The sequence below is a fragment of the Telluria sp. ZT3P39 genome (genome assembly GCF_059685935.1).
In genome coordinates, this window is sequence record NZ_JCASIH010000009.1 from 1 (window position 1) to 54,618 (window position 54,618).

The window sequence follows — 54,618 nt, forward strand, 5'->3', positions numbered from 1 at the left end:
CGATGGCGAAATCAGGAAGCTGGAAAAAGACATCGAGGACCACATCGACCGGCATCCTGGCCTCAAGCGCGATGCTGCTCTCATTACCAGCATTCCGGGAATTGGTCCGACTACGGTAGCTCGCATTCTGGGACACCTGGGCGACATCCGACGCTTCAAAAATGCGAAAGCACTAGCCGCATTTCTTGGCGTGACACCGAAGCACCATACATCGGGCACTTCGGTCAAAGGAAGGTCGGTAGTTTGCCGTACCGGCAGTACGTCGTTACGTGCAGCACTCTTCATGCCCAGCATGGTGGCGTCCCGCTTCAATCCGATCCTCAAGCAATTTGCAGAGCGCTTGCTGACAACTGGCCTGCCGATGAAGGCTGTCATTTGCGCTGTCATGCACAAATTGACTCATCTGATTTACGGGGTGATTCGCACCGGCAAGCCATTCGACGCAAATTACCTGTCGAAAGGGCTTGCAATTCAAGACGGTATCTGACCCCGGTGTGTGATCCCGGCCTTGCACTCACGCATGTAACTATTGATTTCCTTGCCGTTCAGCTCAGTTTTCATTTCGTATGTCATCCCCAGGCGCTCGGCAACACGACGCGATGATGCATTGCCTGACGCGATCAGTGCCCGAACCTTTGGCTCACGCCGGACCTCGAACGCATAATTCAAGACTGCAGCCGCCGCTTCGTTCGCAATGCCTTTTCCCCAGAATGCCCGATAGGTATTCCATCCCATCTCCATCACAGTTGAGTCGCAGCGGAAGAAAGCTCCCACGCTGCCTACCAGTTGGCCGGTCTGCCGGTCCTCTATCGACCACCAACCCGCCCGGGTCAGGAGCCATAGTCCGGCATGTGAGTTGAAGATGCGCCAGGCGGTCTGACGGTCTGCCGAGCCGAGATGCGCCGAGCTTTCGGCATCCGACAAATGATCTGCAAATAATTCGAAGTCTTCAACACGATATTCCCGAAGCGTAAGCCGATCTGTGTGAAGGCGAGGCACGGAAAACGTAAAGTCGTGATTCATGAGAAGTGCATCCTCAAATGTTGAAATGGTGTTCACCGTCCGCTATTGGCTGGTCGCGGAAATGGTCGCACATGAAGTGGCAGCGCGAATATCGCGTCCGAGAAGGCACGAGCAGTTACCCGGTAGTCAAACTTTCCTTGTATTTGCGGTATTCCTTCATCACTTGGGAGACCACCACTACCCCACCAATAATGGCGAAAGCCCATTTGATCTGCGATGAAGCCGCAGTCGGAAACCATCTATCGAGAATCACGAAGACAGCGAAGCACGCGGACGAAAAGGCGTCTATCCAGCGTCGCCCTAAAAGACACAGTAGGGTGGAGAGTGCCCAGCAGACGATAGGCCAGTCGTTCCAGTTCATGCAATTCCCAAATGAGGTACGGATACGCGATGTGTGGCAGCTTCGAGTCCCGCAGACCTTGCGGGTACCATGTGCCGGATGCCGCATGATAGCAATCAGGGCACCCCCGCATTTGCGTGAATTGTCACCTCTGTATGACTGCGGCTGGCCGAAAGCCGCCCTGCCAAAAGCGGCGCCATTTCATCGACGGCGACTAAACCTTCTTAGGTCTAATCAAATTCGAGCTTCGCTTCCTGCCTTGTTTGTCTGCCCCCAGCAGCCATTTCACCCCCAACTGCACCACCAATGCCGCCGCCGTCGCGCATGCGAAGGCGAACGCAATCGACCTTGATCGCAGCAGCAGCGAGAGCACAAGGCAAAACACGGCAAACGCGTAATAGCCATTGACCATCCCGCGCAGCAGCGCCACCGCGAAGCCCGGCCCGCTGGTTCGATGCGAGAAGCCCACCAGCACCGTGCTCATCACGGGGAACATCGCGAACAGCCCGCTCAGGCGCGGGCCCAGTTGGGCCGCGGCATAGGTCACGCTCAGGCACAGGACCGCGCCGGCCAGCATGCGCCAGGGCAGGTCATTGGCCGGCTTGCCGGCTGCTGATGCTTGCGGCGCCGCGCCGAACAGGAAGGGCGCGGCGAACAGCGCCGCCAGCACGATGGCAAACCCCATCCACAAGGGCAGCGAGGTCGATTTCAGGATCACGACGGCGACCGCATAGGCGATCAGGGCTGCCGCCATGGCCCGCGGCATGCCAAATCGGGCCACGCGCGCATAGGCGATGCTGAAGACGAGAATGGCCAGCACGGCCAATAGGGTATTGGCAGCGGCCACCGAAGCGAATTCGGCGCCTTGCTCCAGCGCGATAGCCAGCAGGATCGGGCCGGAGACGATGGGAAAGGCCGACAGCCAGCCGGCGACCGCGGGACCCCAGCGGCGCCCGGCCAGGGTGACGAGGCCGATCAGGGTCGGGACCAGCAATAGCTTGAGCAGGAAGAGGGTAGAGAGGTCTGGCATGCGGTGTGAATAGGAAGAAGAAATGAAAAACGCCCGCCTTGCGGCGGGCGTTTCGAGAATCCACCTGCTAACTGAAGGCAGGCGAGTCAGGCAAGGACACGCTTACAGCACTTCGCTGGCGTGGTCCGCCAGGCGCGAGCGTTCGCCGCGCGCCAGGGTGACGTGGCCGCCGTGGCTCCAGCCTTTGAAACGGTCGACCACATAGGTCAGGCCGCTCGAGCCTTCGGTGAGGTAAGGCGTGTCGATCTGGGCGATGTTACCCAGGCACAGGATCTTGGTGCCGGGACCGGCGCGCGTGATCAGGGTCTTCATCTGCTTCGGCGTCAGGTTCTGCGCCTCGTCGATGATGAGGAACTTGTTCACGAAGGTACGGCCACGCATGAAGTTCAGCGACTTGATCTTGATGCGCGAGCGGATCAGGTCTTGCGTCGCCGCACGGCCCCAGTCGCCGGCATCGCCGTCGCCCTTCATCAGCACCTCGAGGTTGTCGTCGAAGGCGCCCATCCAGGGCGACATCTTCTCTTCCTCGGTACCCGGCAGGAAGCCGATGTCTTCGCCCACCGGCACCGTGACGCGGGTGACGATGATCTCGTTGTACTGCTTGGTCTCCAGCACCTGCGCCAGGCCCGCGGCCAGGGCCAGCAGGGTCTTGCCGGTGCCGGCCTGGCCCAGCAGGCTGACGAAATCGCATTCCGGGTTCATGAGCAGGTTCAGCGCGAAATTCTGCTCGCGGTTGCGCGCAGTGATGCCCCAGACATTGTTCTTGTTGTGGCTATAGTCGCGCAGGGTCTGGAACACGGCCGTCTTGCCCGTGATCGATTTCACTTGACCATAGAAAGGCGCTTCGCCATTCTTCGGCTCGATGAACACGAACTGGTTCACGAGCAGGGTCGGTATCACCGGGCCGGTCATGCGGTAATAGGTGGCCGAGTTGCCGTTCTTGTTTTCCTGCCACGACTCCATGTCCTTGCCGTGCTTGTTCCAGAAGTCGTCCGGCAGCTGGACGATGCCCGAATACAGCAGGTCGGTGTCTTCCAGTACATGGTCGTTGAAATAGTCTTCGGCCGGCAGGCCCAGCGCGCGCGCCTTGATGCGCATGTTGATGTCTTTCGACACCAGCACGATCGCACGGCCGCCCATCTGGTCTTCCAGCGCGCGGACCACGCCCAGGATCTGGTTGTCGGCCTTGCCCGATGGCAGGCCTTCCGGCAGCGGCGCCGCGTCCAGCTTGGTCTGGAAGAACAGGCGGCCCTTGGCATCCTTGTTGCCGAGCTTGGCCAGCGGAATGCCGGCTTCGATCGCATCGTCGTCGATGTTGGCGATCAGGGCGTCGAGCGTGCGCGACACCTGGCGGGCGTTGCGCGCAACTTCCGACATGCCCTTCTTGTGGTTGTCGAGCTCTTCCAGCGTCATCATCGGCAGGTAGACGTCGTGTTCCTCGAAACGGAACAGCGATGTCGGGTCGTGCATCAGGACATTGGTGTCGAGCACGAACACCTTGGTGGTGCCGCTGCGGTCGGCCTTGCGGCTGGTGGACGACTTGACGGTGACCTCGACCGGCTTGTGCTTGGCCGGATGCGGCTGGTCGGCCTCGATCTCGCGCAGGCGCGAGGCCGGCATCGCGGCGACGCCGCCATCTTTCGGCTTGCGGGAAGGGCCTTTGGCCAGCGGCGCCTCGGCGGCGGTATCGTTGGCGGCAGAGACCATGCCGGAGCCGGCGTCGACCGCAGCCTTGGCCTTGCGCGCCTTGGCCGCTTTCGGGCTTGGCACGGCCTGGCCGGAGATCAGGTCTTCGAGGTCGGCGTCGGCCTTGGCGGCGGCAGGGCGCACGGGCGACTTGCCCGGTTCAGCTTTTGGGTAATCTTTTGCCAGCAGCATGGTGGCTGGCTTGGTAGGCATTTTTGGCAATGGCATCAGGTTCTCAATCTAATAAAATTCTGGAAGGCCGCACGGGCGCAGCACAGGGCGCGCCGCTGAACGGAATCGATGCTCTTGGGGGTGTTGCAGAGATACAGGTTGCAGCCGGAGGATGCCGGTCCGGCAGGCAGCCGAAGGGGAATGGTGCAGATGAATGAATCGGATGGAATGCGGTTGACTCAAAATAGGAGGCAGGTTCCAGCAAAGTTGATAACTGGAGCCATCCGTTTTCAGGGCTGGCTCTTCAAAAATTCCAGCACTTCGGTCACGTGGTCATTGACTTTCACGCCACGCCATTCTTTCACCAATCGGCCGTGAGCGTCAATAATAAACGTACTGCGCTCAACCCCGCGTACCTGTTTCCCGTACATATTTTTCATCTTCATGACGCCAAACTGCTGGCACACCAGTTCGTCCGGATCGGAAATCAGTTCGAAGGGCAGTCCAAGCTTGCCCTTGAAGCCTTCGTGCGAGCGCAGCGAATCGCGGCTGATGCCGTAGATCTCGGCGCCCAAGGACTGGAACTCCGGATAGGCTTCGCGGAAAGCGATGCTCTCGGTGGTGCAGCCTGGTGTGTTGTCTTTTGGGTAAAAATACAGCACCGTGTGCTTCGCCGGGCGGCCGGCGAGCTCGAAGGTGCGCCCGCTCGTCATGGCGGCGGAAAAATGTTCGACGGGGGCTGCGGTCAGGCTCTCGGCCACGGGGGTCTCCTGGTTCATGGCGGCAGGCCGCCGGGTCCCTGGCACTGCCATCAAGGCGGCCAACAACGCGGCGGGAAGCGGATACCGCCATGATAATCGGCGCCGCGTTCCGAAGCTAGTGGTCTGTAGCCAGGGTGATAACCCGCGAGATGAGGCGGGTTTTCATTTATTCAAGATGCAAACTGGAATTTATTTCGGGTTTTCAACTACGGGCCAGCAGCAGCACGCCCAGCATGATCACGCCGATGGCCAGCATGCGCTGGGGCGGGATCACTTCGCCCAGGAACATCCAGGCGCCGACCGCACCGATCACATAGCCCAGCGACAGCATCGGATAGGCAACGGTGACGTCGGTACGCGACAGCCCGAGGATCCAGACTACCAGCGACACGCTGTAGCAGACCAGACCGAGCACGATCGGCCACTGGGTGGCGACTTTCAGGCTGGTGAGCAGCCAGTTGTCGCGGGTCAGGTGGATCGCGCCGCCGAGGGCATTGGTGCCGGCCTTGAGCAGGAGCTGGGCCGCGGCGTTCAGGATGACACCGCTGATGATGAAGGCAAAGGCCGAAGAATTCATGTTCTTGTTATTGGTGGGGCATGCCCGGCCGCCGAAGCTCAGGCGCCGGCGGCTCCGTCGATGATCAGGGCCAGCGTGACCTTGCGGCCTTCGCCCATCAGGATATTGTAGGTGCGGCAGGCGGCGTGGCTGTCCATGCACTCGACCCCGATGCGCTTGTCGGACAGGCTGGCGGTCAGGCGCGGGTGCACGAAGCGCTGGCGCTCGCCGGTGCCGAGCACGACGACGTCCGGGTTGTCCGCGGCGATCTGTTCGAAGTGGCTGGCCGCCAGGTCGTCGAAACGCGCCACTTCCCAGGGGCGGGGCGGCACTTCGGGCATGACGGTCAAGCTGAAGTCGAAGCGCTGGGCATTGATCTCGACCCCTCCGGCATCGTAGCCGGTGACGGTCTGGTATTGCTGGGTGTTGTCGGAATGGAGCTTCATCGTGGCGCGAACGGATAGGTAGATGCGGGAGCGAAATGGGCGAACCGAAGGGTCCGTAACTGGCGTCCATTGTACCCGGAGAGGCGAGGTTGCTTAAATCCTGCGCTTTCGGCAGAATGGTATTTTTCGCACTGCAACAAAAGCAGGTGCACAACAGACGATGAGCCAAGGGACACTTTGCGACCGATTCTGAAATCCAACAAACTGGACGACGTCTGCTATGAAATCCGCGGTCCCGCCCTGGAACAGGCCCGGGCCATGGAAGACGACGGCCAGAAGATCATCAAGCTCAACATCGGCAACCTCGCCGTGTTCGGCTTCGACCCGCCCGACGAAATCGTGCACGACATGATCCGCAACATGCACGGCGCGGCCGGCTATACCGATTCGAAGGGCATGTTCGCGCCGCGCAAGGCCGTCATGCACTACACCCAGGGCAAGAACATCCTGGGCGTCGGCATCGACGACATCTACCTTGGCAATGGCGCGTCAGAACTGATCGTCATGGCGATGCAGGGCCTGCTCAATACCGGCGACGAAGTGCTGGTGCCCGCGCCCGATTATCCGCTGTGGACCGCGGCCGTGAGCCTGGCCGGCGGCGCGCCGAAGCATTACATCTGCGACGAAGGCGCCGGCTGGCTGCCGGACATCGAGGACATGCGCCGCAAGATCACGCCGAACACCCGCGCGATCGTCGTCATCAACCCGAACAACCCGACCGGCGCCCTGTATCCGCGCGAAATCCTGCTCGAGATCATCGAGCTGGCGCGCCAGCACCAGTTGATCATTTACGCCGACGAAATCTACGACAAGACCCTGTATGACGGCGAAGAACATGTGTCGATGGCCTCGCTGGCCGACGACGTGCTGTTCGTCACCCTGAACGGCCTGTCGAAGAACTACCGTTCCTGCGGCTACCGTGCCGGCTGGATGGTGGTCTCGGGCGAGAAGCGCCACGCCAGGGATTACATCGAAGGCCTGAACATGCTGGCCTCGATGCGCCTGTGCGCCAATGCGCCGGGCCAGTACGCGATCCAGACCGCGCTGGGCGGCTACCAGAGCATCGCCGACCTGGTCGGTCCTGGCGGGCGCCTGCTCAAGCAGCGCGACCTTGCCCATCAACTGCTTACCGATATTCCGGGTGTGTCCTGCGTCAAGCCAAAAGCGGCGCTGTACATGTTCCCGCGCCTCGATCCGAAGATGTATCCGATCGCGGACGACCAGCAGTTCATCTGCGAACTGCTGTCCGAGGAAAAAGTGCTGCTGGTGCAAGGCACCGGCTTCAACTGGATCGCCCCGGATCATTTCCGGCTGGTGTTCCTGCCCAATTCCGACGACCTGACGGATGCCTGCGGACGCATTGCGCGCTTCCTCGACGGCTACCGGCGGCGCCACGCGCGTTAGACACCTTGAGAAGAACCACAACAATGAAACCCATCCGAGTTGGCCTCCTGGGCATCGGCACCGTCGGTGCCGGCACCTTCAACGTCCTGCAGCGCAACCAGGAAGACATCCGCCGCCGCGCCGGCCGCGGCATCGAAATCACCATGGTGGCCGCGCGCGATACCGAGCGGGCCCGTGCGCTGACCGGCAACGCGGTAGAGATCGTGGCCGATCCCTTCGCGATCGTGAACAGCCCGGACATCGACATCGTCGTCGAGTTGATCGGCGGCGTCGAGCTGCCGCGCAGCCTGGTACTACAAGCAATAGCCAACGGCAAGCATGTGGTGACCGCCAACAAGGCGCTGCTGGCGCTGCACGGCAACGAGATCTTCGCCGCCGCCCAGGACAAGGGCGTGATGGTGGCCTTCGAGGCGGCGGTGGCCGGCGGCGTGCCGATCATCAAGGCGCTGCGCGAGGGCCTGACCGCGAACCGCATCGAATCGGTGGCCGGCATCATCAACGGCACCACCAATTTCATCCTGTCGGAAATGCGCGAGAAGGGCCTGGACTTCGCCACCGTGCTCAAGCAGGCACAGGAACTCGGCTATGCGGAGGCCGACCCGACCTTCGACATCGAAGGCGTGGACGCGGCGCACAAGCTCACCATCATGTCGGCGATTGCCTTCGGCATCCCGGTGCAGTTCGACAAGGCGTATATCGAAGGCATCAGCCAGCTGCAGGCAGTCGATATCCGCTACGCCGAGCAACTGGGCTACCGGATCAAGCTGCTGGGCATCACGCGCCGCACCCGCACCGAAGCAGGCGAGGGCATCGAACTGCGCGTGCACCCGACCCTGATCCCGAATGCGCGCCTGATCGCCAACGTGGAAGGCGCGATGAACGCCGTGCTGGTGCAGGCCGATGCGGTCGGCGCGTCGCTGTATTACGGCAAGGGCGCCGGTTCGGAGCCGACGGCGTCCGCCGTGATCGCCGACCTGGTCGACGTCACCCGCCTGGCCACGGTCGACCCTTACTGCCGCGTGCCGCACCTGGCCTTCCAGCCGAACGAGATGACCGACGTCGCCATCATGCCGATGGCCGAGATCACCACCAGCTACTACCTGCGCGTGTATGTGAAGGACCAGCTCGGCGTGATGGCCGACCTGACCCGCATCCTGGCCGACGGCGGCATCTCGATCGACGCCGTGCTGCAGAAAGAGCCGGGCAACCAGGTCAACCTCGACATCATCATGCTGACCCACCAGACGCGCGAGAAGAACATCGATGCGGCGATCGCCAAGATCGAAGCCTTGCCTGCCGTGATCGGCAAGGTAACGCGCATCCGCCTGGAAACCCTGGCCTGAGCATCGGCGCGGCCGGGTTGGCCGGCAAGCATCAGAACAGCGGAATGTCCAGCGGCAGCAGGCAATGCGGCGGCACGGCGCCCTGGAAAGGTGTGGAAGGGGGCTCGTCATCGTCGATGAAGGCCGAGGCGAGTGCCAGCATGTCGTGCTCGATGTGGTCGAACAGCGCGGTTGTCACGCTGGCGTAGCGGAGGAGGAAGTCGGAAGAAGTCATCCGCGGATTCTACCCGCGCTGCGCTGCACAATTCTGGCGGATGCAAGCTCGCTTGAGCGGTTTCAATCGACATTGCAACTGGCCGGATTCAGGCCGGACGGCGCTTGTGGCAGGCCGCGGTCTATGCTTTTTATCCAGCCGGTATCGCCAGTCGAGACTTTACGGATTAGTATCGGAAACCTGATGATGAGAGATGGCAATAAGTTGGCCAGGCCTCTCCTGTAAGCTTCCCGCTTGCTGTACATTCCGAACATTCTTATTTCGACGACCCTAGCGCATGAGCCAACCGAGCCAGTTTTCCCTGCTGACGCAGCGCCGTTTCGGCCCCTTCTTCTGGACCCAGTTCCTTGGCGCCTTCAACGACAATTTGTTCAAGACCGCGCTGCTGGTGGTGCTGACCTATGACGCACTGAGCTGGACGACGGTCAGCCCCTCGCTCTTGAACAACCTGATTCCCGGCCTGTTCATCCTGCCCTTCGTGCTGTTCTCGGCCACTGCCGGGCAGGTCGCCGACAAGTTCGACAAGGCGCACCTGGCAAGGTTCGTCAAACTGCTCGAAATCGTGATCATGCTCGTGGCCGGCATCGGCTGGATGACCCACACGCTGTGGCTGCTGGTGGCCGCGGTGGTCGGCATGGGCGTGCATTCGACGCTGTTCGGCCCGGTGAAATATGCCTACCTCCCCCAGCAGTTGAAACCGGAAGAGCTGGTGGGCGGCAATGGCGTGATTGAAATGGGGACCTTTGTCGGCATCCTGCTGGGCGAAGTGGCCGGCGCCATGCTGGTGGCCTACAAGCCCTGGGGCATCGAACTGGTTGCCGGCGGCACCCTGTTCTGCGCCGTGCTGGGCCTGCTGGCAAGCTGGCGCATTCCGCCTTCGCCCGCGCCGGCGCCGGAACTGAGAATCAGCCGCAACCCGTTCGCCGAATCGGTGCGCAACCTGAAGTTCTCGAGCCAGAACCGCACCGTCTTCCTGTCGATGCTGGGCAATTCCTGGTTCTGGTTCTACGGCGCACTGCTGCTGTCGCAATTCCCGGTGTATGCCAAGGATTACCTGCACGGCGACCATAGCGTGTTCGTGCTGCTGCTCACCGTATTCTCGCTCGGCATCGGCGCCGGCTCGCTGCTGTGCGAAAAGCTCTCGGGCCACAAGGTCGAGATCGGCCTGGTCCCTTTCGGCTCGATCGGTCTGTCGGTGTTCGGCATCGACCTGTATTTCGCCAGCATGGGCTATACGAATGCCGCCACCGTCGACGCGTTCGCCCTGGTGGCGCTGCCGGGCATGTGGCGCATTCTGGCCGACCTGGTCTTGATCGGCGTGTTCGGCGGCTTCTTCATCGTGCCGCTGTTCGCGCTGATCCAGACCCGCTGCGACCCGAAACACGTCTCGCGCACCATTGCGGGCATGAACATCCTGAATGCGATCTTCATGGTGGCGGCGGCCGGCGTGGCCATCCTGCTGCTGGGGCAGGGCTTCACCATTCCCGAAATGTTCCTCGTCACCGCGCTGCTCAATGCCTGCGTGGCCGTCTACATCTTCTCGCTGGTGCCGGAATTCCTGATGCGCTTCCTGGCCTGGATGCTGATCCACACCGGCTACCGCGTGCGCACGGTCGACGCCCACCGCATTCCCGAGCAGGGCGCGGCGGTACTGGTCTGCAACCACGTGTCCTATGTCGATGCGCTGGTGATCGGCGCCGCCAGTCCGCGTCCGATCCGCTTCGTGATGGACCACCGGATTTTCAAAACGCCTTTCCTCGGCTGGATCTTCCGCGCCGCCAAGGCGATCCCGATTGCATCGGCCAAGGAAGATCCGTTCCTGATGGAACGCGCCTTCATCGACATCGCCGAGGCGTTGCACCAGGGCGAACTGGTCTGCATCTTCCCGGAGGGGAAACTGACCAATACCGGCGAGATCAACGAGTTCCGTGGTGGCATCGCCAAGATCGTCGAGCGCAGCAAGGTGCCGGTGATCCCGATGGCGTTGCGCGGACTGTGGGGCAGCGTGTTCACGCGCGACTCGACCAACATCTTCGAGCGCTCGTTCGCACGCGGGATCCGCTCTAAACTGTCGCTGGCGGTCGGCAAGCCGGTGGAGCCCCATGCCGCGTCGCCGGAGCATTTGCAGGAGCAGGTGCTGGCGCTGCGGGGGGATTGGAAGTAGGCGTTCTGCGCTGCCGCGCCTGCGCAAGCGCAAGAAACCGTTGCATATCCATAACAAAATGTCGGGAGTTTCGGACGAGCTCTGATATAATTCCGAGCTAGTCGGGGCGTAGCGCAGCCTGGTAGCGTACGTGCATGGGGTGCACGGGGTCGGAGGTTCGAATCCTCTCGCCCCGACCAATAGAATCAAGGACTTAGGCCAGCCTCCGAGCTGGCCTTTTCTTTTCGGCGGTGCTTACTCGTATAGAATTATCTCTGTTGCACTGTTATTTCAGCGGCCAGAACCAGTACTCCACGGCCCGAAAATGGCAGCTGCGGGCGCACTCGTGGAACCCGCTGGCTCCTGGTTTGATCAGGTCAATGTGGCCGCCGTCCGTCGGTCCTCCGTTGATCTTAAAAAAGGAGATCACGCCGCTTCGGGTGCTGATTCCCTCCGCTGCATTTCAACCGTTTCGGTAAATTTCGGGCGGGCCCCATACCCGCTTCAGGATCATCGATAGCTTGCCCTGTCCAGGTTCGATCGGCTTCCCGCGCAGGTCGCCAGCATTGACTGACATCCGGGCGCCCGGGATACCAACTCCAGCGCCAGCCAATCCAACGCTCATGCGAATCGCACAGGTGTCCTTGAAACGTGGATCGTCCATCACATCAGTCCATCCCATGCGCTTGAGCAGGTCCTCCCGTGACTCTTCCGCGGGATAGTGCGTGGACAGCGAGGAAAATGCCGGCTTCATGGCCGTCCTCCTGCGCTGCATGGATATTTAAGACGGAGCTGTTCGACAAGCAGGACGGCTGCGTTTTGTTTCCTGGCGTCAGCCGGCAACTTGCGGATATTGTTGGCCAGCTCCTGAGCCAGGTCATGTGTCTTGAGCTGGTGAACATCACACCATTGACGCCCCTGTGCATGATCGCGCGCGCCATCGAGGTAGCTATACGCCTTCTCCCTTTCGATATAGTCCAGGCTGCTCAGCGGCTGCGGCCGGCTCATCATGCTGACGAACTGGTCGCCGGTGAGGGTGTAGGCGTAGGGCGCTGCCGATGCACCGGGCGCCGCGAGCAGGGCGAGCAGGATGAGGGAATTTCGTTGTCCGTCTCCAAACATGTCGATCTCCTGAGTCAAGCAGGCTATCGTCGCAGCCTTGGATTTCCAGCAAGTTGGCAACCGTCAACGCTCGTCCTTGCCCGGATCAAGGCATCGAGCGTCGAGGTTCGGACTTGGCATGCAACACGCGTGATGAGTGCGAAGGCGACCTCATAGTGGGCACCTGGTGTGCCGGGACAGCCTCAGGCAAACCAGCCAACCGACGCTTATCGCACCGCTTCGTGGCCGGCAATCAGCACCGCAGCCGCATATAAATCCGGCGCCATGCGCGTGGGCACCCGGCGCGGCCCCAGCCGCCATTCGGTTTCGTTGCCGTTGTCGATCAAGAGGGTCCTGCATCCCGCGCGGTTACCGGCTTCCACATCATGCAGGATGTCCCCGACCATCCAGGACGAGCGCAGGTCGATGCCGTGCTCGTTCGCCGCTTTGAGCAGCATGCCGGGCGACGGCTTGCGGCAGGCGCAGACCATGGCGTAGTCGCCGACCGTGCCGAGCGGGTGATGCGGGCAATAGTAAAAGCCCTCCATGGTCAGGTTTTCGCGGAACAGCAGGTCGGCCAGCCGGTCGGCGACCGGGCCCATCGCGTCTTCGCCAAAGCAGCCGTGCGCGATGCCGGACTGGTTGGTGACGACGAAGAAGCGGTAATCGAGCCTGGCCAGCAGCCGCAGCGCAGCGCCGGCGCCGCTCACGAGCCGGATGCGGCGCGGCTCGACGTTATATGGCACGTCGTCCACCAGGGTGCCGTCCTGGTCGAAGAAAATCGCCTTCATGCCGGGACTGGCTCGCCCAGCGTGGAAAAGGAAATGCTTATCGTCATGCTTGTCGGCTTCCTCAGGTTGAAAGAACGGCGCGACCCGCGGCCAGCCGGGTTTCGTCCAGCACGTCGTTGTAAATGGCAAGCAGTTGTCCGGCGACGTGGTGCCAGGTGTAGTGCTCGCAGGCGCGGCGCCGGCCGGCCTCGCCCATGGCGCGCGCCAGCTCGGGCTGGCGGTGCAGGCGCGCCAGGCGTTCGGCCAATGCTTCGGGATCGCGCGAGGGAACGAGGAAGCCGGTCACGCCGTCGTCGACCGTGCTCCTGATGCCGCCGACTTCGGCGCCGATCACGGGGCGCGCGCAGGCCATCGCTTCGACCGGGGTGATGCCGAAGGGTTCATACCACGGCGTGCTGGCGAATACGTTGGCGGCGCTGTACCAGTCGCGCAGCGCGGTGCGGGGCTGCTGGCCCATGAAACGCACCTGCGCCGCGATGCCGAGGTCGGCCGCGAGATCGCGCAGCCGTGCCAGCTCCGGGCCCTCGCTCAAGATGGCGCTGCCGGCGTCCCCGCCCACTACCAGCAGCTGCGCATCGAGCCCGTGCCGGCGTCGCAGCATGGCCAGGGCCTGGATGACGGTATCGACGCCCTTGCGCGGCACCATGCGCCCCAGCTGGAGCACGGTGAAACGGGTCGGCTCCAGGCCCAGGCGGGCACGGGCCTCGCTCATCGGCACCGGCCACAGTTCGGCTGGCGAGAAGCCGCAGGGTGCGACCTCGATGCGCGAGGACGGCGCGCCGTACAGCTGCTGCATGTCGGCGCGGTCTTGCGGGCATTCGGCGATGATGCGGTCGGCCGCGCGCATGAGCGTGCTTTCAATGCGGATGCGGGCGATGGAAAAGGCATCGGCCGCCACCTGGGTGCGCCGGTGCGCCCGCTCGAGCGCGTGGAAGCTCACCACGAAGGGAAGGTCCAGCGCTTCCTTCAGGTGCCGGGCAACCATGCCGGCCATGAAGAAGTTCGCGTGCACGATGTCGTAGTGTCCGCTTTGGCGCCGCATGAAACGGGTAACGAAACGCGCGAACGCGTCGACGTGCGCCAGCATCAGCTCTTTCGGCACGTAGCCTGGCGGTCCGGCCGGGACGTGGATGAGGCGGATGCTGTCGTTCAGTTGCACGATCTGCGGCTGTGCGGCCGCGTCGCGGCGCGTGAAGATGTCGACCCGGTGGCCGCTGCGGGCAAGTTCGTGGGCGAGCTGGCGGACGTAGATGTGTTGGCCGCTACAGACGATGTCCCCCGGCCCCGTGCCGGGTGCGGCGCAGTCGCCGACGAGGGCGATGTGCAGGCGCCGGCCTGGTGCGCGCGGCGCGGGAATGCCCTGGACGTCGTTGAGTCTCATCTTGGCTCCCTGGGCATGACGGCCTTACGCGAAGCGGACGCGGTAGCGCACCGCCCCGGCAAGGCGCCAGAACACGGATAGCGGCGGCAGCAGGGCCGAGGTGACGATCATTTCGGCCACGTGCGAAGGCGTATGCGCTGCGCCGCGCAGGCTGTGGGCGCAGCGGCGGGCGGTGAGCAGCAGCCAGGCGCCAAAGGTCAGCGCCGCCATGACCGCCATGCCGAGCAGCGCGCTGAGCAGTGCGACCAGCAGCACGCCGGCCACCAGGTAATTGTCCCAGGCGGGGCACGGCTCGACCTTCTGGCGGTAGAGCGCCGGGTGCTTCTTGTACAGCAGGGCCTCGGACTCGGCGTGGCGCACCTCCAGCAGGCTCGCGCCCCATGGCGCCGGCCCGATCGGGTGCAGGACCAGCGCCTTTGGCGCCTGCCCGATGGCGACCCCGTGTTCGAGCAGGCGGAAGTACATGTCGGCATCGGTTCCGCGCGGGACGTTGAAGCGTTCGTCGAAGCCGCCGAGGCGTTCGAGCACGGACTTGCGGAAGAAGCAGCTGGCGCTGGTGAAATCGCCCGCTTCGTGCTCGCGCACGCTGCGCTGCGCGTCGGTGGGGCGGGGCGGCACCAGCGCCTGGATGCGCCCGCAGACGACTTCGGTGCTGTCGCGCAAAGCCGCCAGGCCCGCGGCCAGCCAGCCGGGCTCGGGCACGGCGTCGCCGCTGGTGAAGGCGACGATGGGCGCGCGCGCCGTGCGCCAGCCGCGGTTGCGCGCAGAGGCCGGGCCGTTGGGGCCGGGATTGGCGATATAGCTCAGCCGTGGCCCGCGGTCGAGCGTGCGGGTGCGCCAGCCGGCGACCAGGTGCAGGGTGTTATGGTTGGGCTCGTCGTCGACGACGATGATTTCATAGCTGTGCGGGTCGACCTGCTGGCGCACCAGGGCATCCAGGCAGCGGTCGAGCAGGTCCATCCGGCCGCAGGCGGGCACGACTATCGATACCGCGATGCTTGCGTCATCCTTTATTGCCGGCATGTTTGTCTCCAGGTCTGCAGGGGCCTCTACCGTCGCGATGTGCGGACGACAGGGCCTGTTGCCTGGGGTTGGAGTGGCCGGGTACGGCCGGGTTCCCTTGTCTTGAAGCGGCTTGGAGGTGGATCAAGGTCCGGTCAGCTCGGGGCCTGAACGCCGGATCGCCGGCGAACCCATGCGGGCGGTGGTTTGCTACACTGGCCGCTTGTGTTTTTCATGACAACAGGAGCGACATGAAACAACTGTATATCGATGGCCGCTGGCTCGAGGGCGCCACGTCCACCACGACGCGCAGCCCGTCCGATCGCAGCGACGTGGTCGGCGAGTACGCCAGCGCCGGCGCCGAGCACGCCGCGCTGGCCGTGGCGGCGGCCCATGCGGCGGCGCCCGGCTGGGCGATGTCCGGCGTGCAAATGCGCGCCGACGCGCTCGACGCGATCGGCACCGAGCTGCTGGCCCGCAAGAGCGAGCTGGGCCACCTGCTGGCGCGCGAAGAGGGCAAGACGCTGCCGGAAGCAATCGGCGAGGTCGGCCGCGCCGGCGCGATCTTCAAGTTTCATGCGCAAGAGGCGCTGCGCGTGCGCGGCGACCGCCTGGCGTCGGTGCGTCCCGGTGTCGACGTCGACGTCACGCGCGAGCCGGTCGGAGTGGTCGGCATCATCGCGCCGTGGAATTTCCCGATTGCGATCCCGGCCTGGAAGATCGCACCGGCTCTGGCCTACGGCAACACGGTCGTGTTCAAGCCGGCCGAAATCGTGCCGGGCAGCGCCTGGGCGCTGGCCGAGATCATCAGCCGCGCAGGCCTGCCGCCGGGCGTGTTCAACCTGGCGATGGGACCGGGCAGGGTGGTGGGCGAAACCATGCTGAACGACACGCGGGTGAATGCGGTCAGCTTTACCGGCTCGACCGCGACCGGCGAGCGCGTGATGCTGGCCTGCGCGCGGCGCCGCGCCCGCGTGCAGCTCGAAATGGGCGGCAAGAACCCGCTGGTGGTGCTGGCCGATGCCGACCTCGATGTGGCCGTCAATGCGGCGATCCAGGGCGCCTTCTTTTCCACCGGCCAGCGCTGCACAGCCTCGTCGCGCCTGATCGTCGACGAAGCCGTGTACGGCCGCTTCGTCGATGCGATGGCCGGGCGCATGGCGGCGCTCAAGGTCGGGCACGCGCTGGGGCAGGGAATCGATATCGGTCCGGTGGTCGACGCCTCGCAGCTGGAGCAGGACTTGTCGTACATCGGGATCGCGAAGGAAGAGGGCGCGCGCCTGGTCTGCGGCGGCGAGCGCCTGCAGCGCGAGACCGATGGTTATTTCCTCAGTCCGGCATTATTCGCCGATTGCGATCCCGGCATGCGGCATGCGCGCGAAGAAATCTTCGGCCCGGTGGCATCGGTGATTCCGGCCAAGGGCTATGAACATGCGCTGGCGCTGGCCAACGATACAGAGTTCGGCCTGACCGCGGGCATCTGCACGACCTCGCTCAAGCACGCCAGCCACTTCAAGCGCCATGCGAAAGCGGGGATGGTGATGGTGAATTTGCCGACCGCAGGCGTGGATTACCACGTGCCCTTCGGCGGCACCAAGGCCTCGAGCTACGGTCCGCGCGAACAGGGCACCAATGCTGTGGAGTTCTTTACGACCGTGAAGACGAGCTACACGGCGCCGTAAGGCCATGAAGAATGGGCGGCAGCGCCGCCCATTCGATTAAACGCTCACGCAGGCCGGTCAGCCGCGCGAGAAGCCCGTATCGTCATCCATCTTGCGGTCGCCCGCCAGCTGGTTGGCGCCCGCCGGGCTCTTCGGCAATCCGCCGCCCAGGTCGTTCGAATCGCGTACCGGATTCTTTTCCGCATCGACGCTTTGCGCCGGCAGCCAGCCCGGCTCGTCGCTGGCCGGGCCGCTGTTCCCGGGACTGCGCGGCAGGCCACCCGCGACGTCGTTCGACTGGTGAACGTCATGGCTGCCCGTGTCGCGCGCGCCGGTGCCGGTCTGCGAGCCGCCGAGGTCGGTGCTCTTCTGTGCATTGCCCTGCTGATGTGGTGTCGCCATGCCTGTCCCTTCGCCGCCACGCGTGGCGCTTTGCTGGTTGGAATAAAAGCCCTCTTGCGGGTTCATCGCTTGTGCGGCCTGGCTATTGCCCTGCTGGGTAGCCGGATGGGCATGCAGGTCGGTGCCCGAACGCTTGTCGCGGCGGCCCACCGGTTGCTCGAGCATGCCCCAGGCGCCGGAATGCTGTTCCATCTGGCGCTGGTGGCTGTCGGTGATGCCTTGCTGCGGGCCGGTGCCGCCGGTCTGCTGGCTCTGCATCGAGCCGCCCGGCAGGTCGGACTGCACCGCGCCGGCCAGGGCGCCCTCGTTGCCGGCACGGCCGCCATCTTCCGCGGCCACTTGCTGCTGGCCCATGCGGGACGGTCCCTGCCCGGCCATGTCGGTCTCCCCTCGGATGGACTGCTGCTGGTTTGCTCCTTTGGGATAGGTGTGATCCATCGGGCCGGTGGTAGTGTTGCCCTTGGAGCCAGGCGTCCATTTTTCATTCGCGCCGTTATTGGTCTGGTTATTGACCTCGCTACGTTGGTTCGCGTCCATATCGACTCCTTTGAATGTGCGGCGGCGCGGCCGCAAAAGGCCATGACGAGCGCCGCCTGATAGTGCCATCATGCGCGTGCCCGCGTCGATTCAGTATAGGAAGACGTAGGGGGGCTGTGTAGGACTCTTACTGAAGGGTTTGTTGTCGTCTGGAAGGGGACTTTCACAGGTGCATTTTCTGTCGCGTGAAGTCCTACAAAGTCATCTGAAAGTGTCCTATACCCTCATCAATCAGGCATGCCTAAGATGACTTTCGCCGTCCGCTCATCGGGGAACGACTTGCGGGCGGCAAAGCCTGCCGCAAGACGCGGCGGTTTAAAAGTGAACAGGGAGAAGATGATCATGGCCTCGAGTAACCAGGGTAACAAGCAAGGAAGCAACCAAGGTGGTAACAGCCAGAGCAGCGGCACGCGCAACCGCGGTTTCGCATCGATGGATCCGGCCCGCCAGCGTGAAATCGCCAGCCAGGGCGGCAAGGCCGCCCATGCCAAGGGCACCGCGCACGAATTCACTTCGGAAGAAGCTCGCCGCGCAGGCAGCATGAGCCATGGCAACCGCCAGTCGGCCAGCGCCGGTTCGGGCAGTGCCTCGCGCTCGAGCTCGCCAGCCAAGGGCCGCCAGGGCTCGCAGGGTGGCAACCGCAGCGGCTCGAAAGAATAAGCCGGCACCTGGGGCTGCGCCGGGCCGGGGGGCCGGGAAGCAGTCCTGTGAATACCCATGGGGAGCCTCGCCGGCTCCCCGTTTTGTTTCTGATACCACACAACTGGGCGATGGGATGCGGTAGAATCGCTGCGCCTTTTTCAACCTTTTCAGCAGGGACATCGTCGTGAAACCAGCGGTAATTCGTCAAGTCAAGAGCATCTCCATGTCGTGCGACCGGGTCGGTAACCTGTTGCTCACCAAGTTCTCCACCAAGGGCGCCAGCGATCTTTGCATCCAGCTGCCTGCCACGATCGTGTTCTGGCTGCTCAAGCACCTGCCGGTCAACCGCGACCCGCAACTGCAGGCACCGCCGGCCCCGCCCGTCATCACCCAGCAGGACTGGGACAACCCGTATACCCCGCGCGCCGAATATGTCAATTGCAAGGAGTTGCCTGGTGCGATCCGCATGCACTTCGCGCTCAACAGCAAGGAAGACCTGACGGTGGTGCTGGACCGCAGCAACGTCGAGCTGATGCGCCAGATCATGGCGATGTACGCCGCCAATGACCTGATCGACCTCGACGCGCAATGATGCAGCGGTAGGATGCGATTCGTTTGAACCGACAATGAAGGATTCACCATGCCCATCAAAATCAGCCAGACCTTCGATTCCGGCGCCATCGAAGTCGTCAGCGCCGACAACGTCAAGTCGATCGACCTGAAGCTGCGCGCCGATTCGAACGCCGACATCCACCAGTGGTTCCATTTCCGCCTGCAGGGCGCGCGTGGCCAGGCCTGCACGATGCGTTTCCTCAATGCCGGCCAGGCGACCTATCCGAAGGGCTTCGAGGGCTACCAGGTCGCGGCGAGCTACGACACCGAAAACTGGTTCCGCGTGCCGACCACCTTTGATGGCCAGGTCATGACGGTGAACCACACGCCCGAGCTCGACAGCATCTATTACGCCTATTTCGAGCCCTATACCTGGGAGCGCCACCTGCGCCTGCTGGGTGAAGTGGCCGAGAACCCGATCGCACGCGTGCTCGACATCGGCACCACCATCGATGGCCGCGACATGAACCTGGTCGTGATCGGCAACCCGCAAGCGGAAAAGAAGATCTGGGTGATCGCCCGCCAGCATCCGGGAGAAACCATGGCCGAGTGGTATGTCGAGGGCATGATGGATGCGCTGCTCGACAGTTCCAATCCGGTTTCGCGCAAGCTCCTGCAGCGCGCCGTCTTCTACATCGTGCCGAACATGAACCCGGACGGCTCGGTGCGCGGCAACCTGCGCACCAACGCCGCCGGCGCCAACCTGAACCGCGAGTGGATGACGCCTTCGCTCGAACGCAGCCCCGAAGTGCTGTGCGTGAAGAACAAGATCCACGAGGTGGGTGTCGACATGTTCTTCGACATCCATGGCGATGAAGCATTGCCGTACAACTTCGTGGCCGGCAACGAAATGCTGGCGGACTTCACACCGGAACGCCAGGCGCGCCAGACCGCCTTCGTGCAGCAATACATGGCGGCCAGCCCGGACTTCCAGAACGTCTATGGCTACGCGGCCAGCAAGTACAACGAAGAACTGCTCACGCTGGCGTCGAAGTACATCGGCCACACCTTTAAATGCCTGTCCCTGACCCTGGAGATGCCGTTCAAGGACAATGCCGACCTGCCGGACCCGCACACCGGCTGGAACGGTGCACGCAGCGCGGCGCTCGGCGCGGCGATCCTGCAGCCGATCCTGCAATCGCTGGACTGACCGGGTGGGCGTCGAGATCGAGCGCAAGTTCCTGGTCGCAGGCGACGCCTGGCGCACGCTGGGCGAGGCCACCCTGCTGCGCCAGGGCTACCTGAACGCCGACCCGGCGCGCACGGTACGCGTGCGCATCGAGGGCAATACCGGCGTGCTCACCATCAAGAGCAAGAACGTCGGCGCCAGCAGGGGAGAGTGGGAATACGCCATTCCCCTGCCGGACGCCGAGGAATTGCTCGACACCCTGTGCGAGCGGCCGCTGGTCGAAAAAATCCGGCGCCGCGTCGAACACGCCGGCTTCACCTGGGAAGTCGATGAGTTCCTGGGCGAGAACGCCGGCCTGGTGGTGGCCGAAATCGAGTTGCCGTCGGAAGACGCCGGGTTCGAGATGCCCGACTGGATCGGCCGGGAAGTCACCGGCGAGAAGCGCTACTACAACTCCAGCCTGATCCGTTCCCCCTATTCCCAGTGGACTACTCCATGACCTTTGTTTCCCGCCGCGGCGTGCTGGCCCTGGGCCTGGCTGCGCTGCTGCCGGCTGCCGCCGGCGCTGCAGCACCAACACCAGCAACGTATTTCCCGCCACAAGGCGAATGGGCCCGCAAGTCGCCCGCCGAACTGGGGATGGACCCGGAGGCGCTGGCCGCTGCCGTGCAGTTCGCGCAGTCACGCGAAACCAGCCGCGCTGTCGATTTCTCCGACCAGGAAGCCACTTTTGGCGCCCGCCTCGGCTCGATGCCGACCCGGCGCGCCCGCACCAATGGGGTGGTGATTTATAAGGGCTATGTGGTGGCGGAATTTGGCGACACGCAGTTTGTCGACCCGACCTATTCGGTGGCCAAGAGCATGCTGGCAACTGTCGCCGGCGTGGCCGTGCGCGATGGCCGCATTGGCGTCGACGAGCCGGTCGCCAGGCGCGTAGGCGACGGCGGCTATGCGTCGCCGCAGAACGCCGGGATCACCTGGAAGCAGCACCTGCAGCAGGAATCCGAGTGGGAAGGCAGCCTGTTCGGCAAGAACGCCGACTTCATCGGCAAGGCCGCCTTCGGCGCGGGCGAGCGCAAGCCGCGCACCCTGGGGCAGCCGGGCAGCTTCTACGAGTACAACGACGTGCGCATCAACCGCTTCGCGCTGTCGCTGCTGCGCGTGTTCGGCCAGCCGGTGCCGGAAGTGTTCCAACATGAAGTCATGGACCCGATCGGCGCCTCCAATAGCTGGAAATGGGTTCCCTACCATAACAGCTACGTGGACCTGAACGGCAAGCAGGTGGCCTCGGTCAGCGGCGGCACGCGCTGGGGCGGGGGCATGTGGATCAATTCCTGGGACATGGCGCGCTTCGGCTACCTGTGGCTGCGCGGTGGAGGATGGAACGGCAAGCAGGTGGTGCAGCCGGACTTCGTGAAAGCCGCCCTGACGCCGAGCGTGCATGGGCCCGACTACGGTTATCTCTGGTGGCTCAATACCAAGGGCAAGAACCTGCCAGGCATGCTGACCAATGCCTATGCGGCGCAAGGTGCCGGCAGCAATACCATTCTCGTCTCGCCCGATCATGAGCTCGTGATCGTCTGGCGCTGGCATGCAGGCAATGTCGCCGACTTTGCCACCAGGGTCATCAAGAGCATCCGCCGCTAGCGGCCGTCCCCGTCCGCCGCACGGGCCGCTCCCTGCACGGCAGCCGCAGGTTGACCTGCGCTGCCCTCGTTTATTCTTTTCCTGATGCACGGCTCCCGACAGCGGGGCAGGGTGTCGTTCGCCCATCCGCCATGGATTAATGAAAGTGCTCGGTCCCCGGCGGCGCGTCTTCCGGCATCTCGGCATGCACCAGCTCGCCCGTCGGGTCGGCGAACAGCGGGCCGCCGCAGTCGTCGCAATACTCGGCCGGGTAGCGTTCGCTGATCCGCTTGATGTGCGTGATGCCGGCTTCATTCAGGTGGGCGACGATCTCGTTGATCGGGGTCAGCGTCGCGGGGGCGATGGCGAACGGGCCTTCCATCGGGGTGCCGTTCTCGTCTTCCTGGCCGTACAGTGGCCAGACGATGCCGTACATGACGTCGGTGTCCTGGCGGATCGTGAAGGACACGCGGTATTCGTCGATCTGGATATCCGGCGCTTCTTCGCCGAATCCGGCGATCACGGCGCGCAGGTCGGAGGGTTCGACGTCGAGCGTGTGGGTCAGGTAGTGCACGGCGGCGCGGATCGAGATCGGGCGGATCAATTTATCTGCTTCGCGGCAGGCCACGTAATAGGCTTCCGGCAGCAGCAGCTCGACGCCGCAGCCCGGCAGCAGGCGGGCGATGTTGGCGGTGCCCTGGGCACGCCATTGATCGAGCGCGCGGTTGCGTTCTTCGGCGAAACCGATGTGGTGCTGCGGCTCCTGCCAGCGGAACATCGGCGCGCCCATCGGCGCGATGATCGCCACCAGCAGGTAGCGGGTGTCGGCCAGGAAGGGCGCGGTTTCTTCCACGCGGGTGGCGGATTTGATGGTCGTGCCCTTGTGGGCGGCGCCGGCCAGCTTGTGCGTCAGGGCATAGGTTTCGGCATGGGTGCGCGGCAGCTGGTCGATCGAGTACAGCGAGGGCGCCATCGCCAGGCGGGTGCCTTCGGCCAGCAGGTGGGCCGAGAAATGCGCCTGCAGGGTGGCCAGCATGTCGCCAGGGATGTTGCCCGAGGCGATATTGAAGCGGGTCCAGGCGAGCACCGGCGCGGCCACCAGCAAGGCCTGCCAGGTGACTTCCTTGCCGTCCTGCTGCTCCACCATGGTGGCCGATTCGCTGACCGCCTCGACCGCATCCATCAGCACGTCGTACGAGGCGAGATCGTCCTTGAACAGGGCGTTGAGCGCGGCGTCGATGCTGTCCTGGTGGTTAGTCTTGAGCAGCTTTTGCAGTTGCGTGTCCAGTTGGCGCTCCCAGGTCCGTTCCTCGACGCGGCTGGCGGCCTGCATGATGGCTTGCGCGACGCTGACGAGACGCTGGCTTTCGGCGGACAGTTTAGGGGATGAATCTTTGGAAGGACGACGCATGGCGCTGGGGGTTCGCTTTTCTGGAAAGGTTGAAGGTCATGATAAACCCTAGTCCCGGTTATTGTAGTTGATTCGGCTACATGCCATGACACAAGCCACCCCATCGGAGGGACAAACCGCGGGGAGAACTCATCCGGGCTTGCAAAAACCCCGAATAGAAAAGATAATGCGAATCGTTCTCATTAAAATTCAGCTCCATTAATTTACTCGTCCGCAACTTCGCCGACGGTCACGTCCAAAGAAGAACATGACCACGATCACGCCGCAGGCCAGCAGTCCCTTCATCAAGAGCAAGAAGCACACCCGTCTTTCCGCGCCGACCCTGTCGGGTCCCGCGCTGGCCGTGCTGGCCACGCTGGCGATGCCGCTGGCCCATGCCGACGAGGCGCCTGAGCTGCTTGATAACGCCAACCTGCCGAAAGTGGTCGTCAGCGCGGGCGCCGACCGCTCGGTGCAGGGTCCGAAACGATCAAGCTCCGACAAGTTCACCGCGCCGCTGCTGGACACCCCGAAATCGATCACCGTGGTCACTTCCGAGACGATCTCGCAGACCGGCGCGGTATCGCTGACCGACGCGCTGCGCACCGTGCCGGGCATTACCATCGGCGCGGCTGAAGGCGGCAACCCGGTGGGCGACAATCTGTTCATCCGCGGCTACAACGCCCAGACCGACACCTATGTCGACGGCGTGCGCGATTCGGGTTCGCAGTCGCGCGAGATCTTCGCGATCGAGCAGATCGAAGTGGTCAAGGGCCCGAACTCGGCGCTGGGTGGACGCTCGTCGGCCGGCGGCGGCATCAACATCGTCACCAAGAGCGCCAAGGATTACGACTTCAACAACGCTACCATCGGCATCGGCACCGACCAATACCGCCGAGTTACCGGCGACGTCAACCGCGTGCTGGGCAACAACGCCGCCTTCCGCCTGAATGTGATGGCGCACGAGAACAAGGTCGCCGGCCGCAACGTGGTCGGCGGCGATCGCTGGGGCATCGCCCCGACCGTCACCTTCGGCCTCACGGGCCCGACGCGCGCGACCCTGAGCTACTACCATATGGAGAGCAGCGAGATCCCGGATACCGGCATCCCGTTCAACAATCCGTTCACGACCGGCCCCAACGTCGCGCGCAACGGCGGCGGCACCCCGTACACCATGGACCGCGAAGCCTTCTACGGCCTGGCCAACCGCGACTTCCGCGATACCGAAACCGATGTCGCCACCGTCGACCTGCGCCACGAATTCTCGGCCAACCTGGCGCTGCGCAACGTGACCCGCTACGGCAAGAGCGGCCAGGATTATGTCTGGACCCAGCCGGACGACTCGAAAGGCAACGTCGCCCTGTACGGCACCGTCTGGCGCCGCGCCAACACCCGCGTGGTGGATACCGAAACCATCGCCAACTCCACCAGCCTGGGCGGCACCTGGAACACGGCGGGCATCAAGCACAGCTTCAATGTCGGCGTCGAGTTTTCAACCGAGCAGACCGACCGCGGCAGCTATGTCTTCACCCCGGGCACCAACAACCCGCTCACCAAGACCTTCACCTGCCCGACCGCAGGCGCGCCGACCCTGTACAACTGCACCACCCTGGTCAACCCGAACCCGTACGAGCCATGGGCTTACACCCGCGCCCGGTCGCCGCTGCAGACCAGCGTCGAGACCAGCACCCGCGCCGTGTACGGCTTCGACACCATCGAGTTCAGCCCGCAGTGGCAGCTGAACCTGGGCGCGCGCTGGGACGATTTCCGCACCGAGCTGCACACCCCGGCCGCCGGCACGACCGCCGCCGTCCGCGCCAAGGTGGACACCAGCTTCGACACCTACCAGGCGGGCCTCGTGTACAAGCCGAAGGCCAACGGCAGCGTCTACCTGTCGTGGGCCACCTCGGCGACGCCGCCGGGCAACGATGGCGGCGACGGCCTCGATCCCTTGACGGTCGCGGTGCAGAACCTGCAGCCGCAGAAGAGCCGCAACATCGAACTGGGCACCAAGTGGGAAGTGCTGCCGGGCGGCCGCCTGTCGCTCAGCGCAGCCGTGTTCAGGAGCGACATGGACAACGCCCGCGTCACCGCACCGGACGGCAGCACCCAGAACGTCGGCCGCAAGGAACTCAAGGGCGTGGAGCTGGGCTTCTCGGGCCGCGTCACCACCGCCTGGACCGTGTTCGGCGGCTACACCTGGCTGGACGGCGTCATCGCCGACAACGGCTTCGTGAACACCGCTCCCACCGGCGCCCCTACGGTCTGGTCGCCGTCGCCATTCAACGGCAACGCCTTCCCGACCACGCCGAAGCACAGCGCCTCGCTGTGGACGACCTATGCGCTGAACAAGTCGCTGACGATTGGCGGCGGCGCCAACTTCGCGGAGCGCCAGTTCGCCAACATTGCCAACACCAAGTTCGCCCCGAGCTACACGCGCTTCGATGCGATGGCGACCTATACGTTGAACCCAAGGGTGTCGTTCCAGCTGAACATCCAGAACCTGACGGACAAGCTGTACTTCGACCGCGTCTCGTCGCCGCATTATGCGGGCGTGGGCGCCGGCCGTTCGGCCAGCCTGATGGCCAACCTCAAGTTCTGATTCCCCGGGTACCAGCCCCGCCGGGCAACCGGATTCTTCTTGCAGGAGGAAGGCAAACCATGATGCTGCATATCCCGGGTGTACTCACGCGCGAGCAGGTCGCGCAGATTCGCGCGCGATTGGTTGGCGCGCCCGACTGGGTGGACGGCCGCGAGAGCGTCGGCCCGCAAGGCGCGCAAGTGAAACGCAACCGCCAGCTCAAGGAAGGCTCGCCGCTCGCCGTGGAGCTGGGACAGGCGGTAAGCAGCGCCCTGATGGCCAACCCGCTGTTCTTTTCCAGCGTGCTGCCGCTGCGCGTGCTGGCGCCTTACTTCAACGCCTACGGTGGGGGAGAGCACTACGGCCTGCACGTGGACGGCGCCGTGCGCCCCCAGCGCGGCGGCTTGCCGCCGGTGCGCGCGGACGTGTCCACCACCGTATTCCTGAGCGAGCCCGAAGATTACGATGGCGGCGAACTGGTGGTGGTCGATGCCTACGGCACCCATGAAGTCAAACTACCGGCTGGGGACGTGATCGTGTATCCGTCGGGGAGCCTGCACCAGGTGCTGCCGGTGACGCGCGGCGAGCGGGTGGCGTCGTTCCTGTGGACCCAGAGCATGGTGCGCGACGATGCCAGGCGCGCGATGCTGTTCGAGCTGGACGCGAATATCCAGAAGCTGCGCGCGGCGCATGGCGAAACCGAAGCGATCGTCGGCATCACCGGGCATTATCACAACCTGCTGCGCATGTGGGCGGAGATGTGATGATCCTGGTTCCTCCAACCCATCCTGACGCCGCATCCCTGCTGGCTTTCGAGCTGGAGAACCGTGCTTTTTTTGAAGCGGCCATCAATGCGCGGCCGGCGGGCTTCTACTCGTTGGACGGGGTGCAGGCGTCGATCAGCAGCGCGATGGCCGACGCCATGGTCGACCGCGGCTACCAGTTCCTGCTCAAGGACGACTCCGGAACGATATTGGGCAGGGCAAACCTGAGCGCGGTGAAGCGGGCACATTTTCATTCGGCCGTGCTGGGCTACCGCATCGGCGAATCCGCCTGCGGCAAGGGCTGCGCCCGCGAAGCGGTGCGCCAGCTGCTGCAGATCGCGTTCGGCAAGCTGGGTCTCTCCAGGATCGAGGCCGACTGCCGCATCGATAACGAAGCGTCCAAATGCGTCCTGCTGCGCAACGGCTTCGTGCAGTTTGGGCATTCGCGGCGCAGCTTCGAGCACGCAGGTGCCTGGTACGACCGGCTGCATTTCGAATGCCATGCCCCGAGCGCCTGAATCGCGCTGCACAAGATAAAAAGGCCGGAATCCTCGAAGGATCCGGCCTTTTTACATTGCGTGCGGTGTTCGTCAGAGCACTTTTCGGCCCGTGAACAGGCGGATCAGGATGATGACGACGGCGACAACCAGCAGGATGTGGATCAGTCCACCGGCAGCCACGGAAGTGACCATGCCCAGCAGCCACAGAACGAGGAGAATGATTGCAATGGTATATAGCATGATGTTTCCTTCGCTTGAGTGAGGGAGCTGCAAACCCTGCTGCTGTTTGCTTTCCCGATGACCCATCTTCTCGCTTGTCGGCCGCCTCTTCCGTGCGTTGCCGAACTGAACGCTTGTTTTTATGATAATTTCCGCACCCCGGGTGCGGAAATCCGTCATCAACGGTTCCGCGCCACCCGCCATACGGTATTGGCCAGGTCATCCGCCACGATCAGCGCGCCTTTCGGATCGACCGTCACGCCCACCGGACGGCCGCGGGTCTTGCCCTCGCCGTCACGGAAGCCGGTGACGAAGTCCACAGCCGCGCCGGACGGACGTCCATTGGCGAAGGGCACGAAGATCACCTTGTAACCCACCGGGTTGGGGCGGTTCCAGCTGCCGTGCTCGCCGATGAAGACGCCGTCGGCAAACTTGTCGCCCATGACCGGGGACGAGAAGCTCAGGCCCAGCGCGGCGACGTGCGAGCCCAGGCTGTAATCGGGCTTGATGGCTGCGGCGACCTTTTTCGGGTCTTGCGGCATCACGCGGGTATCGACGTTCTGGCCCCAGTAGCTGTAGGGCCAGCCGTAGAACCCGCCTTCGCGCACCGAGGTCAGGTAGTCCGGCACCAGGTCCGGTCCCAGTTCGTCGCGTTCATTGACCACAGACCACAGTTGCCCGGTGCCCGGCTGGATCGCCAGGGCGGTCGGGTTGCGCAGGCCGGTGGCAAAGGGCTTGTGGGCGCCGGTCTTGACGTCGATTTTCCACACCAGGGCCCGGTCGAGCTCGGCTTCCATGCCGCGCTCGGTGATATTGCTGTTGGAGCCGATGCCGACATAGACGAAGTTCCCGTCCGGGCTGATCGTCATCGCCTTGGTCCAGTGGTGATTGATCTCGGAAGGAAGCTTGGCGATGCTGACCGGCGCGCCGGCGGCCTTGGTCTGGCCTTCCTGGTAGTCGAAGCTGACCAGCTCGCCCTGGTTGGCGACGTAGATCTTGTTGTTGGCAAAGGCCAGGCCGTAGGGGGCGTCGAGCTTGTCGGCAAACACGGTCTTGAGCTCGTACACTCCGTCGCCGTCCGCATCGCGCAGCAGGGTGAGGCGGTTGCCGCCCTTGACCTTGGTGTTGCCTTGCGCCTTGATGTAGCCGGCGATCACGTCCTTCGGCTTGAGCTTGGCGGCCTTGCCGCCGCGGCCTTCGGCCACCAGGATGTCGCCGTTGGGCAGCACCAGGGTCTGGCGCGGAATGGCCAGGTCGGTCGCGATGGCGGTGACGGTGAAGCCGTTTGGTACGGTCGGCTTCTGGCTGCCCCAGGCTTCCGGTTCGGCGATCTTCATGCTCGGCAGGATGCCGCGTTCCGGCGCCGGCAGTTTCGGATCCGGCCCGAGCGCCAGGGTGCTGGCGCCTTCGTTGGAGCAGGCGCCCAGCAGCAGGCTCATGCCGATGATGCTCAAGGTGGCGACGTGTTTCATTTGACACCTCCCGTGCGTGCGCTGAGACCGATCCAGGCCGCGGCCAGGATCAGGATGAAGACAATGATCGACATGACCAGGGCTGCGGGCATGATGGCCCAGGCATCCTTGGCGTGCTGGAAGGCGGTGAACAGGCCCAGCACGAAGGTGGCCAGCAGCACCACGAAATAGGTCAGCGGCTGTCCGCCTTTTTGGCGCGCGCGCAGCAGGTTTGCCAGCGCGAACACCAGCGCGATGCCGCAGAACACCATGCCGCCGGCGTTCAGCCAGGAAGCGAAATTGCTCCATTGTATCTGATGGGTCTGGTAGTAGGCGATGTCGCTGAGCATGGCGCCCAGGAAGAGCGACACAGTTCCGCCAAGCAGGATCGCATGGAGCGGACCTGGGGTGCTTCGGTAGGCCGGGGTGGCCGTTGCGGCAGAGGGCATGGGATTGTCCTTGTTAGTAATTAATCGTTGCAATCTTATCGATAATGCAATGAGCATGTCGCTTAATTGATTCGAGTAGGCCTAAAGCAGTGCGAACCGGGCGGATTCCATTGACGGCGTATGATCGTCCCAAGGGCTGTCAAGTCTGGAAGCTAGTTCAATCTATTGCTTAAGGAGAAGACCATGCGCGGATTTACCTTGGCGGCGACTACTGCAATGTGCCTGCTGGGATGCGCCACCCCACAGGAACGGGCACAGCAGCAGCAAGCTGAAATGCAGCAGATGATGGCCGAATACGGACCGGCCTGCACACGGCTGGGCTATGCCATGAATTCGGACCCGTGGAGGGATTGCATCCTGCAGTCGGAATTGAGGAAAGGCGGCAGGCGTGGCGGCGTGTCGACCTCGATCTTTGGCGGATGGGGCAGCGGGGGACGCGGCTCCGGCATCGGGATCGGCATCGGGATCGGGCGCTAGGTCGGTCTGACTGATGCCGGGCACGGGATAGCGAATTTTCGTAGGGTGGTCGGCGAAGCCGACCACCCTACGAGCCATGACAGGAATGTCGTTGTCACGACTATGTATTAAGTCAGATAGCCCCAGTGCTGGTCAGCACCCTGGCTACACGAAAAAAGGGCTGGAACCCTCCCGGGTTCCAGCCCTTTTCGCCATTCCAGGCCCACTTGATGCGGGCCCCTGGCAATTACGCAGCCAGCAGCTGGCGCAGCACGAACGGCAGGATGCCGCCATGCTTGTAGTAGTCGACTTCGATCGGGGTGTCGATACGCAGCAGCACTTGCACGTCCTGCGACGAACCGTCTTCACGGTGGATCACGAGGGTCGCCAGTTGTTGCGGCTTGATCTCGCCTTCCAGGCCCTTCAGGTCATAGGTTTCTTTACCGGTGATGCCCAGGGTCTCGACGCTGTCGGTACCGATGAACTGCAGCGGCAGCACGCCCATGCCGACCAGGTTCGAGCGGTGGATGCGCTCGTACGAACGCACGATCACGGCCTTCACGCCAAGCAGCTGGGTGCCCTTGGCAGCCCAGTCGCGCGACGAGCCGGTGCCGTATTCTTCGCCGCCGAAGATCATGGTCGGGGTGCCTGCCGCCACGTACTTCATGGCCGCGTCGTAGATCGACAGCTGTTCGCCGGTCGGCTGGTGGATCGTGATGCCGCCTTCGACTGCCGAACCGTCAGGCTTGGCCGGGATCATCTTGTTCTTGATGCGCACGTTGGCGAAGGTGCCGCGCATCATGATCTCGTGGTTGCCGCGGCGCGAGCCGTAGGAGTTGAAGTCGGCCTTCAGGACGCCGTGCGCCTTGAGCCACTGGCCCGCAGGACCGTCTTCCTTGATCGAACCGGCCGGCGAGATGTGGTCGGTGGTGATCGAGTCGCCGAACACGCCCAGTGCGCGCGCGCCCTGGATGCCGGTGGCAGCCGCCTTCGGGGTCATCTCGAAGTCGCTGAAGAACGGCGGTTCCGCGATATAGGTCGATTCAGGCCAGTTGTAGACCTGGCCTTCGGTGGTCGAGACACGCTCCCACAGTTCGCCAGGGTTGCCCTTGACGTCCGCGTAGTTCTTCTTGAAGACTTCCGAGTTCATCGCGAAGCGCATCAGTTCGCCGATTTCCTGCGAGGTCGGCCAGATGTCGCCCAGGTAGACGTCGACGCCATTGGTGTCCTTGCCCACTGGCTCGGTCATCAGGTCCTTCGTCATGTTGCCGGCGATCGCGTAGGCGACGACCAGCGGAGGCGAGGCCAGGAAGTTCGAGCGGATGTTCGGGTGGATGCGCGCTTCGAAGTTACGGTTGCCCGACAGGACGGCCGAAGCGACGATGTCGTTGTCGATGATCGCGGCATTCAGTTCCGGGGTCAGGTCGCCGGCATTGCCGATGCAGGTGGTGCAGCCGTAGGCGGTCACGCCGAAGCCCAGCTTGTCCAGGTAAGGCAGCAGGCCGGCGGCGGTCAGGTATTCGGTGACCACGCGCGAGCCGGGGGCCAGCGAGGACTTGATGTGCGGGGCGACGGTCAGGCCGCGCTCGACGGCCTTCTTGGCCAGCAGGCCGGCAGCCAGCAGCACGCTCGGGTTCGAGGTGTTGGTGCACGAGGTGATGGCGGCGATCAGGACGTCGCCGTTCTTCACGCGCACGCCGTTGGTGGTTTCGTACAGCTTGTGCAGGTCGTCCGGGTTCTTGTTGAAACCGTTCGCGGTGGTCGGCTTGCTGAACAGTTCGGTGAAGTTGTTCTTCACGTTGCCCAGTTCGATACGGTCCTGCGGACGCTTCGGGCCGGCCAGCGACGGGGTCACGGTCGACAGGTCCAGTTCGATGGTGCGGGTGTAGTCGATCTCGCCTTCCTGCGGGATGCCGAACATGCCCTGGGCCTTGTAGTAGCCTTCGAAGGCAGCCAGTTCTTCTTCGGTACGGCCGGTGCCGCGGAAGTAGTCGACGGTGGCTTCGTCGACCGGGAAGAAGCCCATGGTCGCGCCGTATTCCGGCGCCATGTTGGCGATGGTCGCGCGGTCGGTGGTCGACAGCGAACGGGTGCCGGCGCCGAAGAACTCGACGAACTTGCCGACGACTTTTTCTTTACGCAGCATCTCGGTGACGGTCAGCACCAGGTCGGTCGCGGTGCAGCCTTCGCGCAGCTTGCCCTTCAGGTTCACGCCGATGACGTCCGGGGTCAGGAAGTAGACCGGCTGGCCCAGCATGCCGGCTTCGGCTTCGATGCCGCCCACGCCCCAGCCGACGACGCCGACGCCGTTGATCATGGTGGTGTGCGAGTCGGTGCCGACCAGGGTGTCAGGGTAGAACACGTCGCCTTGCTTCATGACGCCGCGCGCCAGGTATTCCAGGTTGACCTGGTGGACGATGCCGAAGCCCGGCGGCACGACGCCGAAGGTGTCGAAGGCTTGCATGCCCCATTTCATGAACTGGTAGCGCTCGTTATTGCGCTGGAATTCCAGTTTCATGTTCAGGTCGAGCGCGTTCGGCTCGCGGAAGTGGTCGATGGTGACCGAGTGGTCGACCACCAGGTCGACCGGCACCAGCGGCTCGATCTTCTTGGCGTCCACGCCCATCTTGTTGGCGACGTTGCGCATCGCGGCCAGGTCGGCCAGCAGCGGCACGCCGGTAAAATCCTGCAGCACGACGCGGGCAACGACGAAAGGAATCTCGTCGGTGCGCTCGGCGGTGGCCTTCCAGTTGGCGACTTCCTTGATGTGCTCTTCGGTGACCTTCTTGCCGTCGCAGTTACGCAGAACGGATTCCAGGACGATACGGATCGACACCGGCAGGCGCGACAGGTTCACACCGAGGGCTTCGCCCAGCGCCGGCAGCGAGTAGTACTGGCCGCTCTGGCCGGCGCCGACCGGGAATTCCTTCAGTGTGTTCAGGGTGTTGCGAGACATATGCTCTCCTTCAGTGGGATATTGTTATTCAAACCCGTTATTGCAACCAGGGATCCGGGGACCAGGCCCCCGGATCAGCTTTTCGTGTCGAGCGGCAGGGAGGCCGTGACCGGCTCCGACTGCCTGGCGTTCTTGCATTCGTTGGCCAGCTGGCGGTTCAGGCGCGAGTCCAGCAGGATACCCTTGGACGGGATGCCGATCCAGATCAGGCCCCAGTACGCGTTCTCGAAGCGCAGCGCGCCGGTGGTGGTGCCCACGCGGCTCAGGCGGTGCACCCGTTTTTTCCAGCGCAGCGCAATGTTGGCCGGGTCTTTCTCGTTGGTGTAGATCGTGACCTTGTTATTGAGCTCGCAGGCGTACTCGACCGTGATCGTGTCGGTGATGTCCGGTTCGGTTTCCTCATGAGCGTCGTAGGCGGCGGCAGCGCGCACCGAGGCGTCGGCGGCGTCCATCTTCGCGGAATTTTTGGTCTTGCCTTTGGATTTCGCTTCGGCCCTGGCCTTGGCTTTCAGGACCGCTTCGGCTTTCGGGTGCGTTTCAGCGGTTTTTGTGACTGCGGCAGCCGCGTTTGCGCACATGCTGCCGGCGGCCAGCGCAAATGCGCAGGCAGCGAAAAATTGGGGGAGTGGGGTGGCCATCAGTTGGAATCCGTGTAGTTGACGATTGCGGCAGCGGCTTCCGGCAGCGCAAGGCCAGCCAGCTTCGCGCGCTGTAGAACGGTCCAATAATATCGGTAGCTGGCACGGTCGTGCAAGCGCCCATGTTGCGCGATTGGTCCCCACCCGGCGTTCATCGCCTCGGTGAGGATGTTGGTCGCTTCATTCACTTCGGACAGGCGCGGCGTGAAGGCCTTGAGGATCGGCTTGACCTGGTCGGGGTGGATGCTCCACATCCGGGTGAAGCCGAATTCGGCGGCGGCGCGCTGGGCGTCGTTGGCGACGGTGGCGCTGTCCTTGATGTCGGTGGTGACGTTGTGCGAGGCTACCTTGCCGTGCGCATGGCAGGCCGCGACCATCTCGAGCTTGGCGCGCACCACCAGCGGGTGGGTGAACTGGCCCGGGGTGCGCATGGCGCTGGCCGGCACTGCGCCGTAGTGGCTTGATACGAAGTCCATGATGCCGAAGGACAGGCATTCGACCTGGGGCAGGGCGGCGATGTCGTAGGCTTCGCGCAGGGCGCCGTGGGTTTCGATCAGCACGTGCACCGGCAGGTCCGTGCGGCCCACGGCCGCGGCATGCTGGTTGATCAGGTCGATCGCGCGGATGACTTCCGCGGCGCTGTCCACCTTGGGCAGCACAATATAGGCCAGGCGGCTGCCGGCGCCGCCGACAATGGTGGCGACGTCGTGTGCGAAGTGCGCGCTCTTCGGGTCGTGCAGGCGCGCGCCGATGCGGTTGAAGCGGTTGTCATCGCTGTTGACCAGGTCCGCAACAAGCGCGGCGTGCTCGGCCTCGCTGCCGGCGGCGGCGCCGTCTTCACAGTCGAAGGTGATGTCGAACAGGGGGCCAAGCTCTTGTTGCAAGGCCATCGACTTGCGCATCAGCTTCTCCGAGCCGGCGTAGTGGTCTACGGCGGGAAGCAGGAGCGGTTGGCGTTTGCCCTGGAATAAAACCTCGGAAGGATGCATGTGTTTGTCGCTTGAAACAGAAGCAGCCGTGCCGCCAGGAGTGGCGGCACGGCGTGTGCGGCGGACGGGCGTCTTGTTCGACTCCATCTGCCGCGTGTTACTTAGGCCAGCAGGTGGGCCACGCCTTCACGCTCTTCGGTCAGTTCCTTGAGGGTGAGGTCGATGCGCTCTTGCGAGAAGGCGTCGATGTCGAGGCCCTGGACGATCTTGTACTCGCCGTTTTCGATGGTGACCGGGAAGCCGAACATGGTGTCTTTCGGGATGCCGTACGAACCATCCGACGGGATGCCCATGGTGGTCCACTTGCCGCCGGTGCCGACGTGCCAGTCGTGCATGTGGTCGATGGCCGCGTTGGCCGCCGACGCCGCCGACGACAGGCCGCGTGCTTCGATGATGGCGGCGCCGCGCTTGCCGACGGTCGGCAGGAAGGTGTCGCGGTTCCAGGCGTCGTCGTTGATCATGTCCTTGACCGATGCGCCGTCGATGGTGGCGAAGCGGTAGTCGGCGTACATGGTCGGCGAATGGTTGCCCCACACGGCCAGCTTCTCGATCGAGGCGACCGGCTTGCCGGTCTTGGCGGCGACTTGCGACAGGGCGCGGTTGTGGTCCAGGCGCAGCATGGCGGTGAAGTTCTTGGCCGGCAGCGATGGCGCCGATTTCATGGCGATGTAGGCGTTGGTGTTGGCCGGGTTGCCGACCACCAGCACCTTGACGTTGCGCGAAGCGACGGCGTCGAGCGCCTTGCCCTGCACGGTGAAGATCTGGGCGTTGGCTTCGAGCAGGTCCTTGCGTTCCATGCCAGGGCCGCGTGGACGCGCGCCGACCAGCAGGGCGAAGTCGACGTCCTTGAAGGCGGTCATCGGGTCGCTGTGGGCGGTCATGCCGGCCAGCAGCGGGAATGCGCAGTCGTCGATTTCCATCATGACGCCCTTGAGCGCCTTCTGTGCCTTCTCGTTGTCGATCTCGAGCAGTTGAAGGATGACCGGCTGGTCCTTGCCCAGCATGTCGCCGTTGGCGATGCGGAACAGCAGGGAATAGCCGATCTGGCCGGCCGCGCCGGTGACGGCGACGCGCATTGGGGTTTTAGCCATGATGAATCTCCAAAGTGGGAAAGAAAACTGACGAGCAGAGGATGCGAATTCGGAAAACAGCAATGATACCAAAAGCGGCATCTGTCAATTGGATATCGCGCGCGTGCCCAAGGGAACGCACGGAGGTCCAGCCGACCGCGAGTTTATTCCTCAGCTATTCCATCTGTCAATTCATATCATATGTCTTATATAAGACACATGTCTCGACCGCTATGCACTGGACGTACGTGCCCGTTTATGGTGAAATCGCGGTCTATGAACACCCTTCCGAACCAGGCCGGTGATGCCGCAAGCGCCGCAAACGCCAGCCAGTCCCCGTCGTTCCGCCCGCTGTACCAGCAGATCAAGGCCTTGATCACCCAGAGCCTGCAGTCCGGCGAGTGGAAACCGGGCGAGCTGATGCCGAGCGAGGTCGAACTGGCCGGGCGGTTCAAGGTCAGCCAGGGCACCGTGCGCAAGGCCATCGACGAGCTGGCCGCCGAACATCTGGTCGTGCGCCGGCAGGGGAAGGGTACCTTCGTGGCCACCCATGCCGAGGAGCGCGCCCACTTCCGCTTCCTGCGCCTGATGCCCGACGAGGGCGTACCCCACCATCCCGACAACCGCGTACTCGAGGTCAAGCGCATACGCGCCCCGGCCGAAGTCGCGCGCCTGCTCGAACTCAAATCCGGCGATGCGGTCGTTTACATCAAGCGGGTGCAGTCGTTTGATGGCCAGCCGACCATCCTCGAAGAGCTGTGGCTGCCGGGGCAGCTGTTCAAGGGGCTGACTGCGGAGCGCCTGGTGGAATACAAGGGGCCGATGTACGGCCTGTTCGAGACCGAATTCGGCACGCGCATGATCCGCGCCACCGAGCGGATCCGCGCGGTGGCGGCCGACGCCGCGGCCAGCGAGCACCTGGGGGTGGCGCAAGGCACGCCGCTGCTGTGCGCCGAGCGGGTGTCGTTTACCTATGGCGACAAGGCCGTGGAGCTGCGCAAGGGGATTTACTCGACAGTGAATCACCATTACCAGAACGAATTGTCGTAGGGTGGGCGGCTCCGCCGCCCGCGCGTTCAAATCACGTTCGCGATCCAAAACGCGTATTGGTGTGCATGCGATCGTTGAACGCGCGGCCGGCAAAGCCGGCCACCAAACACGTGAATCGCATGAAGCGATTAAAATAGTTGGTTTTGGGAAAGCGACGAACTGACCCGGTTCGCGCGCTGATGTACCGGTCATCTTCGCTGATGCTTGGTGCCCGGGCACAAAATCGGCGAAAATGAAGGGTTCATTAAAAATTTTGTCTTAAAGGGGAGGTGTACCATGTCCGAAGCCGTGAGAGAAGCTGCAAAAAAAGGGCGGCCGGAGTTCCGCAATATTGGCATTGGCGATATTACGGGTAAATATCGCATGCCGCCATCGGCCATCGTGTCGATCCTGCACCGCATCAGCGGCGCCGCATTGTTCCTGATGCTGCCGTTCCTGCTGTACCTGCTGCAGGAGAGCCTGCGTTCCGAGATCTCGTTCGCCCACTTCGCGGGCATCGTCGATAACGTATTCGTCAAGATCATCCTGCTGGGCCTGTCGTGGGCTTACCTGCACCACTTCACCGCCGGCGTTCGCCACCTGTTCATGGACAATCACTTTGCCCTGGACAAGGACGCTGCACAAAAGACCGCACGCTGGGTGCTGGTCATCGGCCTGGTGCTGACTGCCCTGGTCGGCCTGAAAATGTTCGGAGTGTTTTAATCATGGCAACCAAGAATAATATCGGACCGCGCCGCCTCGTTGTCGGCGCCCACTACGGCGTGAAAGACTGGCTGGCGCAGCGCGTCACCGCCATCGTCATGGCCGTCTATACCATCGTGCTGCTGGTCTCCTTCCTGACCGCGCAAGACTTCAGCTATGAAGGCTGGGCCGGCCTGTTCTCGAAGCAGTGGTTCAAGCTGTTCTCGCTGGTGACCTTCCTGGGCCTGTTCTACCACGCCTGGGTCGGCATCCGCGACATCTGGATGGACTACATCAAATCGGCAGGCCTGCGCCTGTTGCTGCAACTGGCGACCATCTTCTTCCTGCTCGCCTGTGCTGCGTGGACTGTGCAAATTCTCTGGAGCGTGTAATCGTGGCAGCAATCAAAACTGCAATCCCTACCCGTCGTTTCGACGCGGTCATCGTTGGCGCCGGCGGTTCCGGCATGCGTGCGTCGCTGCAGCTGGCTGAAGCCGGCCTGAATGTGGCCGTGCTCTCGAAAGTATTCCCGACCCGTTCGCACACCGTCGCGGCCCAAGGCGGCATCGGCGCCTCGCTCGGCAACATGAGCGAAGACGACTGGTACTGGCACATGTTCGACACCGTCAAGGGCGGCGACTACCTGGGCGACCAGGATGCGATCGAATTCATGTGCCGCGAAGCCCCGAAGGTCGTGTACGAACTCGAACACTTCGGCATGCCTTTCGACCGCAACCCGGACGGCACGATCTACCAGCGCCCGTTCGGCGGCCACACCGCCAACTTCGGCGAGAAGCCGGTCCAGCGCGCCTGCGCCGCTGCCGACCGTACCGGTCACGCGCTGCTGCACACGCTGTACCAGCGTAACGTGCGCGCCCGTACCCACTTCTTCGTCGAGTGGATGGCCCTCGACCTGATCCGCGACGCCGAAGGCGACGTGGTCGGCGTGCTGGCCCTGGAAATGGAAACCGGCGACACCATGATCCTGGAAGCGAAGACCACCATCTTCGCCACCGGCGGCGCCGGCCGCATCTTTGCCGCATCGACCAACGCCTTCATCAACACCGGCGACGGCATGGGCATGGCGGCGCGTGCCGGCCTGCCGCTGCAAGACATGGAATTCTGGCAGTTCCACCCGACCGGCGTGTCCGGCGCGGGCGTCCTGATCACCGAGGGCGTGCGCGGCGAGGGCGGTATCCTGATCAACTCGAACGGCGAACGCTTCATGGAGCGCTACGCGCCGACCCTGAAAGACCTGGCGCCGCGCGACTTCGTCTCGCGTTCGATGGACCAGGAAATCAAGGAAGGCCGCGGCTGCGGTCCGAATAAGGACCACGTCCTGCTGGACCTGCGCCACATCGGCGCCGACACCATCAAGAAGCGTCTGCCTTCGATCCTGGAAATCGGCCACAAGTTCGCCAACGTCGATGCGACCAAGGAAGCGATTCCGGTCGTCCCGACCATCCACTACCAGATGGGCGGCATCCCGACCAACATCCACGGCCAAGTCGTCGCACCTGACGGCATGGGCAACCAGAAGATCGTCAATGGCCTGTACGCGATCGGCGAATGCGCCTGCGTGTCGGTGCACGGCGCCAACCGCCTCGGCACCAACTCGCTGCTCGATTTGCTGGTGTTCGGCCGCGCGGCCGGCAACCACGTCGTCGCCTCGAACCTGAAGCAGAAGCTGAACAAGCCGCTGCCGGCCGACGCCGCCGACATCGCGATGGAGCGCATGAACCGCCTCGAGACCTCGACCGGCGGCGAAAAGGTCCAGCACGTCGCCAACGACATCCGCGCCACGATGCAGAAGTACTGCGGCGTGTTCCGTACCGATGCGCTGCTGAACCAGGGCGTCACCGAGATCATGAAGCTGGACGAGCGCCGCAAGCACGTCTCGTTCAAGGACAAGTCGAAGGTGTTCAACACCGCCCGCGTGGAAGCGCTGGAACTGGACAACCTGATCGAGACCGCGAAGGCGACCATCGTGTCGGCCGCCGCCCGCAAGGAATCGCGCGGCGCCCACGCCCACAGCGACTACGAGAAGCGCGACGACGACAACTGGATGAAGCACACCCTGTGGTTCTCGGACAGCAACCGTCTCGAGTACAAGGCTGTGATCCAGAAGCCGCTGACCGTCGACACCTTCAAGCCGAAGGCCCGTACTTTCTAATATTGCATGGCCGGGGATGTCCCCGGCCTGGATGAACAGGTAAAACAACATGGCACGCACCGTCCAACTGAAGATCTACCGCTACGATCCTGACAAGGATGCGAAGCCTTACATGCAAGATGTCACCGTCGAGCTGCAAGACACCGACAAGATGCTGCTCGACGCGCTCCAGCGCATCAAGTCCGACGTCGACGACTCGCTCGCGCTGCGCCGCTCGTGCCGCGAAGGCGTATGCGGTTCGGACGCAATGAACATCAACGGCAAGAACGGCCTGGCCTGCACCACCAACCTGAACGAGCTGACCCAGCCGATCGTGTTGCGCCCGCTGCCTGGCCTGCCGGTCATCCGCGACCTGATCGTGGACATGACCAACTTCTTCAAGCAGTACAACTCGATCAAGCCGTTCCTGATCAACGACTCGATCAGGCCGGAGAAGGAACGCCTGCAGTCGCCGGAAGAGCGCGAAGAGCTCGACGGCCTGTACGAGTGCATCCTGTGCGCCTGCTGCTCGACCTCGTGCCCGTCGTTCTGGTGGAACCCGGACAAGTTCGTTGGCCCGGCCGGCCTGCTGCAGGCCTACCGCTTCATCGCCGACTCGCGCGACGAAGCCACCGCCGAACGCCTGGACAACCTGGAAGACCCGTACCGCCTGTTCCGCTGCCACTCGATCATGAATTGCACGGACGTGTGCCCGAAGGGCCTGAATCCGAACAAGGCGATCGGCAAGATCAAGGAATTGCTGGTTCGCCGGGCGATTTAAGGCTGGCGTTTCGATTTGCATATGTGCGTTGAACGCGCGTACGGCATAGCCGTACACCCTACGTAGGGTGGGCAGGTCTCCTGCCCGCGCGTTCAAATCACGCATGCATCACGGCGCAACCACCGCACCCTTGCGGTTTCCGCCCGTAAAGATGCCGCAAATACAGTAAAAGTACCGTACTGCCGAAACCCGGCCTACGGAGTATGATGTTGACCCAACAACGGACTCTAGTGTGAAAACGCATCAATCCGATCCTGCCAACCGTGCACGCCTGCGCTGGCGTTCGCGCCGCGGCTTGCTCGAGAACGATTTGATCCTCACGCGCTTCCTCGATGCGCATGAAGAAGAATTGAGCGACGAGGACGTCGATGCGCTGACCCGCCTGCTGGACCTGGCGGACAACCCGCTGATGGACCTGCTGCTGGCCCGCACCGAGCCGGAGGGCGAGGTCGACCAGCCGCACGTGCGCGCCCTGCTGGCGCGCCTGCGGCAAGCCTGAGCTCCCGGCATCGTCCGCGACAAGTTTTCGTTTATTGTTTTTAGATCCACTCCCAAAGAAGGAAGTGCCATGAATATTTCTGATACCAAAGCCACCCTGTCGTTCTCCGATGGCAGCCCATCGATCGACATGCCGATCTACAAGGGCACGATCGGCCCGGACGTCGTCGACATCCGCAAACTGTACGGCCAGACCGGCAAGTTCACCTACGACCCTGGCTTCATGTCGACCGCCGCCTGTAACTCGAGCATCACCTACATCGACGGCGACAAGGGCGAGCTGCTGTACCGCGGCTACCCGATCGAACAGCTGGCCGAGAACTGCGACTTCCTGGAATCGTGCTACCTGCTGCTGAACGGCGAACTGCCGAACGCCGAGCAGAAGCAGAAGTTCACCGACACCGTCACCAAGCACACGATGGTGCACGAGCAGATGCAGTTCTTCTTCCGTGGCTTCCGCCGCGACGCGCACCCGATGTCGGTCTTGGTCGGCACCGTCGGCGCGCTGGCCTCGTTCTACCACGACTCGCTCGACATCAACGACGCCAAGCAGCGCGAGATCTCGGCCATCCGCCTGATCGCCAAGCTGCCGACCCTGGTCGCGATGGCCTACAAGTACTCGATCGGCCAGCCGTTCATGTACCCACGTAACGACCTGTCGTACAGCGCCAACTTCATGCACATGATGTTCGCCAATCCGTGCGAAGAGTACAAGGTCAATGACGTGCTGGTGCGCGCCCTCGACCGCATCCTGATCCTGCACGCGGACCACGAGCAGAACGCATCGACCTCGACCGTCCGCCTGGCCGGTTCGTCGGGCGCCAACCCGTTCGCCTGTATCGCTGCCGGTATCGCCTGCCTGTGGGGTCCTGCCCACGGCGGCGCCAACGAAGCGGCGCTGACCATGCTGAAGGAAATCCGCTCGGTCGAGAACATCCCGGCCTTCATCGAGAAGGTCAAGGACAAGAACTCGGGCGTCAAGCTGATGGGCTTCGGTCACCGCGTCTACAAGAACTTCGACCCACGCGCCAAGCTGATGCGCGAAACCTGCCACGAAGTGCTGGAAGAGCTGGGCCTGCAGGAAGACCCGCTGTTCAAGCTGGCGATGGAACTGGAACGCATCGCGCTGAACGACGAATACTTCGTCTCGCGTAAACTCTACCCGAACGTCGACTTCTACTCGGGCATCGTGCAGTCGGCCCTGGGCATCCCGGTCTCGCTGTTCACCGGCATCTTCGCGATGGCACGCACCATCGGCTGGATCGCCCAGTGGAACGAAATGATCGCCGATCCGGAGCAGAAGATCGGCCGTCCACGCCAGCTGTTCGTGGGTTCGCCAGCGCGTGATGTGCCGGTGATCGACAAGCGTTAATCAAGCAACGCTGCGTCATCAAGAAGCGGACTTCGGTCCGCTTTTTTTGTGCGGTTTTTGTCAAGCGACCAAGGGGGTGGTCCGGGACAGCGCGGCGCTGAGAAAGTCCAGGTCGACCGGCTTGGCGTACAGGTCGTCGAAACCGGCCGCGATGGCATCCAGCCGGTCTTGCTGCTGGGCGTAGCCGGTAATGGCAATCAGGGTCGCGCCTGCCGTGGCGGGATCCGCGCGCAGGGTGCGGGCAAGGTCGAAGCCGTTCATTCCCGGCAGGCCGATATCGAGCAGGCAGACGTCCGGGCGGAATGTCCCCAGGCAGGCCAGGGCCTGTCTGGCCGACCGGGAGACCGAGACCTGGTGTCCGCGCGACTCCAGGTACATGGCCAGCATCGAGGCGGCGTCCTCGTTGTCGTCCACCACCGCAATGCGCAGCGCACCTGGCTGCATCTCCTGGCGCGGCTCGGGGACGCCATCGTATGCCGGCGCAGCCATGGCATGCCGGGGGAGGGTGACCTCGAACATGCTGCCCTTGCCAGGGCCCGCGCTGCACACCGTCACCTCGCCGCCATGCAGGTGCAACAGGCTTTTTACCAGCGCGAGTCCGATACCCAGCCCACCCTGGCTGCGATCGAGTCCGCGCGTGCCTTGCGAAAACAGCTGGAACGCACTTGCGGTGAGTTCCGGTGTCATGCCGATGCCGTCGTCGCTGACCCGGATGGTATGGGCGTCCGCTCCAGCTTCGAGCAGGACCTCGATATTCCCGCCATCGGGCGTGTACTTCGCGGCGTTGCTCAGCAGGTTAGTCATGACTTGCACCAGCCGCTTGCGGTCGCCGAACACGGCCGATGGCGTCGGCGGCAGGCGCAGCGCAAGGTGATGGGCGTGCTTTTCAATGAGGGGCCGCACCTGCTCGAGGGCGTCGGCGATCACGTCCCTGAGGTCGAGCGCGACGCTGTCGAGTTCGACCTTCCCGCGCGTGACCCGCGAGACATCGAGCAGGTCGTCGATCAGGCCCGTCATGTGCCGCGCTTGGCGGGCGATGATGGCGCTGCTGCGGCGCACGGTCGGCTCGTCGCCCGGACGCATGGAGAGGATGGCGGCGGCAGAGGTGATCGGCGCCAGCGGGTTGCGCAATTCATGGGCCAGCATCGCGAGGAATTCATCCTTCTTCTGGTCGGCCTGGCGCAAGGCTTCTTCCGCGCGGACGCGGTCGGTGATGTCCATCTGTGCAACGACGGCGCCGACGATCGCTCCGGCCTCGTCGCGGATCGGGGCCCCGGAATTGAGCACGATGCGGCGCTCGTGCGACGCATCGAAGGACTGCACCTCGATGATCTGGCGCGGCGCCGCTTCCCCGGCCAGCGCCCGGCTCATGGCCCAGTCGTGCTGCGACAGCGGCTGCCCATGGCGCGCCGAGCCGTCCGCCCACCATCCTTTCCATTCGCCGTACTCTTCGACATCGCCGGGAAACGGATGGGTTCCCCATATCTTGCGGTTTTCCGCATTGACCTGGATGACCGCACCCGCCGCGTCGGCGACGATGATCCCGACCGGCACTGCTTCGAGCAGCGCATCGAGGCGCCGGCGTTCGTTCTCGGCCTGGCGTGCGGTCTCCACAGCATGGTGCTGGCTCGCACGCAGTGCTGTTTCAGCCTGTTTGCGCTCGGTGATGTCGCGGTAGAAGACGGCCAGGCCGTCGTTGGCCGGATAGGCGCGGACATCGAGCCAGTAGCTGCGGCCATCGGGATAGACATAGCTGGCCTCGAAGTTGACGGGCACGCGCTCCTGCATGGCGTGCTTGTAGTGGCGCGCCATCGGCAGCTGTTCCGATCCGGGCCAGGCTTCCCAGTGCGACAGTCCGATGATCTCGGCAGCGGTACGGGTCTCGAACTTCAGGCCGCCCGCATTGATCTGGCGCACCCGGAAATCGCCGTCGAGGAAAACGAAGCCCTCGTCCATACCGTGGAGCAGGCGCTGGCTCTGGTCGCGTTCGAGTTCCAGCTCATGCTGTATACCCTGCTGGCGGATGAGCAGCTCGCGCTGGTCATGCACGGCTTTGCGCAATTCGATCTGGCTCATGACCTGCTGGGCGAGCGTCTCGAGGATGAACCGTTCCTGCGCAGTGAGTCCCTGCGGCCGCGGCTGCGTATCGAGCACGCACAACGTGCCGAGCGCCACGCCGTCGGCGGTCTTGAGCAATTCACCCGCATAGAAGCGCAGGCCGGGCTCGCCTGTGACCAGGGGATTGCAGGCGAAGCGATCATCCAGGCGCGTATCGGGCACGACCATCAGGTCTTGCTGGAGCAGGGCGAACTTGCAGATGGAATCGTCGAGCGGCATTTCCCGCGTGCCCAGGCCAACCTCGGCCTTGAAGAACTGCCGCGTTTGTGCAATCAGGTTGACCGCCGCAATCGGCGCATTGAGCAATTGGCTGAGCAGGAGTGCGACGTCGTCGAACGCTTTTTCAGGCGGCGTATCGAGGATGCCGTACGAATCGAGGACGTCCAGCCGGGCGATATCGCCGCCGTGCGTCAAACCTGCATTCATGGGGAAGCCTTGCCAGTGTAAAGAGAGGAGAGGGCATTGTATCCAGTTGCCGGGATGCATAGCGCGCTTCTGGAAGCCAATTCGTCCTGCGCAAGCGAACGCCGCGATGGCCGAAGCAAGGCAGTGCCGGTACACTCATGGTCAACCCTCGATTTTCCGATCGGACCATCATGGCGCGCCTACCCCTCAAGACCGTCGATGTCTTCACCACCGTGCCCTTCAAGGGCAACCCGGTGGCCGTGGTGCTGGATGCGGAAGGCCTGTCGACCGCGCAGATGCAAGGGATCGCCAGCTGGACCAACCTGTCGGAAACGACCTTCGTCGTTCCGGCCACGCTCGAGGGCGCCGACTACCAGGTCCGCATCTTCACGCCCGGCGCCGAGCTGCCGTTTGCCGGCCACCCCACGATCGGCACCGCGCATGCGCTGCTGGAAGCGGGGAGAGTCGCAGCAAGGGACGGCGTGCTGGTGCAGCAATGCGCGGCGGGGTTGATCTGCCTGACCGTGGAACAGCCAGACGAGGGTTCCCCGTGGATTTCGTTCGAGCTGCCCGCGCCAACCTTGACAGCACTGGATGCGCGCCAGGCCGCGCAACTGGAATCCATCCTGCGCGCCGACCTGGAAGTGAACGTCACGCCCTACCTGGTCGACGTCGGTCCACGCTGGGTGGTTGCCCAGTTGACCAGCGCGCGCGCGGTACTGGCATGCGAGCCGGACCTGCAGCGGATGAAGGCGCAGGACAGCAAGGACAGGCATACCGGCGTCATCATCTTCGGCAAGCATGACGCGGGCAGCGCCACCGGGATCGAAGTGCGCGCCTTCGCGCCGGCCCACGGCGTCAACGAAGACCCGGTATGCGGCAGCGGCACCGGCGCGGTGGCCGCCTATCTTCGGCATACGCGCCAGCTGGAGGAGTTCGGACGCGAGTTCCTGGCCAGCCAGGGCGAAATGGTCGGGCGCGCCGGCGTGCTCCGCTTGTCGATCTCGGATGCGGCGGTCAAGGTAGGTGGCCAGGCGATCACCTGCGTCGACGGCAGCATCGGTCTTCCACTCTAGGTGTTCGCAGCTTGGCCGGTGGGTCCCCAAGCGCCGCGCTCAGCGCTTCCAGCTGCACTTGCCCCGCACGATCGCCGCGCGATGCTCGTCCAGCCTGTCGCGGATGGCCTTGGCGATGGCTTCGTCTTCAGGACGCGCGCGCGTGCGCAACTGACAGGTCGCAGATAAGCAGCCAGCTCATGATCCTCGGTATCCACGCGCGCATCGCCTGCCTGATTGAATTATCGGTCCGCCAACTGTATAAGAATTGCTGAGATGGATGCTTAATCGGGCCTGAACGTTTACAGTCCTGTATGCGGCTGAAGGAGCCCGCACCCCTGTCATCAATCATGGAGAAGACGTGTCGACCGATCTCAGCTTTGTGGAATATGTCCTGGAGACGGCCAGGATGGGCAGCCGCCTGACGTACAAGAGGCTGTTCGGCGAATATGCGCTCTACCTGGACGAGAAGGTGATCGCCTTCGTCTGCGATAACAGCGTCTACATCAAGCCTTCGCAGGCGGTGACCACGCTCGCGCCGGATTTGCCGCAGGGGCCACCCTATCCCGGCGCGAAGGATTATCCGATCGCGGACGAACTGCTCGACGATCCCGATGCGTTTCGTCGCCTGCTGGTGGAAACCGCCGAGCTGATGCCGCTGCCGAAGCCGAAAAAGCCGGCCAAGGCCAAGCCGGCCAGCGCAGCATAGGAATCTGCGCTCGGAGGCAGCGCGTTGACGGATTCCCTGCAAGGGCTATACGGTGAGCACCGCGCTGCTGGGTCTCAAGGTGGGCGACACCATGAGCTGGGAACGCCCGGACGGCGGCATATTCGAAGTCACGGTGCACGGCATCGAGTACCAGCCGGAACGCGCAGGGGTGTATCACCGCCAGGCCTGCGCCGGGCGAGCTGCCGCGCCTGCAGCAGCATGACCAGGCCCAGCACGGTGGCGCAGGCGATCCATACCGACCACAGGGTATGGGTCAGGAAGTGGGCCCCGCGCATCTGCTGCATCCATCCGACCGCCATGCCCAATGTAATGGCTGCGCCGGCGGCGCGGCCGGCCTTGCGCGGTTCGAGCGGCAGCCACAGCACGGCCAGCGAGACCAGCCAGAGTGCGCTCGAGGCGTGTCCCGCCGGCAGGCAGTGGCCGGGGATGGCGCCGGGAGGCAGTGCCTCGAACAGGCGCAGGTAGGGCTGGCTGCCGCCGTAGCGCGCCAGGTCCCAGGGGCAGTGGGCATTGCTGCTTTGCTTGAGCAGGCTGATGGTCAGCGGCACCAGCGCCGCCGACCACGCAATCACCTGCAAGCGCAGGCGGACCAGGGGCGCCAGCCTGGAGCGTGGCCAGAGCGCGTCGCCGATCGCGGCGGCGATGAACAGCGCGGCCAGCACCGTCAGCGCGGTTTTGAGGATACGATGGCTGAACGTATCGGTCAGCCACGCCCGTCGCCAGGGGAATACGCCGGCGGCTGCGTCATAGAGGGCATCGGCCAGGTCGAGGTCGAGGTTCGTGAACTGCCCGAGTGCGAAGATCACCAGCGCCGCAAGGCCCAGCCAGGCTCCGATCCCAAGTCCGGCCCTGGTGCTCAACAGCGGCAATGCGTCGTCTCGCTCAGGCGTAGTGTCAGCTGTTGCGAACGCATGCATGGAACAAGTCCAGTTTCGGGTTGAGGACGGCCGTGTCGACGTTGAGCATCCCGAGCACCGAATGGAATACGTTGTCATGCGATAGCGCCTGGTCGCGGCGTGCCTCGAGGCAGGCGCGATCGATCCGGAAGCGGCTGGTGAAGCCGTCCGACATCCACAGCATCATGGGCACATGCGTTTGCTCGTCGGGAGCGAAGATATATGGCGCGCCATGCAGGTACATGTTGCGCTCGCCAAGCGATTCGCCATGGTCCGAGAAGTACAGCATTGACGTGTCCACGCCGTCGTCGTTCGCAGCAGTGCGCAGCAGGTCGATCGTCCTCGCGAGGAAATGATCGGTGTACAGGATGGTGTTGTCGTACGCAGCCACGATCGCTTCGCGCGAGCATTGTTCGAATTCGCTGGTCAGGCAAACCGGCCCGAATCGCCCGAATCCGGCCGGATAGCGCTTTGCATAAGCGGGTCCATGGCTGCCTTTCTGGTGCAGGACAATGACCAGGTCCTTGCTGGAACGCCTGATCAGGTCAGGCAAGCTGTCGAGCAGCCCTTCGTCATAGCATTCGTCGCCGGCGCAGCGGGTGTTGCCGGTTGCAGGTGACGACAAGTCAGTGAAAGCCACCCGGTCGCACACGCCCTTGCACCCCGAATTGTTGTCGCGCCAGAGCACCTCGAAACCCGCGTGCTGCAGGACGTCAAGGAGGCCCTCCTGATGCCTGGCCTTGGCGTCGTTGTAGTGATCGCGCCCGAGAACCGAGAAGACGCAGGGAACCGATACGGCGGTCGCAGTGCCGCAGGATTGCACATTCGCGAAATTGATCAGCCCCGCTTCGCGCGCCAACTGCGGATTGGTGTCGCGCGGATAACCATTGAGCGAGAAGTTGGCGGCGCGGGCGGTTTCTCCGACCACGATCACGGTGACGGTGCGCCGCGTCTTGCCCGCCCAGCGCTCGCCCCTGACGGCGTCGCGCCCGATCGCGGCCAGCGGGGCCGGCGTGCTCCAGCGATTGCGCAGGTATCCATTCAGGGCCTGGACTACATTGGTCGGCGTGAGAAGGTAGCGCAGCTCGCGGTGTTCGCGTACGGCCGGGGCCAGGCTCTTGAAGAGCATCACCAGCAGCAGCGTCGCCATGGCGAGCGAGCCGCCCGCGATGCCTGCGCGCTTGAGCAAACCGCGCACGCCATCGGGAAAGCTGATGTGCGCACGGGCTACCAGCAATGAAGGCAGGCCGCCGGTCAGGGCAACGAACAGCGCCAGTTTCCAGCTCAGCAGTTCAGAAGCTTCGCGCGGATCCGTCTCGAAGACATTCTGGATCATCGCCTTATCGATGACGATGCCATACTGGTTGATGAACCAGGCCGAGGTCGATGCAACCAGCAGAATCGCGATGATGGCCGGTTTTGCAAGGAAACGGAAGCTCACCAGCGTAAGCAGCGCGTGGAACAGCAGGACCACAATGGCAAAGCTTCCAAGCAGCAGGGGCAGGCGCCCCAGTGAAACACCGCCCACGGCAGGAATGAAGACCGACCAGAAATTGATGTTGGCGACGGATGCCAGCAGCAGCGCGACGGCAAGGACAAGCAGGTTGGCGCTGATGCGCCGGGAGAGGATGGCGGGCACTTCGTTTCACTTCAGGATGCGCAGCCGGAATGGCTGAGTTACCGGTGAACGATAGCGTCCCGCGCGTGAGCCGGCCGTCAGCCGGGCGTTAAGCTGGCGTGAAGGGCTGAGTCGAAGCGGCCGCGAAGGTGATGGTGAAGCGGCTGCCGCCCCCTTCGCGCGCTTCATAGGCGAAGCCCGCGCCCAGGAAGTCGCAGATGCGGCGCGCCAGCGCCAGGCCCAGGCCCGTGCCGGCCGAACCGGGCGCGGGGCTGCCGCCTTTCATCCCGAGGGTCGCGACCACGGCCGGAGGCAGGCCCGGGCCGGTGTCCTCGACCACGACCTGGCCGGGCAGCAGCCTGACCTGGATCTCGCCCTGGTCGGTGTACTGGCAGGCGTTGCGCACCAGGTTGCCGATGGCGGCGGCGCACAGTTCGCGCGGTGCACGCACCTTGAACGGCGGGCCGTCGACGAAGCGCAAGGCCAGCTTCTTGCCGGCCACCAGCGGGCGGTATTTTTCGACTTCGTCTTCGGCGATTTCGTCGATCGCTACCTGCGGCTGGGTGCCGAGTTCCGGGGACCTCGCCAGCAGCAGCAGCACGGTGACGCATTCGGCCGCTTCGCGCGCCGCGCGGTAGATGCGTTCGGCAGGAAGCAGTACGGCGGGCGAAGGGGCTTGCTGCACCAGGATCTCGGCGGCGCCCATGATCACGGTGAGGGGACTGCGCAGCTCGTGGCTGACGTCCCCGGTGAAATAGCGCTCGCGGTCGAGGAAGGCGCGCAGTTCGGTGGTGTGGGCTTCGAGTGCGCGCGCCAGCACGCCCAGCTCGTCGCGGCGGTCGGTGAGGGCGGGCGGCACGGTCTCGCTGCCGACCGACTGCGCCAGCTCGCGGATCGGGGTGACCATGCGCGTGCCCAGGAAGCGCCCCAGCAGGGCCGCCAGCAGCAGGAAGCCGACGAAGGCGACCGCGAACATCGAGTACACCACTACTTCGATCTTGTCGTAATCGCTTTCGTGGTCGACCAGCACCCAACCGCCGCGCGCATCGTGGCCGGCCAGCACATGCAGGCGCGTGTCGCCGACGTCGACCTTGTGCACGCCATCGGGCAGGGCGCGCAGCGGCGCGGGAATGGCGCCGTTGCGGTGGAAGCGCAGGCCGGCCGGCATGTCCACGTCCAGACCTGCGGCCTGGCGCGGCGCGGCCCAGGCCACGGCTGCCTCGAGGCGCTTGTCCACCAGCTGCACTTCGATGCCTTCCACGGCCAGCGCCGCGATCACGGCGAAAAAGCCCGATGCGCCCAGGCCGAACAGCAGGAAGCCGACGACGATCCGGCGCTTGAGCGAATCGGCGCTTTTCATCGTGGGCTTGCGGCTGGCTGGACCAGCTTATAGCCGACGCCGGCCACGGTCTGCAGCATCGGCGTTGCGAATGGCTTGTCGATGGCCTGGCGCAGTGCGTGGATGTGCGTGCGCAGCGCGTCGCTGTCGGGGCGGTCGTCGCCCCACACCGCGTGCTCGAGCGACTCGCGCGTGACGATGCGCGGCGCGGCGGCGAGCAGGGTGCGCAGCAGGATGTAGCCGGTCTTGGTCAGCAGCACCTGCACCCCGGCGCGCGAGGCCTCCTGGGTATCGGGATCGTAACTGAGCTCGCCGAAGCGCATGGTGGCGTGCACCGCATGGGCGGCGGCCGAGCGCCGCACCAGCGCCTTCAGGCGCACTTCGAGTTCGACCAGCGAGAAGGGCTTGACCAGGTAGTCGTCGGCGCCGCTGTCGAAGCCGGCCACCTTGTCGGACAGGCTGTCGCGCGCGGTGAGCATCAGTACCGGCGTGGCCTTGCCCAGTTCCGTGCGCAGCTTCTGGCACAGCTCCAGCCCGTTCAGGCCGGGCAGCATGATGTCCAGCACGATCACGTCGTAGTCGTTCTCGGACGCCAGCGCCAGCCCGCCGTAGCCGTTGCGGGCGGAGTCGAGCTGGTGGCCCTTGGGTTCGAGGAAGCCGTAGAGGTTGGCCAGGATATCGGGGTGGTCTTCGACGATGAGGATGCGCATGGGGCTATTCTAGTGCAGGTGCGTAGCCATCAGCCATGGTGGGAGTCGATCTGGCGGCGTGCGTGCCGCCATATCTCGAAAAAGCGGTCGCCGCTGAGGGCGGGGGCATGGGCCTGCGCCGCGATGCGTTTGAGCAGCTCGACGTCCTGGCGGTCGAGCACCGCAAGCGGATGGGCCCAGCGCGGGCGGCCCGCTGCGCGGCCGAGCAGGCAGCGCGGCAGGATGATCAAGGTGAAGCCCGGCATCAGGAGCGGGACCAGGAAGCCCCACCACGGTCCCCAGGCCAGCCCCAGCACGATGGCCAGCGCGAACGAGGCCGCGAGCGTGGCGCCATACACCTGCCACCCGTTGCGCTCGAGCCAGTCGGGCGGGTATTTGCACGCGAGCCGGCGTGCCACGTCCTCCAGCTCCAGGAAATCCTGGACCGACAGGCGATTCAAGCGCGGGTGCACAGGCTTGTTCATTGCGGGATGTCCAAAGCGTGCAAGGCCAGGGCAGCGAGGCAGGCCGGCAGCAGTCGTTTCATCGGGAAGGAGGAAAGTGGCAACCTTGGCAAATGTACCGCAGTTGCATTATCGTTAGCGGGTATCGACACTTTGTTACCGCTGCGCGCGCATTTCATGCGGCGCGCATGCGCCAACCCCTTGAAAGCGACCATGAAACGACTCCTTGCCGCCGTTGTCCTGTTCCTCGGCTTGACCGGCCTTGCCCAAGCCGAGACCGACGCCGCCCTCACCAAACAGGTCAACGCCTTCGTCGATGAATGGCATGGGGATGCCGCCAGTGCGCGCTTGGCCTTTTTCGACAAGATGGCAGAGGATGGCGTCTACATCGGCACCGACCGCTCCGAACTGTGGCGCCGCGACGAGTTCAAGACCTGGGCCAGGAAGTATTTCGACCGCAAGTCCGCATGGAGCTTCAAGGCCACGCGCCGCAACGTGTACGCCTCGGCCGACAAGTCGCTGATCTGGTTCGACGAACTGCTCGACACGCCGAACATGGGCCCATGCATGGCAAGCGGTGTGATCCGCAAGACGGCCAAGGGCTTCGAGATCGTGCATTACCAGCTGTCGATGGCGGTCCCGAACGAGGTGGCGGGCCAGGTCACCAAGCTGATTGGCGAGCACGCAAAGAAGTAAGCCGTAGGGTGGGCGGCAAAGCCGCCCACCCTACGTGATAAGGTAGCCACCTCCTGCAACAACAAATCAAGCACGTGAACCCACCCTATATCGGCCGGTTCGCGCCGTCGCCGACCGGCCCGCTGCATGCGGGGTCGCTGGTTGCGGCGCTGGCCAGCTATCTCGATGCCCGTGCCCACCAGGGCACCTGGCTGGTGCGCATCGAAGACATCGATGAAGGCCGCAGCGTGCCCGGCGCGGCCGAAGGCATCCTGGCGCTGCTCGACTCGCTCGGCATGCATGCGGACGGCGAGATCGTCTGGCAGAGCCGCCGCAAGCACCTCTACCAGGCGGCCGCCGACCGCATCGCCGAACATACCTACCCCTGCGGCTGCAACCGGCGCGAGATTGCCGATTCGCGCCTTGGCCTGGCCCCGGACGGCGCGGCGATCTATCCCGGCACCTGCCGCTATGGATTGTCCGACGGCCGCAGCATGCGCAGCCTGCGCCTGCGCGTGCCGGACCCGGGCTATGACTTGGTCAGCTTCACCGACCGCTTTGCCGGCGAAATCACCCAGCGACTGCATGGGGAGTCGGGCGACTTCGTCCTGAAACGCGCCGATGGTTTCTGGGCTTACCAGCTGGCGGTGGTGGTGGACGATGCGCTGCAAGGCGTGACGGACGTGGTGCGCGGTGCGGACCTGCTAGACTCGACGCCGCGCCAGGTCTTCCTGCAGCGCGTGCTCGGCGTGCCGACGCCGCGCTACCTGCACGTGCCGGTGGTGCGTAACGAACTGGGTGAGAAGCTGTCGAAGCAGACCGGCGCGCTGGCGGTGGCGCCGGGCGACGAAGCGGCGGCGGTGGCCGCGCTGATGCAGGCGGCCGGCTTCCTCGGTGTGCAGATAGAAAAGGCGGTATCGCTCGACGCCTTCTGGCGTGCGGCGATACCAGCCTGGAGCCGGTTGCTGGCGTCCCGGGGCGCTGCGCTTACCTGAACATGGCCGGACGGCGGCGCGACAGGACCGCCAGGCCTGCCAGCCCCGCTCCCAGCATGCCCCAGGTTGCAGGTTCCGGAATCGCCGCCACCGCCGTATTGACCAGGAAGCCGCGAATCTCGCCCCCCGGGTAGAGCGAAGTGTGGATGTTCAGGTAGACCTGGTTGCCCGTCAGCGCATCGAGCATCGCCGCGCTGGCGCCGGCCGCCGTGCCCCCGAATGCCGCGAGGAAGGTGGGGTTGTAGATGGCGGCGTCGGTCAGGTCGAAGGTCTGGGTATAGGTGCCGGCCGTCGCCCCGAGCGGGAAGCCGAACAGCGGGATGGCAACGCCTGCCGCACCGGTCAGCGAATCGGTGGTGCAGCAATGCAGATGGGCGGCGGCTGTCGGCGAGACCAGGTCGCTGAAGGGAATGTCCGCGGTGAGGATATTCCCGTCGATTTCGAACGTCGCGATGCTGTACCCGGGTGAGGCGATCGGCGTCACCTCACCGGGACCGCTGGCCACGGCCCGGTAGACGTCCTGGGCCTGGCTTGCCGGCGCCACCGTCAAGGCGGACACTGTCAGCGCGAGGGCCGAGATTACTTTTTTCATGGCATACCTCCTGGATAGGAAAGAAACCAAAACGGCGCATCCGACCGGACCCGCCGCAGAAAAAAGTAGCACAAGCAATCGTAGCGAGCTACACCTTACGGGAAGTAAAGAGATACCCGACAAACATGTGCAGCGGAAGTGTCAGCGCGCTATTGTTGGTTGCGCATGATGGTGATTTCGCCGTTCCCACCAGGGAAGATCCATCTCAAACATATCCCCTCCAGGCCATGACCGATGAGTTCATTGTAATCAAAACGGCAAGGTCTTGATCTCAGGCGTGCGCGGCAATCGGTGGGTCAGGGGGCAGGCGGGACTGGCGCCGGATGCGCGGCCTCCCATGCCGCCAGCTCGCGCTCGTAGCGTTCGAGCGCCTCGTCGTAGAGGTCGAACACGCAGGGCGTACAGCCGCTGCGGCAGCAATCCTCCGGTTCGGGCTGCACCGGCGGCATGGGGCGGGCAAAGGGCGCTGGCACGGCTCAGTCCTTGCGGTTGAGGATCTGCTGGATCTCTTCGCGTTCTTTCTTGCTGACGTGGCCGCGCAGGGCTGCCAGCACCAGTTCCTTGCCCGAGCCCGAGAAGGCCTTGTGGATCAGGTCCTTGATGAGGCTGGCCTGGTGCCGGTCCTGCGGCTGGGCCGGCGCATACACGTGCGCGCGGGCGCTTTCGTCGCGGCTGAGCAAGCCCTTGGCATGCATCACCTGCAGCAGGCGCAGCACGTTGGCATAGGCCATGTCGGGACGCAGCTCGACCGCCGCCTCGTGTACCTGGCGGGCGGTCGCCGGGCCGAGCTGCCACAGCAGGCGCAGCATTTCCAGTTCGGACGGGGTGGGCTTGGCGGGAACGTCTTGGGTGCTCATGGTTCTAGAATAAATGATCTAGACCGCCAAGTCGAGCCGTTCCCGCCCCGGACGGCGCCGTGTCAGTGGTCGACCCGGTATTCGCGCATCCGGAACACGGCCTTGCCGTTGTCGCGCCCGCACACCCCGGTCATCGTGGCGCCCTTGCTCACTTCGTAGCTCAGGCGCGCGCCCACGGCCTTGCCGG

At 64.0% G+C, this 54,618-nt stretch carries 58 protein-coding genes and 1 tRNA gene (1 of these 59 only partly in view); 26 read left to right on the forward strand and 33 right to left on the reverse strand.

What is annotated here, in order from left to right:
- On the forward strand, nt 1-487 hold a 487-nt coding region (locus tag AC56LR_RS10925; RefSeq protein ID WP_497130246.1), incomplete at its 5' end, for an IS110 family transposase.
- On the opposite strand, the gene AC56LR_RS10930 is transcribed toward AC56LR_RS10925, so the two are convergent.
- The 7 genes from AC56LR_RS10930 to AC56LR_RS10960 form a co-directional block, all read right to left on the reverse strand.
- Nucleotides 472-1,059 carry a GNAT family N-acetyltransferase gene (locus AC56LR_RS10930; RefSeq protein ID WP_497130248.1) on the reverse strand — a complete coding sequence of 196 codons (588 nt, stop codon included), beginning with the start codon at nt 1,057-1,059 and terminating at the stop codon, nt 472-474. The genes AC56LR_RS10925 and AC56LR_RS10930 overlap by 16 nt on opposite strands.
- A 79-nt stretch (nt 1,060-1,138) precedes the next feature.
- Nucleotides 1,139-1,384 carry a hypothetical protein gene (locus tag AC56LR_RS10935; RefSeq protein ID WP_497130249.1) on the reverse strand — a complete coding sequence of 82 codons (246 nt, stop codon included), beginning with the start codon at nt 1,382-1,384 and terminating at the stop codon, nt 1,139-1,141.
- A gap of 193 nt (nt 1,385-1,577) precedes the next feature.
- Complete coding sequence (locus AC56LR_RS10940; protein WP_497130251.1) at nt 1,578-2,393, reverse strand: hypothetical protein; 816 nt, start codon at nt 2,391-2,393, stop codon at nt 1,578-1,580.
- 102 nt (nt 2,394-2,495) lie between these two features.
- Nucleotides 2,496-4,307: a PhoH family protein gene (locus AC56LR_RS10945; protein ID WP_497130253.1), complete on the reverse strand. Its 1,812-nt coding sequence runs from the start codon at nt 4,305-4,307 to the stop codon at nt 2,496-2,498.
- A 233-nt stretch (nt 4,308-4,540) separates the two neighbouring features.
- Nucleotides 4,541-5,029 carry a peroxiredoxin gene (locus AC56LR_RS10950; RefSeq protein ID WP_497130255.1) on the reverse strand — a complete coding sequence of 163 codons (489 nt, stop codon included), beginning with the start codon at nt 5,027-5,029 and terminating at the stop codon, nt 4,541-4,543.
- A gap of 184 nt (nt 5,030-5,213) precedes the next feature.
- Complete coding sequence (locus AC56LR_RS10955) at nt 5,214-5,588, reverse strand: SMR family transporter (RefSeq protein ID WP_497130257.1); 375 nt, start codon at nt 5,586-5,588, stop codon at nt 5,214-5,216.
- 38 nt (nt 5,589-5,626) lie between these two features.
- Entirely contained in the window at nt 5,627-6,013 is a 387-nt protein-coding gene (locus AC56LR_RS10960) for an Mth938-like domain-containing protein (protein WP_497130259.1), read from the reverse strand.
- A gap of 177 nt (nt 6,014-6,190) precedes the next feature.
- Here AC56LR_RS10960 and AC56LR_RS10965 point away from each other — a divergent pair, with 177 nt between their 5' ends.
- Entirely contained in the window at nt 6,191-7,417 is a 1,227-nt protein-coding gene (locus AC56LR_RS10965; protein WP_497130261.1) for a pyridoxal phosphate-dependent aminotransferase, read from the forward strand.
- A gap of 23 nt (nt 7,418-7,440) precedes the next feature.
- The gene (locus tag AC56LR_RS10970) at nt 7,441-8,760 is read left to right on the forward strand and encodes a homoserine dehydrogenase (RefSeq protein ID WP_497130263.1); all 1,320 of its coding nucleotides are present in this window, start codon (nt 7,441-7,443) and stop codon (nt 8,758-8,760) included.
- 31 nt (nt 8,761-8,791) lie between these two features.
- Here the strand turns inward: AC56LR_RS10970 and AC56LR_RS10975 are convergent, their stop codons facing one another.
- The gene (locus AC56LR_RS10975; protein ID WP_497130265.1) at nt 8,792-8,974 is read right to left on the reverse strand and encodes a hypothetical protein; all 183 of its coding nucleotides are present in this window, start codon (nt 8,972-8,974) and stop codon (nt 8,792-8,794) included.
- 277 nt (nt 8,975-9,251) lie between these two features.
- Between AC56LR_RS10975 and AC56LR_RS10980 the strand changes: the two genes are divergently transcribed.
- Both AC56LR_RS10980 and AC56LR_RS10985 read left to right on the forward strand, forming a co-directional pair.
- Nucleotides 9,252-11,138, forward strand: a complete 1,887-nt coding sequence (locus AC56LR_RS10980) for an MFS transporter (RefSeq protein ID WP_497130266.1) — start codon at nt 9,252-9,254, stop codon at nt 11,136-11,138.
- Nucleotides 11,139-11,240: 102 nt separating this feature from the next.
- Nucleotides 11,241-11,317, forward strand: a tRNA-Pro gene (locus AC56LR_RS10985).
- 263 nt (nt 11,318-11,580) lie between these two features.
- Here AC56LR_RS10985 and AC56LR_RS10990 read toward each other — a convergent pair.
- From AC56LR_RS10990 to AC56LR_RS11010, 5 genes are all read right to left on the reverse strand, one after another.
- A complete protein-coding gene (locus AC56LR_RS10990; RefSeq protein WP_497130268.1) occupies nt 11,581-11,871 on the reverse strand; it encodes a T6SS effector amidase Tae4 family protein in 291 nt (96 codons plus the stop codon).
- The gene (locus AC56LR_RS10995; RefSeq protein WP_497130270.1) at nt 11,868-12,257 is read right to left on the reverse strand and encodes a Rap1a/Tai family immunity protein; all 390 of its coding nucleotides are present in this window, start codon (nt 12,255-12,257) and stop codon (nt 11,868-11,870) included. The genes AC56LR_RS10990 and AC56LR_RS10995 overlap by 4 nt, the downstream gene beginning before the upstream one ends.
- Nucleotides 12,258-12,445: 188 nt before the next feature.
- Nucleotides 12,446-13,009: a D-glycero-alpha-D-manno-heptose-1,7-bisphosphate 7-phosphatase gene (locus AC56LR_RS11000; protein WP_497130272.1), complete on the reverse strand. Its 564-nt coding sequence runs from the start codon at nt 13,007-13,009 to the stop codon at nt 12,446-12,448.
- Between the two features lie 61 nt (nt 13,010-13,070).
- Nucleotides 13,071-14,390, reverse strand: coding sequence for a glycosyltransferase (locus AC56LR_RS11005; RefSeq protein ID WP_497130274.1), 1,320 nt, complete (start codon nt 14,388-14,390; stop codon nt 13,071-13,073).
- 24 nt (nt 14,391-14,414) lie between these two features.
- A complete protein-coding gene (locus tag AC56LR_RS11010) occupies nt 14,415-15,413 on the reverse strand; it encodes a glycosyltransferase family 2 protein (protein ID WP_497130276.1) in 999 nt (332 codons plus the stop codon).
- Nucleotides 15,414-15,643: 230 nt separating this feature from the next.
- Between AC56LR_RS11010 and AC56LR_RS11015 the strand changes: the two genes are divergently transcribed.
- Entirely contained in the window at nt 15,644-17,074 is a 1,431-nt protein-coding gene (locus AC56LR_RS11015; protein WP_497130278.1) for an aldehyde dehydrogenase family protein, read from the forward strand.
- A gap of 57 nt (nt 17,075-17,131) precedes the next feature.
- Here AC56LR_RS11015 and AC56LR_RS11020 read toward each other — a convergent pair whose 3' ends face one another.
- Complete coding sequence (locus tag AC56LR_RS11020) at nt 17,132-17,992, reverse strand: hypothetical protein (RefSeq protein ID WP_497130280.1); 861 nt, start codon at nt 17,990-17,992, stop codon at nt 17,132-17,134.
- A gap of 342 nt (nt 17,993-18,334) precedes the next feature.
- On the opposite strand from AC56LR_RS11020, the gene AC56LR_RS11025 reads away from it, so the two are divergent.
- From AC56LR_RS11025 to AC56LR_RS11045, 5 genes are all read left to right on the forward strand, one after another.
- A complete protein-coding gene (locus AC56LR_RS11025; protein WP_497130282.1) occupies nt 18,335-18,652 on the forward strand; it encodes a KGG domain-containing protein in 318 nt (105 codons plus the stop codon).
- Nucleotides 18,653-18,818: 166 nt separating this feature from the next.
- On the forward strand, nt 18,819-19,226 hold the full coding sequence (locus AC56LR_RS11030) for a hypothetical protein (protein WP_497130284.1): 408 nt from the start codon (nt 18,819-18,821) through the stop codon (nt 19,224-19,226).
- A gap of 48 nt (nt 19,227-19,274) precedes the next feature.
- On the forward strand, nt 19,275-20,396 hold the full coding sequence (locus AC56LR_RS11035) for a M14 family metallopeptidase (protein ID WP_497130286.1): 1,122 nt from the start codon (nt 19,275-19,277) through the stop codon (nt 20,394-20,396).
- Nucleotides 20,397-20,400: 4 nt separating this feature from the next.
- A complete protein-coding gene (locus AC56LR_RS11040; RefSeq protein WP_497130288.1) occupies nt 20,401-20,874 on the forward strand; it encodes a CYTH domain-containing protein in 474 nt (157 codons plus the stop codon).
- Complete coding sequence (locus tag AC56LR_RS11045) at nt 20,871-22,022, forward strand: serine hydrolase domain-containing protein (protein WP_497130290.1); 1,152 nt, start codon at nt 20,871-20,873, stop codon at nt 22,020-22,022. Before AC56LR_RS11040 ends, AC56LR_RS11045 begins: the two co-directional genes overlap by 4 nt.
- A gap of 136 nt (nt 22,023-22,158) precedes the next feature.
- On the opposite strand, the gene AC56LR_RS11050 is transcribed toward AC56LR_RS11045, so the two are convergent.
- Complete coding sequence (locus AC56LR_RS11050) at nt 22,159-23,412, reverse strand: DUF2863 family protein (RefSeq protein WP_497130292.1); 1,254 nt, start codon at nt 23,410-23,412, stop codon at nt 22,159-22,161.
- A 247-nt stretch (nt 23,413-23,659) separates the two neighbouring features.
- On the opposite strand from AC56LR_RS11050, the gene AC56LR_RS11055 reads away from it, so the two are divergent.
- Genes AC56LR_RS11055 through AC56LR_RS11065 form a run of 3 tightly spaced genes read left to right on the forward strand, consistent with a single transcriptional unit; the run spans nt 23,660 to nt 27,254 of the window.
- The gene (locus tag AC56LR_RS11055) at nt 23,660-25,993 is read left to right on the forward strand and encodes a TonB-dependent receptor (RefSeq protein ID WP_497130294.1); all 2,334 of its coding nucleotides are present in this window, start codon (nt 23,660-23,662) and stop codon (nt 25,991-25,993) included.
- 59 nt (nt 25,994-26,052) lie between these two features.
- Nucleotides 26,053-26,736 carry a Fe2+-dependent dioxygenase gene (locus tag AC56LR_RS11060; RefSeq protein WP_497130296.1) on the forward strand — a complete coding sequence of 228 codons (684 nt, stop codon included), beginning with the start codon at nt 26,053-26,055 and terminating at the stop codon, nt 26,734-26,736.
- Entirely contained in the window at nt 26,736-27,254 is a 519-nt protein-coding gene (locus AC56LR_RS11065; RefSeq protein ID WP_497130298.1) for a GNAT family N-acetyltransferase, read from the forward strand. Before AC56LR_RS11060 ends, AC56LR_RS11065 begins: the two co-directional genes overlap by 1 nt.
- A gap of 72 nt (nt 27,255-27,326) precedes the next feature.
- Here the strand turns inward: AC56LR_RS11065 and AC56LR_RS11070 are convergent, their stop codons facing one another.
- The 3 genes from AC56LR_RS11070 to AC56LR_RS11080 all read right to left on the reverse strand — a co-directional run bounded on the left by AC56LR_RS11070 (nt 27,327) and on the right by AC56LR_RS11080 (nt 29,355).
- The gene (locus AC56LR_RS11070) at nt 27,327-27,476 is read right to left on the reverse strand and encodes a lmo0937 family membrane protein (RefSeq protein ID WP_171081996.1); all 150 of its coding nucleotides are present in this window, start codon (nt 27,474-27,476) and stop codon (nt 27,327-27,329) included.
- A gap of 158 nt (nt 27,477-27,634) precedes the next feature.
- Nucleotides 27,635-28,927, reverse strand: coding sequence for a PQQ-dependent sugar dehydrogenase (locus AC56LR_RS11075; RefSeq protein WP_497130300.1), 1,293 nt, complete (start codon nt 28,925-28,927; stop codon nt 27,635-27,637).
- Complete coding sequence (locus AC56LR_RS11080) at nt 28,924-29,355, reverse strand: DUF2231 domain-containing protein (RefSeq protein ID WP_497130302.1); 432 nt, start codon at nt 29,353-29,355, stop codon at nt 28,924-28,926. The genes AC56LR_RS11075 and AC56LR_RS11080 overlap by 4 nt, the downstream gene beginning before the upstream one ends.
- Before the next feature lie 183 nt (nt 29,356-29,538).
- Here AC56LR_RS11080 and AC56LR_RS11085 point away from each other — a divergent pair, with 183 nt between their 5' ends.
- Nucleotides 29,539-29,832 carry a hypothetical protein gene (locus AC56LR_RS11085; RefSeq protein ID WP_497130304.1) on the forward strand — a complete coding sequence of 98 codons (294 nt, stop codon included), beginning with the start codon at nt 29,539-29,541 and terminating at the stop codon, nt 29,830-29,832.
- Nucleotides 29,833-30,058: 226 nt separating this feature from the next.
- On the opposite strand, the gene acnA is transcribed toward AC56LR_RS11085, so the two are convergent.
- From acnA to AC56LR_RS11105, 4 genes are all read right to left on the reverse strand, one after another.
- Nucleotides 30,059-32,767, reverse strand: coding sequence for an aconitate hydratase AcnA (gene acnA, locus AC56LR_RS11090; RefSeq protein ID WP_497130306.1), 2,709 nt, complete (start codon nt 32,765-32,767; stop codon nt 30,059-30,061).
- 74 nt (nt 32,768-32,841) lie between these two features.
- A complete protein-coding gene (locus AC56LR_RS11095; protein WP_497130308.1) occupies nt 32,842-33,405 on the reverse strand; it encodes a hypothetical protein in 564 nt (187 codons plus the stop codon).
- Nucleotides 33,405-34,394: an HpcH/HpaI aldolase/citrate lyase family protein gene (locus AC56LR_RS11100; RefSeq protein ID WP_497130310.1), complete on the reverse strand. Its 990-nt coding sequence runs from the start codon at nt 34,392-34,394 to the stop codon at nt 33,405-33,407. The genes AC56LR_RS11095 and AC56LR_RS11100 overlap by 1 nt, the downstream gene beginning before the upstream one ends.
- Before the next feature lie 101 nt (nt 34,395-34,495).
- Nucleotides 34,496-35,485, reverse strand: coding sequence for a malate dehydrogenase (locus AC56LR_RS11105; protein ID WP_497130312.1), 990 nt, complete (start codon nt 35,483-35,485; stop codon nt 34,496-34,498).
- Nucleotides 35,486-35,740: 255 nt separating this feature from the next.
- Here AC56LR_RS11105 and AC56LR_RS11110 point away from each other — a divergent pair, with 255 nt between their 5' ends.
- The 7 genes from AC56LR_RS11110 to gltA all read left to right on the forward strand — a co-directional run bounded on the left by AC56LR_RS11110 (nt 35,741) and on the right by gltA (nt 41,998).
- Nucleotides 35,741-36,514, forward strand: coding sequence for a GntR family transcriptional regulator (locus AC56LR_RS11110; protein ID WP_497130313.1), 774 nt, complete (start codon nt 35,741-35,743; stop codon nt 36,512-36,514).
- A 288-nt stretch (nt 36,515-36,802) separates the two neighbouring features.
- Nucleotides 36,803-37,216: a succinate dehydrogenase, cytochrome b556 subunit gene (sdhC, locus tag AC56LR_RS11115; RefSeq protein ID WP_091874989.1), complete on the forward strand. Its 414-nt coding sequence runs from the start codon at nt 36,803-36,805 to the stop codon at nt 37,214-37,216.
- A gap of 2 nt (nt 37,217-37,218) precedes the next feature.
- Entirely contained in the window at nt 37,219-37,587 is a 369-nt protein-coding gene (gene sdhD, locus AC56LR_RS11120; RefSeq protein WP_497130315.1) for a succinate dehydrogenase, hydrophobic membrane anchor protein, read from the forward strand.
- Nucleotides 37,588-37,589: 2 nt separating this feature from the next.
- The gene (gene sdhA / locus AC56LR_RS11125) at nt 37,590-39,368 is read left to right on the forward strand and encodes a succinate dehydrogenase flavoprotein subunit (RefSeq protein WP_497130317.1); all 1,779 of its coding nucleotides are present in this window, start codon (nt 37,590-37,592) and stop codon (nt 39,366-39,368) included.
- Between the two features lie 49 nt (nt 39,369-39,417).
- Nucleotides 39,418-40,128, forward strand: a complete 711-nt coding sequence (locus AC56LR_RS11130; protein WP_497130319.1) for a succinate dehydrogenase iron-sulfur subunit — start codon at nt 39,418-39,420, stop codon at nt 40,126-40,128.
- Between the two features lie 232 nt (nt 40,129-40,360).
- Nucleotides 40,361-40,627: an FAD assembly factor SdhE gene (locus AC56LR_RS11135; RefSeq protein WP_497130320.1), complete on the forward strand. Its 267-nt coding sequence runs from the start codon at nt 40,361-40,363 to the stop codon at nt 40,625-40,627.
- A gap of 69 nt (nt 40,628-40,696) precedes the next feature.
- Nucleotides 40,697-41,998 (forward strand): citrate synthase, encoded by a 1,302-nt coding sequence (gene gltA / locus AC56LR_RS11140; protein ID WP_497130321.1) that lies wholly within the window; start codon nt 40,697-40,699, stop codon nt 41,996-41,998.
- A 60-nt stretch (nt 41,999-42,058) separates the two neighbouring features.
- Here gltA and AC56LR_RS11145 read toward each other — a convergent pair whose 3' ends face one another.
- Nucleotides 42,059-44,542 carry a hybrid sensor histidine kinase/response regulator gene (locus AC56LR_RS11145; RefSeq protein WP_497130323.1) on the reverse strand — a complete coding sequence of 828 codons (2,484 nt, stop codon included), beginning with the start codon at nt 44,540-44,542 and terminating at the stop codon, nt 42,059-42,061.
- Nucleotides 44,543-44,712: 170 nt separating this feature from the next.
- Here AC56LR_RS11145 and AC56LR_RS11150 point away from each other — a divergent pair, with 170 nt between their 5' ends.
- Together AC56LR_RS11150 and AC56LR_RS11155 are read left to right on the forward strand one after the other, a co-directional pair.
- Entirely contained in the window at nt 44,713-45,597 is an 885-nt protein-coding gene (locus tag AC56LR_RS11150; protein WP_497130325.1) for a PhzF family phenazine biosynthesis protein, read from the forward strand.
- 340 nt (nt 45,598-45,937) lie between these two features.
- Entirely contained in the window at nt 45,938-46,285 is a 348-nt protein-coding gene (locus AC56LR_RS11155; protein WP_497130327.1) for a TfoX/Sxy family protein, read from the forward strand.
- A 128-nt stretch (nt 46,286-46,413) separates the two neighbouring features.
- On the opposite strand, the gene AC56LR_RS11160 is transcribed toward AC56LR_RS11155, so the two are convergent.
- The 6 genes from AC56LR_RS11160 to AC56LR_RS11185 form a co-directional block, all read right to left on the reverse strand.
- Nucleotides 46,414-47,166, reverse strand: coding sequence for a phosphatase PAP2 family protein (locus AC56LR_RS11160; RefSeq protein WP_497130328.1), 753 nt, complete (start codon nt 47,164-47,166; stop codon nt 46,414-46,416).
- Nucleotides 47,167-47,200: 34 nt separating this feature from the next.
- Nucleotides 47,201-48,841 (reverse strand): phosphoethanolamine transferase, encoded by a 1,641-nt coding sequence (locus AC56LR_RS11165; protein ID WP_497130330.1) that lies wholly within the window; start codon nt 48,839-48,841, stop codon nt 47,201-47,203.
- Between the two features lie 88 nt (nt 48,842-48,929).
- A complete protein-coding gene (locus AC56LR_RS11170) occupies nt 48,930-50,180 on the reverse strand; it encodes a sensor histidine kinase (RefSeq protein WP_497130332.1) in 1,251 nt (416 codons plus the stop codon).
- Entirely contained in the window at nt 50,177-50,869 is a 693-nt protein-coding gene (locus AC56LR_RS11175; RefSeq protein WP_497130334.1) for a response regulator transcription factor, read from the reverse strand. Before AC56LR_RS11175 ends, AC56LR_RS11170 begins: the two co-directional genes overlap by 4 nt.
- A 29-nt stretch (nt 50,870-50,898) precedes the next feature.
- On the reverse strand, nt 50,899-51,333 hold the full coding sequence (locus AC56LR_RS11180; protein ID WP_497130336.1) for a hypothetical protein: 435 nt from the start codon (nt 51,331-51,333) through the stop codon (nt 50,899-50,901).
- Nucleotides 51,330-51,527 (reverse strand): hypothetical protein, encoded by a 198-nt coding sequence (locus tag AC56LR_RS11185; RefSeq protein ID WP_497130338.1) that lies wholly within the window; start codon nt 51,525-51,527, stop codon nt 51,330-51,332. Before AC56LR_RS11185 ends, AC56LR_RS11180 begins: the two co-directional genes overlap by 4 nt.
- Here AC56LR_RS11185 and AC56LR_RS11190 point away from each other — a divergent pair.
- Nucleotides 51,526-52,008, forward strand: a complete 483-nt coding sequence (locus tag AC56LR_RS11190) for a nuclear transport factor 2 family protein (RefSeq protein WP_497130340.1) — start codon at nt 51,526-51,528, stop codon at nt 52,006-52,008. The genes AC56LR_RS11185 and AC56LR_RS11190 overlap by 2 nt on opposite strands.
- A gap of 74 nt (nt 52,009-52,082) precedes the next feature.
- Nucleotides 52,083-52,982: a tRNA glutamyl-Q(34) synthetase GluQRS gene (gene gluQRS / locus AC56LR_RS11195; RefSeq protein WP_497130342.1), complete on the forward strand. Its 900-nt coding sequence runs from the start codon at nt 52,083-52,085 to the stop codon at nt 52,980-52,982.
- Here gluQRS and AC56LR_RS11200 read toward each other — a convergent pair.
- The 4 genes from AC56LR_RS11200 to AC56LR_RS11215 form a co-directional block, all read right to left on the reverse strand.
- Nucleotides 52,975-53,574 carry a CHRD domain-containing protein gene (locus AC56LR_RS11200; protein WP_497130343.1) on the reverse strand — a complete coding sequence of 200 codons (600 nt, stop codon included), beginning with the start codon at nt 53,572-53,574 and terminating at the stop codon, nt 52,975-52,977. The two genes, gluQRS and AC56LR_RS11200, sit on opposite strands and share 8 nt — an antisense overlap.
- Before the next feature lie 296 nt (nt 53,575-53,870).
- Nucleotides 53,871-54,023: an oxidoreductase-like domain-containing protein gene (locus AC56LR_RS11205; protein WP_497130495.1), complete on the reverse strand. Its 153-nt coding sequence runs from the start codon at nt 54,021-54,023 to the stop codon at nt 53,871-53,873.
- A gap of 27 nt (nt 54,024-54,050) precedes the next feature.
- On the reverse strand, nt 54,051-54,431 hold the full coding sequence (locus tag AC56LR_RS11210; RefSeq protein ID WP_497130345.1) for a BlaI/MecI/CopY family transcriptional regulator: 381 nt from the start codon (nt 54,429-54,431) through the stop codon (nt 54,051-54,053).
- 62 nt (nt 54,432-54,493) lie between these two features.
- Nucleotides 54,494-54,618, reverse strand: partial view of a hypothetical protein gene (locus AC56LR_RS11215; RefSeq protein ID WP_497130347.1) — the final stretch only. The gene runs 289 nt beyond the window's last position; the window shows 125 of its 414 coding nt (coding positions 290-414); its start codon lies off the right edge, out of view; it ends in the stop codon at nt 54,494-54,496.

Bases quoted from the DNA above. Each gene is read 5' to 3' on its own strand.
- AC56LR_RS10935 (WP_497130249.1), bottom strand. From the start codon at position 1,384: ATGAACTGGAACGACTGGCCTATCGTCTGCTGGGCACTCTCCACCCTA.
- AC56LR_RS10940 (WP_497130251.1), bottom strand. From the start codon at position 2,393: ATGCCAGACCTCTCTACCCTCTTCCTGCTCAAGCTATTGCTGGTCCCG.
- AC56LR_RS10945 (WP_497130253.1), bottom strand. From the start codon at position 4,307: ATGCCATTGCCAAAAATGCCTACCAAGCCAGCCACCATGCTGCTGGCA.
- AC56LR_RS10950 (WP_497130255.1), bottom strand. From the start codon at position 5,029: ATGAACCAGGAGACCCCCGTGGCCGAGAGCCTGACCGCAGCCCCCGTC.
- AC56LR_RS10955 (WP_497130257.1), bottom strand. From the start codon at position 5,588: ATGAATTCTTCGGCCTTTGCCTTCATCATCAGCGGTGTCATCCTGAAC.
- AC56LR_RS10960 (WP_497130259.1), bottom strand. From the start codon at position 6,013: ATGAAGCTCCATTCCGACAACACCCAGCAATACCAGACCGTCACCGGC.
- AC56LR_RS10970 (WP_497130263.1), top strand. From the start codon at position 7,441: ATGAAACCCATCCGAGTTGGCCTCCTGGGCATCGGCACCGTCGGTGCC.
- AC56LR_RS10975 (WP_497130265.1), bottom strand. From the start codon at position 8,974: ATGACTTCTTCCGACTTCCTCCTCCGCTACGCCAGCGTGACAACCGCG.
- AC56LR_RS10980 (WP_497130266.1), top strand. From the start codon at position 9,252: ATGAGCCAACCGAGCCAGTTTTCCCTGCTGACGCAGCGCCGTTTCGGC.
- AC56LR_RS10990 (WP_497130268.1), bottom strand. From the start codon at position 11,871: ATGAAGCCGGCATTTTCCTCGCTGTCCACGCACTATCCCGCGGAAGAG.
- AC56LR_RS11000 (WP_497130272.1), bottom strand. From the start codon at position 13,009: ATGAAGGCGATTTTCTTCGACCAGGACGGCACCCTGGTGGACGACGTG.
- AC56LR_RS11005 (WP_497130274.1), bottom strand. From the start codon at position 14,390: ATGAGACTCAACGACGTCCAGGGCATTCCCGCGCCGCGCGCACCAGGC.
- AC56LR_RS11010 (WP_497130276.1), bottom strand. From the start codon at position 15,413: ATGCCGGCAATAAAGGATGACGCAAGCATCGCGGTATCGATAGTCGTG.
- AC56LR_RS11015 (WP_497130278.1), top strand. From the start codon at position 15,644: ATGAAACAACTGTATATCGATGGCCGCTGGCTCGAGGGCGCCACGTCC.
- AC56LR_RS11020 (WP_497130280.1), bottom strand. From the start codon at position 17,992: ATGGACGCGAACCAACGTAGCGAGGTCAATAACCAGACCAATAACGGC.
- AC56LR_RS11025 (WP_497130282.1), top strand. From the start codon at position 18,335: ATGGCCTCGAGTAACCAGGGTAACAAGCAAGGAAGCAACCAAGGTGGT.
- AC56LR_RS11035 (WP_497130286.1), top strand. From the start codon at position 19,275: ATGCCCATCAAAATCAGCCAGACCTTCGATTCCGGCGCCATCGAAGTC.
- AC56LR_RS11045 (WP_497130290.1), top strand. From the start codon at position 20,871: ATGACCTTTGTTTCCCGCCGCGGCGTGCTGGCCCTGGGCCTGGCTGCG.
- AC56LR_RS11050 (WP_497130292.1), bottom strand. From the start codon at position 23,412: ATGCGTCGTCCTTCCAAAGATTCATCCCCTAAACTGTCCGCCGAAAGC.
- AC56LR_RS11055 (WP_497130294.1), top strand. From the start codon at position 23,660: ATGACCACGATCACGCCGCAGGCCAGCAGTCCCTTCATCAAGAGCAAG.
- AC56LR_RS11060 (WP_497130296.1), top strand. From the start codon at position 26,053: ATGATGCTGCATATCCCGGGTGTACTCACGCGCGAGCAGGTCGCGCAG.
- AC56LR_RS11065 (WP_497130298.1), top strand. From the start codon at position 26,736: ATGATCCTGGTTCCTCCAACCCATCCTGACGCCGCATCCCTGCTGGCT.
- AC56LR_RS11070 (WP_171081996.1), bottom strand. From the start codon at position 27,476: ATGCTATATACCATTGCAATCATTCTCCTCGTTCTGTGGCTGCTGGGC.
- AC56LR_RS11075 (WP_497130300.1), bottom strand. From the start codon at position 28,927: ATGAAACACGTCGCCACCTTGAGCATCATCGGCATGAGCCTGCTGCTG.
- AC56LR_RS11080 (WP_497130302.1), bottom strand. From the start codon at position 29,355: ATGCCCTCTGCCGCAACGGCCACCCCGGCCTACCGAAGCACCCCAGGT.
- AC56LR_RS11085 (WP_497130304.1), top strand. From the start codon at position 29,539: ATGCGCGGATTTACCTTGGCGGCGACTACTGCAATGTGCCTGCTGGGA.
- acnA (WP_497130306.1), bottom strand. From the start codon at position 32,767: ATGTCTCGCAACACCCTGAACACACTGAAGGAATTCCCGGTCGGCGCC.
- AC56LR_RS11095 (WP_497130308.1), bottom strand. From the start codon at position 33,405: ATGGCCACCCCACTCCCCCAATTTTTCGCTGCCTGCGCATTTGCGCTG.
- AC56LR_RS11100 (WP_497130310.1), bottom strand. From the start codon at position 34,394: ATGCATCCTTCCGAGGTTTTATTCCAGGGCAAACGCCAACCGCTCCTG.
- AC56LR_RS11105 (WP_497130312.1), bottom strand. From the start codon at position 35,485: ATGGCTAAAACCCCAATGCGCGTCGCCGTCACCGGCGCGGCCGGCCAG.
- AC56LR_RS11110 (WP_497130313.1), top strand. From the start codon at position 35,741: ATGAACACCCTTCCGAACCAGGCCGGTGATGCCGCAAGCGCCGCAAAC.
- sdhD (WP_497130315.1), top strand. From the start codon at position 37,219: ATGGCAACCAAGAATAATATCGGACCGCGCCGCCTCGTTGTCGGCGCC.
- AC56LR_RS11130 (WP_497130319.1), top strand. From the start codon at position 39,418: ATGGCACGCACCGTCCAACTGAAGATCTACCGCTACGATCCTGACAAG.
- gltA (WP_497130321.1), top strand. From the start codon at position 40,697: ATGAATATTTCTGATACCAAAGCCACCCTGTCGTTCTCCGATGGCAGC.
- AC56LR_RS11145 (WP_497130323.1), bottom strand. From the start codon at position 44,542: ATGAATGCAGGTTTGACGCACGGCGGCGATATCGCCCGGCTGGACGTC.
- AC56LR_RS11150 (WP_497130325.1), top strand. From the start codon at position 44,713: ATGGCGCGCCTACCCCTCAAGACCGTCGATGTCTTCACCACCGTGCCC.
- AC56LR_RS11170 (WP_497130332.1), bottom strand. From the start codon at position 50,180: ATGAAAAGCGCCGATTCGCTCAAGCGCCGGATCGTCGTCGGCTTCCTG.
- AC56LR_RS11175 (WP_497130334.1), bottom strand. From the start codon at position 50,869: ATGCGCATCCTCATCGTCGAAGACCACCCCGATATCCTGGCCAACCTC.
- AC56LR_RS11180 (WP_497130336.1), bottom strand. From the start codon at position 51,333: ATGAACAAGCCTGTGCACCCGCGCTTGAATCGCCTGTCGGTCCAGGAT.
- AC56LR_RS11190 (WP_497130340.1), top strand. From the start codon at position 51,526: ATGAAACGACTCCTTGCCGCCGTTGTCCTGTTCCTCGGCTTGACCGGC.
- AC56LR_RS11185 (WP_497130338.1), bottom strand. From the start codon at position 51,527: ATGGTCGCTTTCAAGGGGTTGGCGCATGCGCGCCGCATGAAATGCGCG.
- AC56LR_RS11200 (WP_497130343.1), bottom strand. From the start codon at position 53,574: ATGAAAAAAGTAATCTCGGCCCTCGCGCTGACAGTGTCCGCCTTGACG.
- AC56LR_RS11205 (WP_497130495.1), bottom strand. From the start codon at position 54,023: ATGCCGCCGGTGCAGCCCGAACCGGAGGATTGCTGCCGCAGCGGCTGT.
- AC56LR_RS11210 (WP_497130345.1), bottom strand. From the start codon at position 54,431: ATGAGCACCCAAGACGTTCCCGCCAAGCCCACCCCGTCCGAACTGGAA.